This window comes from Agrobacterium sp. S7/73 (assembly GCF_019355535.1).
Taxonomy (GTDB): Bacteria; Pseudomonadota; Alphaproteobacteria; order Rhizobiales; family Rhizobiaceae; genus Agrobacterium; species Agrobacterium tumefaciens.
Genome location: NZ_CP072137.1, coordinates 748952 through 805183 on the forward strand (window position 1 = coordinate 748952; position 56232 = coordinate 805183).

The following is a 56232-nucleotide window of genomic DNA, read 5'->3' on the forward strand; positions in this document are numbered from 1 at the left end:
TGCGCGAACTGGCCGATCCATTCATGCGGCAGGATGTAGATATCCGGCCCCTGCCCCACCGAAAACGCCTTCAGCGTATCGAGCGCGAAGGAGTCCCAGCCCTGCACGGCGCTGTTGTTGATGTCGATGACGACGCGTTTGTCGACGCCTGCTGCCTTGAACTGCGCGTTCATGATGCCGGCGGCAGCTTCGATGTTGGTGACGCGACCGGGCGCATTCTTGTCGGCTAGCGTCCAGAGCTTGATGTTGATGTCTTCGGCAAAGGCGACAGCCGGCAAAAGCGCGCCGAGGGCAACCGTGGCCATCAGGGTGAGAGACTTGAACATGTGATCCATTCCCGTTGAAACTGATTATTTAATTAAGTTGCTTAATTAACAGCTTCATGACATTTCCCCAGGTAAAGCGCGGGAGAGTGAAACTTTGACTGAGAGACGGCAGGGCGGGTTGGCAGGCATTGGCGCAACACAGGGTGCGCTTCTGGGATATATCAGGCGCAAGGGTTCGGCCTCGCGGGTCGAGCTTGCCGACTATTGCAGCATAACGCCAGCTGCCGTGAGCATGATGACGCGCAATCTGCTTGAACGCGGTATCATCGAGGAAGGTGCACGCCGGCAGGAAGGCCGTGGCGCACCCCATATCGACCTCACGCTCAAAAAAACTGTCGGTTACGCCCTTGGTGCGCACGCCAACCGTTATTCGGTGATGTTGACGCTGTTGAATTTTGGCGGAGAGATCGTTGGAGAATTGCAGATGCGCGGCTCCTATGACGCGTTTTCCGATGTCCAACGGGCGCTTCAGGACGGATCCGAAGAACTACTGACGAAAAATGCGATCAACAGGAGCCAACTGATCGGCGCGGCCATTGCAATGCCGACCCGCTTTCGCAAGGAAGCCATGTCGCTCGATCTTGCCGAAGAGGTTATTTCCTGGGCCGGGTCTGACCTTTCCGCCATGCTGCGCGAGGCGCTGCGTTGTCCGGTGATCATAGAAAATGATGCCAATGCCGCAGCCATGGGTGAACTGACGCTTGGCAATGCGGACGGACACGAAAATTTCGCTTATCTCTATCTGTCCGAGGGGATCGGCGGCGGCATCATTATCAAAAATGAGCTTTATCGCGGTTATCTCGGCAATGCCGGCGAGATCGGCGCCTTGCGCGGCCGCAGCACTTCGCGGCCCTCCTTCGAAGACCTGGCGGCATGGTGCGTGGAGCATGTGGGAGAAAAACCCTCGGGGCGCGCACCCGAGGTCTGGACGGATTACCTCTTGCGCAACTCCGCCGTGTTTGAGGCGTGGCTGGAACGGGCGGGACCGGAGGTTGCGCGCCTCGCCTTCGCTGTCAGCGCCGTTCTGGCGCCCACGGCAATCTTTGTCGGCGGCACCTTACCAAGGATCGTACGACAGCGGCTGGCGGAATGGCTGGATTACGAACGCTCGGACCCGTTCGACGGCGCAAAGGTGATACAGCCGAAAATCCAGCTGCCGGATGTGGTTGCGACAGACCCCGTGGCCTTCGGTGCGGCGGCGATGATCCTGCACGGCGTCGGAGAAGTGCGTTAAAGGCCGGAGCGCATGTCCCGGGGGAGGCCTCAGCCGAGATTGGTCACCATGAAATAGATCAGCCAGCAATGCCCGATCACCAGCACGGCCCAGGCCCATTTTGCAAGCCTGATATCGACATCGATGACGGTATTGCTGATTTCCGCCACGCGAAAAGCCTCTTCCTCAACCCGGTTCTCCGGCGGGCGAGATCTCAGCACCTTCCTGGAAACCGGCTCGCCCACGACATAAAGCCTGTCGTTCGCAACTGATGGACGCGGGTCGTCGTTGGCGCTCCCGTCAAGGGAAAGCACGTCGTCACCCGAGGCGCAACTCACCGCTAATAGCTGTGATGACACCCGCCTGTTACGCATGTTACCTCCATTGGGCATCACAAATCTTCCACACAATAAAAATAAAAAAATTCACCTGCTGCTCCCGACAAAGCCTTGGCTTTACCGGGCATATTTGCGATGCGCGCAATACGCGCCGCGCCAGTTGAACCCCTTCTCGCCCCACGCTCTTGCGCTCCCCCGGAAACGCATCGGCATCAGCCCCGCCATTAACGTGCCGGGCTTCCCGGCAAATCGTGCCTTCCCGCGTAAGGCCTTACCTCTCGCTGGATCAGGAAGACGGATTTCTCGACCGGCAGCGGTTCGGCTGTCCGGTAGCGATGAGACCGCTTGGAATATTCAAACCGGATCCGCCTGTCTTCGAACTTCCCCGCCAGAACGCGATAGCCGTTGACGACCTCGTTCAGTATTTCCAGCTCTTCTCCCCACAGCCAGCCACCGTAAGAAGTGCCTTCGTTGGAGCGCAGCACGATCTCGAAAAAATGCCCGCCGGCTGCAAATGGCATGCGGAAAATAATATCGAGATTGTCCTCATCTTCGTCGTCGCATGCCGACAGTCTGGCATGGGCAACCTTCGCATGGGCCAGCGCCGAGACCGGATAGAACGGGCGCCCTTTGAACCACATGAACTCACACACCGCATAACCGACGTCGTCGGCACGCTGGTAAGGTTCAGTACGCGGCTCGAACGCCATGTAGCTTCCGTTAAACGCTATCAATTTCGAAAATTCCCGATGCCTGCCTGATGCATGATTGCTGTTTTCCGCCCGTCGCCCGCGCCTCTATTCACGACAATAGGCAAGCGGCGTCACACCAGCGTCAAATGGAACGCCAATGATGACTTTCAATTTCCCGGACACATTGTTAGATGGTGATTCATGAGGGAACGAAATTGGCTGGGAGCGCTGAACTGATACCGATCCGGCTTTTTGGCACCCCGCGCTGCGATGCGGTGCGGCAAGCGTTTTTCCCGTCCAAGGGCTTTGCCCTCACTGCCGCCCTGATCCTTGCTCCCAATCAGTCCCTTTCCCGCCAGCAGGCCGCATCGCTGTTATGGGAAAACGTCGAGCAAAAAAGGGCACTGGGCAATTTGCGGCAGCTGATCCTGCGCCTCCAGAAGCTGTCGAGCGATGACGATGCCATCCTTCTGACAGAAGGGAACGACCTGAAGGCCGGAAAGCTGGCGCAGCGGACCGACCTTGCGATCTTTCTTGCCGGCGCGAGAGCAGAAGACCCGATGCAGAGGCTGCAAGCCCTGCTCGAATTCGGCGGCGATCTGCTGGAGGGGCTGGAGGCTGGGCAGGACCACCTTTATCTCTGGCTGCTGTCTGAGCGACGCCGTCTCAAGGACCTGTTCTTTTCAAGCTATACACCGCTTCTGGAGGAGTTGACGCGGTTCGGCCGCGCCAGTTCGAACAACATCGCATCGCTTGCCGAATGCGCGCTGAAGATCGAGCCGGAGCGCGAGGAAACCTACCGCGCCGCCATGGCGGCCTATGCGCGGGTGGGAAACACCAGCGCCTGCGAGGGAATTTTCCAGCTTCTGATGGAACAGCTCCGCCAGGAGGACCGACCTCCGGAGGCCGAGACAGTGGCGCTTCGACGGCGGATACAAAGTCTGGCCTCGACGATAGTATCCCCCGCCGAACCGGATGAGGGTAGCCGCCGAAAACCGATGGCAAAACCACGCGTCGCCTTCAGCCGTCCGGTGCGGGTGGACGGGCTTGCGGTATCGCCGGTGATGAGTGCCTTTGTCGAGGATGTCGCCAATAGTCTCGTTCGATACCGGACCTTCACCGTTCTTTCGACGCACAGCACCTTTGTAGCGACACACGACCGGACCGACGACAGTTATGCAATGTTGCGGGCGGATTACCGCATCGTCTCCACGGTTTTCGACGATGCCCGCATGTCGGTAGCGCTGATCGAGGAAGCGACCGGAGAAATCGTCTGGTCGCTGGAGGTTGTGCTGACCGCGCGGCATATTCACGCCGCTTTTCGACTGCTGTCCAAACAGGTGGCCGCGGGGCTTGCCCGCGAGATCGAGCGGCTTCAGGTGGAACCAGACCGCAACCACAGCGGCGAGGCCTACCGGCAATTGCTGGAGGGCCAGCAGCTTCTGCGCGGCAAGTGCGACCTGCCGCTTCTTCGAAGAGCACGCTCGATGTTCCGCAAGGCGGTCGATCTGGATAACAGCATGGCGGTTGCCCGCGCCCGCGTGGCGCAGAGCCTGCAGCTGGAATGGCTGATGCTGGGCGGCAACGACCCCCACCTGCTGCACCGCGCCAAGGCGGAGGCAGACGCCTCCGTCGAAATCGATCCCGCTCTTGGCGTCGGCCACTGGATGTGCGCCGTCGTGGCGCTCTACCAGCGGGATTTCGACATATCCGCCGAAAGGTTCTTCGAAGCGGAGGCGCTTGTGCCCAACTCCGCCGACCTTTTGCTCCAGCATGCCGATGCGCTCGCCCATTTCGGCGATGCCGAAACCGCATGGGAAAAGTTTCAGCAAGCCATCGACCTCAATCCGCTCGCACCCGACATCTACTGGTGGGCGGGCGCCAGCATCGCGTTCAAGCGTGAGGATTACGGCGCGGCAGTAGAACTGTGCGCGCGCATGGAAAATGACGAGCCGGCATTGCGCGTCTTGACCGCGAGCCACGCGCTCCACGGTGATTTGGACGCTGCCCGGGAAACCGGCAGCAGGCTTCAGGAAAACTATCCGGGTATGACGGCGAGGGAAATCAGCAGCCTGTCCCCAGACCGAGACCCGGTAGCGAATGAAAAATTCTATAACGCACTTCGATTAGCTGGGATCAAATAGGAGTTATTATGTCCTCGCACTTCTTTATTGTCGGAAAAAAGGGTTTCGGCGTTCTCTTCATTCGCACGGCGCCGCTCAGGGTTGCGTCCGTCTCGCATGAGACGATTGCCGCCTATGAAGCCAGCCATCCCGGTGTGGACGGTTACGCGCGCGTTGCTGCGGCAGCAAAATCCATGCTCGTTCGTCAGGACGGCCAGCCCGAAAACGAGCTGGATCAGGTCCAGATCCAGGGCATCGAAGCCCTCGTCGCCGGCGGCGCTGTCGTTTCCGAGGCCGATTTCGCCTTTGTCGGCGAAGTGATCGACGCCGGCTGGGATTTCAACCGCATGGTGCAGGCGCCGATCGAATCGGCCCTGAAGGCTGTTGGTCCGGCGGGTTCCGTCACCGGCGAACTGTTCGACGCCATCCTTGCCGACGACACCAACGCGGCGCCTTGATTGCGCCCCCGCAGCCTTGACCGCTGACGGCGCACATATTCCAGCGACAGCGGCTTTAGGGCATCCGGACGCTTCGTTCTTCGATCCCGAACTGCTTCGGCGGTTCGGGATTACCCGCGTCGGAGACGTGACCGGTCTCGATATTATCGGCATACCCGTCTGGTTCGCGACGCGGCCCAATTCACGCGGACTGTCGGTCTCCCAGGGCAAGGGGCTTGTCGCGGAGCAGGCACGGCTTTCCGCGATCATGGAAGCGATCGAAGGTGCCGTCGCCGAAGACACCCGCAAACATATCACCACTTTCGGCTCCATTCGTGAGATGCGGGACAAGGGCGCCCCTCTCGTTCCTTTCGAAACGATCGGCCGGGTCGACCCGGACACTCTTGATCTGCGAAACGAACGCGCCTGGGTGAAGGGAACATCCATACGCCAGCAGCTGGAGGTTTTTGCCCCCTATGAGCTGGTGGGCATGGATTTTCGCGCGGATTTCCCCTGGGACCGGCAGGCCTTTCTCATGAGTTCGCAAGGTCTTGCGGCGGGTTTCGACCATGACCACGCGGTTCTGCACGCCTTGCTCGAACTCATCGAAAACGACGCCTGCTTTCTCGTCGATACCTTCGAAACCCGCAATATCGCGCCGGAACCGGTCGTGTTGCCGATGGGTGTCGACACATCCTTCGATGCTCTTGTTCAACACCTTTCACATATCGGACTGCCGCCCCGCTTCTTTGATCTCACCAATACGCTCGGCGTGCCTGTAGTCATGGCGAGCCTGCCACGGTCAATCCACGCGCAGGACGGACTTGCCACCCGCAGCGCTGCCGGCGCAGCGTGCCGGTTTGGCACCTATGACGCGGCAATTGCCGCGCTGCTGGAGGCGATCCAGTCGCGACTGACTGACATCAGCGGCGCGAGGGACGATCTCTCTCCTTTGCGCTACCAGCGGGATATGTTTGCGGCGGGACCGGCGGCATCCGAGGTGTGGCCAATGGACCGGATCCCGGCCAGTCTCGATTTTGCGAATAGCGATCCGGCTCTACCGCCGTGGCGTCAGCTTGCAGAGCATCTTTTCGCCGCCGGGATCGACGACATCTATGTCTTTGCGCTGGAAACGGGCGTATCCGGTCTGCATGTCGTCCGGGTTCTGGCAAGCGGCCTCACCCCTGCCGGTGGTGGCCTTCAACGTATATCCCAGCGCACGCTCGACCGGTTCCTGAACCTCGGAGGCCTTTGATGAAGCCGGTGGTTTTTGCAGGCCCGTCCATCCACGGCATCGCACCCGCGCAGATTTCCGGCCTCGATCTTCGTGGCCCGGCTGCCTGCGGCGACATTTTCGACGCGGTAAAGCAGGGTGCCCGGACAATCGGGCTGATCGACGGCCTCTACGGTGACTGCGCCGCCGTGTGGCACAAGGAAATCCTGTTCGCGCTGTCAGGCGGCGTCACTGTTCTCGGTGCCGCCAGCATGGGCGCGCTAAGAGCGGCGGAATGCGCGGCCTTCGGCATGATCGGCATCGGCGAAATCTTTGAAGCCTATCGGGACGGGCTGCGTTTTTCCGACGCCGATGTGGCAGTCAGCCACGCGCCCGGCGAACTCGACTACCGCCCGCTTACAATCGCGCTTGTCGATGCCGAAGCGACGCTCGAAGCGTGTCGCGCCGCTATCGCCCCAGAGGAACACGACGCCTTGCTGAACGCCGCCCGCAAGCTGCATTTTAACCGCAGGACATGGCGTGCAATGGCAACTGAGGCAAACCTCAACCTCGAGACCGCAAATTTTCTGGCCGGAAACGCGGTTTCCGCCAAACGCAACGATGCGGCCCGGCTTTTAGGCCTGCTTGGCAGCGGAGAATTGCCATCCCCGCCGCCGCAATCGTGGAAATTACAGAACACGGTATTTTTCCAGCAATTGGCCACGCGGCAGACGGCGGGAGAAAAAGCGTCTTGACCGCTGCCCCGCACCCGTCTCTGCTGCCCGACTGCGGAGGACTGATCCGGACAATCGCGCTTGCCTTGCCCGCCGCGTTTTTTGCGGGTGACAGGGCTGAAGGGGGCGTCTCTCCGCTCATCCCGATCGGAAACCTGCTTTCGGCTCTGCCTTCCGACGTCACGGCCCTTGTTCTTATCGATGGCCCCTGTCTCGCCTCCGCTGAAAGCTGGCTCAGCAGGCTGGCAGCCACCTGCACCGCAGAACTGTTACCGCTCGATGCAACCAGCAGCGTTTCGCACCCGTGGATACAGGACGTGTTCCACGTTCGGACTGCTGATGGGATCGCAACCGAACTGCTTTGTGCATCGGAAAGCGCCGTCACTGGCGAGCTCGCCAATCGTCTCGGGCTTGCCGCCAACGCTTCGCATGTCACTTTGCCGGGCGGTAACCAGCTGGTCGGGCCGGACTTTCGATTGGTGGGCCATTCCAGCCTGCAGGACGACAGGGGTATGGCAAACAATGCGGCAACCGAACGGCCGCAACAATGGCAGCGGGTTCAGGCACTCGACTACAGAACCCTGGGCAGTTTCGGATATCGGCCGGAAGACCTCGGCAATGCCTCGGCCTCAATCGCTCTTACCTCGGCAAACACGTCGCCTCCGGCGATCACCTTCGGAAAAATCCACCAATGCGGTTTCCACGTCGACCAGTTCGTTTCGGTCACAGGTCTAAGACGCGATGGCCACCCGCTATTGCTGGTTGCCGATCCGGTGGCCCATGAATGCAACGCCCGTAATGCGATGGATTTGAAACGTAAACTGGATGCCTCCGTTCTATTGCTGGCACAGCAGGGCTTCGCAATCCTGCGAAATCCCATTCCGGTTTTACCCACCATCGACACCAACAAATGCCTGCCTCGGCTTTATAACAACGTGCTTGTTGAAAATATCGTGCGCTCCGACCAAGAGAAGCCATTCGTCTGGGTTCCCCATTTCGGTGATGCGGAAACGCTCGACGGTTTCGACCGAGAGAACAGGAAAATTTGGGAAAGACTGGGCTTTCACGCCATCGGCGTGGCCGGCTGGAGCCATTTTGCCAGCAGAAACGGGGCATTGCGATGTGCAACAAAGGTGATAAACCGTCAACCAGCACAGCATACCGACGGAAAACAGCCTTACTTTATCAGTAACACCTCACAATACCCGTGGAAATTGTGTTGAATGTCTACCTTCAACAATATTAATTGATAAATATCCAATTTAAGAACCTCACAACTGGAGGAGTTCATGATGCAGGCCAAACTACCCAGCCCGATCGATGTGCATGTGGGTACACAAATCCGAATGCGCCGCAAGTCGCTCGGCATGAGTCAAAGCGCGCTGGCGGGCCGGTTGGGCATTACCTTCCAGCAGGTCCAGAAATACGAAAAGGGTGCCAATCGCGTCGGCGCGTCCCGTTTGCAAGCCATTGCATCGGTTCTCGGCGTCGATGTCAGCTCTTTGTTCGCCAATGCGACGCCGGATGTCGGAAACGCCAATCCCGCCCTTGGCACGATCAATGCCATGCAGTCTTTCGTTGCGTCGAATGAAGGATTTTCGCTCAATCAGGCCTTTGCCCGAATCAAGAGCGCAACCGTGCGCAAGAGCATCGTTGCCCTCGTGACATCGCTTGCGGCTACCGAAGCGGCGGAAAATAACGGCGCGCCGGAAAACAAGAGCGACGATTGACGCAGGTGTGACGCTCGCGTGACGCTCGATGTGGTCGAAAATGAACAACGCGGGATCAACGCGTTTTCATACTGTCGACTGTCGAGAGGGAATCATGGTGGCGTCTACCGCAGCAATACTTGAACAGGACAATGCAGACGAGATTCTGGCGCTCGGGCGGATGGTTTCCTATCTTTGCCAGCGCTCCAAATCTCTGGAACTGGGGATGTCGACCTATTTCCTGGAAATGGCATTGCTGTCGCTGGCCCAGGACATCAATCAGCATGGCTCGCTACCGGCTGGCGCAGAAATGAACGGCAGCGGTTTCGCACACGCCGAACTCCATTAAAACACCGCTTTTTAACGACCGCGTCTGCAATTGCGCAGAGCCGCAGACATTTTTCGTCTGCGGTTCCGGCTGGGCTGAAACACACCGGACGCATATATTTTTTAGTCAACTCCAAGAACTTTTGTTCCCAGCATTTGTCGAGGCCCGGTTTTTACCGGGCCTCGATTTGTAGTGGAAGTAAAGACGACAGAATTCTGTCGTCAGGCAACGACCGCGCCCGGACCCGCCACAGCACCCGGCGGCACCTTGCCCAGAATAATCATGCCGAGGACCTCGTCCTTCGTCACATCTTCCGTGCGGGCATGGCCGACCACCTTGCCGTTTTTCATGACGAACACCCGGTCGGCGAGATCGAAGACGTCATGGATATCGTGGCTGATGAGGAAGATGCCGATGCCCTGCCGTTTCAGTTCCTTGACGAGATCGCCGACCTGTGCCGTTTCCTGCGGCCCGAGTGCTGCCGTCGGTTCGTCCATGATGAGGATGCGGGCATCGAACAGAATGGCGCGGGCGATTGCCACGGACTGCCGCTGGCCACCGGAAAGCGCCTTCACCGGCTCCTTGAACCGCCGGAAATTGGGGTTGAGACGCCCCATGACCTCGCGGGCCGAAGCTTCCATGGCGACATCATCCAATGTTCCCCATTTCGTCTTCAGCTCGCGGCCGAGATAAAGATTGGCCGCCGCATCGACATTATCCGCCACCGCCAGCGTCTGGTAGATGGTTTCGATGCCGTATTTCTTGGCGTCGCGGGGATTGCGGATATCCGCATCCTCGCCGTTGATGAGGATGTCGCCCCCATCCCGCCGGTATGCACCGGACAATATCTTGATGAGCGTCGATTTGCCGGCGCCGTTGTGGCCAAGAAGGGCCACAACCTCACCTGGGAAAAGATCGACAGAGGCGTTTTCCACCGCATGGATACCACCGAAGGAAATGGAAATATTGCGCATTTCCACGAGGGGCGTGACTTGTTCCGTCATTGGGGTTCTCCTCGGTTCTTACTTGGCGCGGGCGCGGTAGATGGTGTCGAGCCAGACGGCGACGACCAGAACCACACCGACGACGATGCGCTGAAAGGGCGTATCGATGCCCACAAGCACCATGCCGGATTGCAGCGATTGCATGACGAGCGCGCCGAGCATCGCGCCCGCTATGGTGCCGACGCCGCCGGCGAGCGACGTGCCGCCGATGACCGCCGCCGCGATCGTATAAAGTTCATCCAGTTCACCCTGGGCATTGGTGGCCGCGTTGAGGCGGGCAGTCGAGATTGCCGCAGCGATGGCGCATAGAACGCCCATCAGCGTGAATATCTTGACCGTGACCCAGCGGGTCTTGATGCCGGCGAGTTCCGCCGCCTCCGGGTTGCCGCCGATTGCGAACACATAGCGTCCGAAGCGCAGCCGCGTCGCGATGAAGGTCATGACAGCACCGACGGCAAGCGCCATCAGCACCGGAATGGCAATGCCGTGCGGAATGAACAGACCACCATCCGGCCAGGTAATGCCATTGGCATCGGCATAGTTGCGGGCAATGTTGACCGGCCAGGGATAGCTGTTGACGACAGCTACGAAACCGACGACGACGACGCAGCCAAGTGCCACCAGGAAATATTCCGCCCAGACGGGCCGCAGCGGAAAACCGAAACGGCGACGCTGGTGGCGGGAATTCAGGATTGCCGCGACAATGGCGACGCAGGCGGCAATGGCTGCGATCCAGCTCCATGTCGCGCCGATCGAGCCGCTGGTGCCGCCACCCATCAGGCGGAAGGTGGAATCCATCGGCGCCACGGTGCGGCCGCTGGTGACGAACCATGTGCCACCGCGCCAGACCAGCAGACCGCCAAGCGTGACGATGAAGGACGGCACGTTCAGGAAGGCGATGATCGAGCCCTGCAGCATGCCGATCGCTCCGCCGACGAAAATGCCGACCAGAAGCGTGACGATCCATGTCGCCCAATGTTCAAAGCCGAGGAGCTGCGGCAGGATTTCCGCCTGCATGACACCCATGATCATGCCGGAAAAACCGAGGATCGACCCGACCGACAGATCGATGTTGCGGGTAACGATGACAAGCACCATGCCTGTCGCCATCACCGCGACAGAAGCGGTCTGGACGGAGAGGTTCCAGAGGTTTCTCGGCGTCAGGAACAGCCCGCCCGAAAGAATATGGAAACCGATCCAGATCAGAAGAAGCGCGCCGACCATGCCGAGCAGCCGGGTATCAAGCTCCGTGGCACTGATGAAACGCGAAATCGAGCCCGTCTTTTCCGTCTTGGGGGACGCTGTGGAATTGGATTGTGTCATGTCGGCCATGGACTGCCGGTCCTCCTTACATCTGAAAGGCGCCGCGCCACGTATCAGTGGCGCGGCGCCCAAACATCAACCTAGCGGTCTCAGTTGCAGGCCTTGACGGATCCGGCCTTTACACCCTGGCAGGCCGTTTCCTTCTTGATCCAGCCGGCGTCGATGACGACGTTCAGATTGTCCTTGGTAATGGCGATGGGCTTGAGGAAGACTGACTGCATCGTCACTTTTTTCGGACCGCCATCAAAAGCGGCAACGCCCTTGATTTCCGTCATCTTCTTGCCGCCCGCAAGTTCCAGCGCGATGCCGGCAGCTTCCTTGCCGAGTTCGCGGCTATCCTTCCAGACAGATACCGTCTGCGTGCCGAGCGCTACGCGGTTGAGCGCGGCGAAGTCCGCATCCTGACCGGATACAGGAACAGAACCTGCGAGGCCCTGCGCGGCAAGAGCGGCAATTGCGCCACCGGCCGTTCCGTCGTTCGAGGCGACGACCGCATCGACCTTGTTGTTATTCTTGGTCAGGAACTGCTCCATGTTCTTCTGGGCATTTTCCGGCTTCCAGCCATCGGTATAGGCTTCGCCGACATTCTTGATCTTGCCCGCGTCGACAGCGGCCTTCAGAACTTCCTGCTGTCCGGCAAAAAGAAAGTCCGCATTCGGATCGGAAGACGAACCCTTGATGAAGACGTAGTTGCCTTCCGGCTTGACCTTGAAGACTTCGGCGGCCTGAAGGCGACCGACTTCCTTGTTGTCGAAAGTGATGTAGAAGGCGTTCTTGTTTTCGATCAGGCGGTCGTAACCCACCACCGGAATACCTTCAGCGACGGCCTTTTCAACGGCCGGGCCAATCGCGTCGCTGTCCTGCGCAAGAATGATCAACGCATTGGCGCCCTGGGAAATCAGCGATTCCACGTCAGTCAGCTGTTTTGCGGCGGACGACTGCGCATCGGCGGAAATATACTTCGCACCGGCCTTGTCGAGAGCTGCCTTGATTGCCGCCTCATCCGTCTTCCAGCGCTCTTCCTGGAAATTGGACCAGGAAACGCCAACGACGAGATCAGCAGCAATGGCTGCGGTGTGCAGGGAAACGAGTACAGCTGTACCCGCCAAAAGCTTGGCAAACGAATTCATGATGTCCTCCCGGTAAGGGCGAAGCCTGCACCTCCATGCAGGGAAAACGCCCGGAAAAAGCTGTCGGGCTCTGTGATTTCACAATTTTCTCGACAGTCGAGAAAATTAATGTCAGAGATTCCCCATGCTGTCAACAACGGCTGCGGGCAGCATCCGGGTGCCTTGATCTTGCTCGTGGCGTGCGCCATCAGAGGGGATAAGCACGACAGGAAAAAAGCCGTTCAGGGAGCATACCCCAGCCCATGTCCGCCATTGCAAGCACGGAACTGGTGCGCCAGAAAAACAGCCTGTCGGTGATGGCAGCGCTGCGCCTTCATGGCAGCCTATCCCATACGGACATGTCCTCCTTCACCGGGCTTGCCTCCGCCACCGTTTCCGCAATCACCATGGAACTCGAGCGGGCCGGCCTAATCCTGCGCAAAGAGCAGCTAGCCGCCGCCGGGCGCGGGCGGCCGCGCATCCTCTTTGGGCCTGATGGTGCTTTCTGCCACGTCGCCATCGTCATCATTTCGTCCGACAGCGTGCAATATTCGTTGGTCGACTATGCCGGCAAGCTGGTGGACCGCTTCACCGAGCAGAGGATCACGGCTGAAAAAGGGTCGTTCGGCGACTCGATCCTCTCCGGCCTTGCACGGCTTGCGGACCGTTCGCGCATCGACCGGCACGACATTCTCCAGGTGTCGATCAGCAGCAAGGGGCTTGTGGACGCGGCAGCGGCGGTGCTCGTCTGGTCGCCGGTGCTCGGCACCGAAAAGATAGATTTCCAGCAGCTCATTTCTCAGGACGGCCGCATCCGCGTGACGCTGAACAACGAAACGCTGCTGGCCGCAAAAGCCATCTGGATGCAGGAGCAGGCAAAGGACGGCCCGAAACCGGAGGCACTTGTCACCCTATCGCTCGGCCACAGCATTGGCCTCGGCATTGCCCGCGCCGCGGGTGGAGGGATAGAGGTTAGCGCTCCCAATTTCGGACATATGCTGCATCTGGCCGATGGCGCCCTTTGCCGCTGCGGCACCAGAGGCTGTATCGAGGCCTATTCAGGGTTTTATGCAATCCTGCGTTCGGCATTCGAGGCCCCGCCGCAGGCGGAACCGGCAAAATTCGTGCCGATTGCCGAAGTGGACAAGATCGCCGCTTCCGCCCGCGCCGGCGGGCGCATGGCGCGGCTTGCCTTCCGCACAGCCGGGCTTGCACTCGGCAACGGCCTTTCACGTCTGTTCAGCCTGCACGGCCATATGCCGGTCTTCATCACTGGCCCCGGCACACGCTATTTCGATCTTCTGGAAATCGGCCTTCACGATGGCCTTGCGCAATCGCAGTCGGTCCGCTTCGGCGGAATGCCAAAAATCGGCATCGCGCCCAACGAACCGGAACTGGTGTTCGAAGGGCATATGGAACACGCTCTGTCCGCCGCCGACGACTATATATTGAGCGCCGATGGCCCTGAAAGAGCGGCAAGGAACTCGGGGAACTGACGGGACAACTCGTAAAAGCTCAGGCCTGCTCCGTCACGGCTTCGCCCTTTTCCTTGACACCAGTCAGCGTGGAAACGAATTCATCCAGAGCGGCAGCCTCGTCCCTGCTCAACCGCAGGCCCTGTTTAGTGCGCCGCCAGAGAATATCCTCTGCTGCAAAGGCCCATTCGTGTTCCACCAGCCAGCGCACTTCGCATTCGTAAAGTGTGCCGCCGAAATGCCGACCGAGGCCGGAAACATCGGTGGCGACACCGAGCAGTTCCGCAGCCTTCGTGCCGTAGTTTCTGATGAGCCGCTCGGCATGGCGTCCATCAAGGAATGGGTAACGGGAGACAAGCGCCCTCACCTGGGCGTCATATCTCTCCACCCCGAAGTCACCGCCCGGCAGATACGATCCCGCCGTCCAGGGCTTGCCCTTTTCTCCGATGGCTGCGCCGATCTTTTCCAGAGCATGTTCCGCCAGCCGCCGGTAGGTGGTCAGCTTGCCGCCGAAGATATTGAGTAGCGGCGCTTCGCCCTCTGCCTCTTCAACCTTCAGCACATAGTCGCGTGTGGCTTCCTGCGCCTTTGAAGCGCCATCATCGAAAAGCGGGCGCACGCCGGAATAGGTCCAGACGATATCATCCGGCTTCACCGGCTCGCTGAAATATTCGCTGGCGGCATTGCAGAGATAGGAAATCTCTTCCTCAGAGATGCGCACCTTGGCCGGATCGCCCTTATAGTCGCGGTCCGTGGTGCCGATCAGCGTAAAATCTTGCTCATAGGGAATGGCGAAGATGATGCGGTTGTCCGGGTTCTGGAAGAAATAGGCGCGCGGATCGGAAAACTTCCTGCGCACGATGATGTGGCTGCCCTGCACGAGACGAACATTGTGCACATCGTTGCGGCCGAACACGCCGGACAGCACGTTATCCACCCACGGGCCAGCGGCATTCACCAGCATGCGCGCTCTGTGCGTGGCTGAACGGCCGGTCTTTTCGTCCAGCGTCTCGATAAGCCACACGCCGCCTTCGCGCCGTGCGGAAACGACCCGCGTGCGGTTCATGATCGTCGCACCGCGATCCGCCGCGTCACGCGCATTCAGAACTACGAAACGGGCATCGTCCACCCAGCCGTCGGAATATTCGAAAGCCTTGGCAAAGACCGGCTTCAGAGGTTTGCCTGCCGGGTCCTGCCGAAGATCGACCGTGCGCGTCGGCGGCAAAAGCTTGCGGCCGCCGAGGTTGTCGTAAAGAAAGAGGCCAAGCCGGACCATCCATGCCGGACGCACGCCGCCTTTCTGGAGCGGCAGGACGAAGCGCATGGGCCAGATGACGTGCGGGGCCATGGACCACAGAATTTCACGCTCCATCAAGGCTTCGCGCACCAGACGAAACTCATAATGTTCGAGATAGCGCAGGCCGCCATGAATGAGCTTGGTGGCTGCCGAAGACGTACCGGAGGCAAAATCGCCCTTTTCCGCAAGCGCCACGGAATAGCCCCTACCCACGGCATCGCGGGCAATGCCGCAACCATTAACGCCACCGCCGATGACAAAAAGATCGAATATGTTTTCGCCGGACATAGGGCCTCCCAAAACAGCGCCGGGGACCATTTTCCCCTACGTTGAAAGATTATCGTCATAAAAACGAAAACAAAACGAATGTCAAAAGAAAACAAACGAAACCCATGTTTTCAGCACAAGCGAACGGCAACTGCCGCCGGTGAATCACGTCGCCAGCGTGTTTCGGGATGTCGGTACGGGGTCTGTGTTTCAGACGTGTGTCGGAGTGACCTGCTCAAGCTCGTAAAGCACGCCGCCCATATCCTTTGGATGCAGGAAGAGAACGGGATTGCCATGCGCGCCGATCTTCGGCTCGCCATCACCTAAAATGCGGATGCCTTTTTGGACGAGATCGTCTCGCACGGCCAGAATATCCGGCACCTCAAAGCACAGATGATGCGTGCCGCCACCCGGATTTCTTTCGAGGAAGGCGGTAATCGGGGAGTTCTCTCCAAGCGGATGAAGAAGTTCGATCTTGGTATTGTCAGCCTGAACGAAAACCACTGTCACGCCGTGTTCGGGCAGGGATTGCGGCTCGGAAACTTGAGCGCCAAGCGCCCTGTATCGCGAAACCGCGGCATTAAGATCGGGCACGGCAAGGGCGACGTGGTTCAATCTTCCGAACATGGCCGTATTCCTCTCACGCGTTGCGCCGGATGCCTTCGAGCAGATCGAGAACCTTGTTGGCCGCATCCATGACATTGGTGCCGGGTCCGAAAATCGCCGAAACGCCGTGGTCCAGCAGGAACTGGTAATCCTGGCGTGGGATGACGCCGCCGACGACGACGATGATGTCCTGGGCACCCTTCTGCTTGAGCGCCTCCACAAGCTGCGGTGCGAGCGTCTTGTGGCCTGCGGCAAGCGACGACATGCCGACCACATGCACCTTGTTCTGAACCGCAAGATCGGCTGCCTCGGCAGGCGTCTGGAACAGCGGCCCGGCCAGCACATCGAAACCGATATCACCAAAGGCCGACGCGATAACCTTCGCGCCGCGATCATGCCCGTCCTGCCCGAGCTTTGCGACCATGATGCGCGGTTTGACGCCGAGCCGTTCTGCCACGCCGGAAAGCCGCGTAGCGAGCGTGGCAAGCTCCGGCTCGTCCTTGTAGGCTTCTCCGTAAATATCCTCCACCACTTCCGGCACGGCAACGTAATCGCCGAAGACGGCACGCAGCGCATCGGAAATCTCGCCGACGGTAGCGCGGGCGCGGGCGGCGACGACTGCCGCCTCGAGAATATTACCCTTGCCGCTGCGGGCAATTTCAGACAACGCCGCCAGCGCCTTCGAGAGGTCCCCGCCGTCGCGGCGACGTTTGGTGTCCTCAAGGCGGCGGATTTGCGCGGCGCGTACGGCGGCGTTGTCGATATCGAGAACGTCGATATCCTCCTCGGTTTCCAGACGGTAGCGGTTGACGCCGACGATGACTTCCTCGCCCTTGTCCACGGCCGCCTGCCGACGCGTGGCCGCCTCCTCGATCAATCGCTTGGGCAGGCCTTCGGCCACCGCTTTGGTCATGCCACCAAGCGCCTCCACCTCCTCAATCAGCGCCCAGGCTTTTTGCGCCAGTTCATCCGTCAGGCTTTCGACGTAGTAGGAACCGGCCAGCGGATCGACGACCTTGGTGACGCCGGTTTCATGCTGGAGAATAAGCTGGGTGTTGCGGGCGATGCGGGCGGAAAATTCTGTCGGGAGGGCAATGGCTTCATCAAAGGAATTGGTGTGCAGCGATTGTGTGCCGCCCAGCACGGCGGACATGGCCTCGAAAGCGGTGCGGACAATGTTATTGTAAGGGTCCTGTTCCTGAAGAGACACACCGGATGTCTGGCAATGGGTGCGCAGCATGAGCGACGACGCCTTTTGCGGCTTGAACTCTTCCATGATGCGCGACCAGAGGAAGCGGGCGGCGCGCAGCTTTGCGGCCTCCATGAAGAAATTCATGCCGATGGCAAAAAAGAACGACAGGCGGCCGGCGAAATCATCGACATTCAGTCCCTTGGCAAGGGCGGCCCGCACATATTCCCGCCCATCCGCCAGCGTGAAGGCAAGCTCCTGCACCAGCGTGGCACCTGCCTCCTGCATGTGATAGCCGGATATCGAAATGGAGTTGAATTTCGGCATCTCCTTCGCCGTATATTCAATGATATCAGCAATGATACGCATCGAAGGCTCGGGCGGGTAGATATAGGTGTTGCGGACCATGAACTCCTTGAGAATGTCGTTCTGGATGGTGCCGGAAAGTGCGGCACGCGAGACACCCTGCTCTTCCCCCGCAACGATGAAATTGGCGAGCACCGGAATGACGGCCCCATTCATGGTCATGGAGACGGAGACCTTTTCGAGCGGTATGCCATCGAACAGGATTTTCATGTCCTCGACGCTGTCGATCGCTACGCCTGCCTTACCGACATCGCCTTCAACGCGCGAGTGGTCGCTGTCATATCCGCGATGAGTGGCAAGATCGAAGGCGACCGAAACACCCTGTTGGCCGGCGGCGAGCGCCTTGCGGTAAAAGGCGTTGGAAGCTTCGGCAGTCGAAAACCCGGCATATTGGCGGATCGTCCATGGCCGCCCGGCATACATGGTGGCGCGCGGGCCGCGCGTGAAGGGTGCAAAGCCCGGCAGGCCATCGAGATGTGAAGCCTTTTTCAGGTCATCGGCCGTGTAAAGCGGTTTGACGTCAATGCCTTCGGGCGTATGCCAGACGAGTGCATCCGGTGAACGCTTCAGCTCCTTTTCGGCAAGCTGCAGCCAATCCCGCACCGTTTTTTCACCCGACATGCATATCTCCCCTTCTGCATTTCATTTTCAGTACTGTGACTGGTGATCGTGACCGAAATCCAGCCTACCCCGTAACCCGCTCCGCCCCTCATCCGTTCCTCAAAAACGGTATCAAGCCCTATTCAAATTCGATGATAACCTCATCCACGGCGAGGCTATCGCCCGGCTTTGCCGACACTTTGGCGACCCGGCCGCGTTTTTCCGCACGCAGGATGTTCTCCATCTTCATTGCCTCCACCGTCGCCAGCGCCTGACCGGCTTCCACCTCGTCCCCCTCGCCAACCGAGATCCCGGTGATGACGCCCGGCATCGGGCAGAGCAACAGTTTCGACGTATCGGGCGGCAGCTTTTCCGGCATCAGCAGCGCCAGTTCCGCCACGCGCGGGCTGCGCACATGGGCGAGAACATCCATGCCGCGCCAGCGCAGACGAACCGCCGCACCGGCAAGATCGACCTTGGCGGCGATCACCTCGCCCGCCACCGTGAACAGGCCAAGGCTGCGGCCGGGAAGCCAGCCGGTAGCGACCGTCAGCGCAGCACCATCCTCAAAACGGATTGCCATGCCTTCAGCACCGGTTTCCACGCTGACGCTTCGACGGGATTGACCAAGCGAAACCACCCAGTCCTGACCGACAATGCGACGATGATTGCCAATGGTACCGGAAATTTCGACCGCACGGTTTTGAAGCCGCTGGTGGATAACGGTGGCGATGGCTGCGAGCTTGCGCGCGGAGGCCTCATCGGGCTCGACCCCGGAAAAGCCCTCCGGAAATTCCTCGGCGATAAAACCCGTCGTCAGACGGCCGGCCCGAAAACGCTCGTGCTGCATGACAGCCGAGAGGAACGGCAGATTGTGGCCGATGCCCTCCACTTCGAAACGATCCAGCGCCTGCCCCATGGCATCGATGGCGGTTTCACGATCCTTTGCCCAGCTACAAAGCTTGGCGATCATCGGATCGTAATACATCGAGATTTCACCGCCTTCGAAGACGCCGGTATCGTTGCGGATCACGGTGCCGTTTTCCTGCTCGCCCTCTTGCGGCGGGCGATACCGTGTCAACCGGCCGATGGAGGGCAAGAAATTACGATACGGGTCTTCAGCATAAAGCCGGCTTTCGATTGCCCAGCCGTTCAACCTTATATCGGTCTGCCCGAAGGACAGCTTTTCGCCTGATGCCACGCGGATCATCTGCTCGACCAGATCAATGCCTGTGACGAGTTCCGTTACCGGATGTTCCACCTGCAGGCGCGTATTCATTTCCAGAAAGTAGAAATTGCGCTCGCCATCAACGATGAATTCCACCGTTCCGGCCGAATGGTAACCAACTGCTCTCGACAGAGCCACGGCCTGCTCGCCCATGGCCTTGCGCGTTGCCTCATCAAGAAAGGGCGATGGCGCTTCCTCAATGACCTTCTGGTTGCGGCGCTGGATCGAGCACTCTCGCTCGCCAAGGTAAAGAATATTGCCGTGTTGATCGCCCAGCACCTGAATTTCGATATGGCGCGGCTGGGTGACGAATTTCTCGATGAAGATGCGGTCGTCCCCAAAGGAAGATTTCGCCTCGTTTTTTGACGACTGGAAACCCTCGCGCGCCTCCGCATCGTTAAAGGCGATGCGCATGCCCTTTCCGCCGCCGCCGGCCGAGGCCTTGATCATCACGGGATAACCGATCTCGGAGGCGATCCTCACCGCCTCATCTGCATCCCCAATCAGCCCCATATGGCCGGGCACGGTGGAAACACCGGCTTCCGCCGCGAGCTTCTTGGAGGTGATCTTGTCGCCCATGGCCTGGATAGCGCCGACCGGCGGGCCGATGAAGATCACACCCGCCTTCTCCAGCGCCTCGGCAAAGGCAGCGTTCTCCGACAGGAAGCCATAGCCGGGATGCACCGCATCAGCCCCGGTCTTCTCGATCGCAGCAAGGATTTTATCGATGACGATATAGGACTGCGACGAGGGCGCCGGACCGATATGAACGGCCTCATCCGCCATCTTTACATGCAAAGCATTGGCATCAGCATCCGAATAGACGGCAACCGTCGCAATGCCCATCTTCTTCGCCGTCTTGATGACCCGGCAGGCGATCTCGCCGCGATTGGCGATGAGGATTTTCTTGATCACGCGGTTATTCTCCCCTCTTCCCCTCACGACAAATGCCGTATGCCGTCCTCAAATCTCGAAAAAGTTCTCGAAGGATTCCGGGAAATTCTGCCGGGCGACGCGCTCGTCGATGACAAGCATCGCCTGGTAGGAAAGCGGATCGAAATTCTTTTCCGCCGGCAAGACCTCGCGGCCGAACAGCAGGCTGAGGCGGGCCGCGTCGAGATTACCACGCTCGAACGGCTCGGGACCAAAATGGTGCCAGAGCGAGTGCAGGAAGGCCGCATCGATGCGGTGTTCCTTGGAATCGTCCCGCGCCCTTCGGGGTATCATCTTGATGGGCGTTACCCCTTTTGGATTGGCGCGGCGGATGGTGAACTGGATGCCCGTGCTCGGCATGCCGGAGGGAAATCCCTTGTGTTTGGTCATTTCGGGCAGGTTCGCCATCTTTTGTCCTTCCAGAAGCATTTCCATTAAAAGCAGGTCCGCTTTTACGTCCGGATATGCGTAAATTCAAATAATTAGAGCGCTTTCATGGTCCTATTAAAACCAGAAGCGCTCTAGTCTTTTCGTTATGCCTTGCCGATTTTGTCCTGCGTCTTCTGCTCGAAGTCGGAGGCATCGTGGCGTTCATGCAATTGTTCGGACGGATCGCCCGAGGTTTTGTTGACGATCACGCCGCGCTTGACCGCAGGGCGTTCGCCAATTTCAAGCGTCCAGCGCATAAGGTTCTTATAACCGGCCGCTTCAAGGAAAGCACCGGCATCGCCATAAGCTTGGCCGAGCGCTATCTTGCCATACCAGGGCCAGACGGCCATGTCGGCAATCGTATATTCCGAGCCCGCCAGATAACGGTTGTCGGCCAGATGACGGTCAAGCACGTCAAGCTGGCGTTTAACCTCCATGGCGTAACGGTCGATAGCATATTTGATCTTGATCGGGGCGTAGGCGTAGAAATGGCCGAAACCGCCGCCGAGGAAGGGGGCGGAACCCATCTGCCAGAACAGCCAGTTCAGCGCCTGCGTGCGGGCATTGCCCTCTTTCGGCAGGAAAGCGCCGAATTTTTCCGCGAGATAGACGAGGATCGAGCCGCTCTCGAAAACCCGGGTCGGCTCGGGCGTCGAATGATCCATCAGCGCCGGGATCTTGGAGTTCGGATTGACGCCGACAAAACCGGAGCCGAACTGGTCGCCTTCGCCGATCTTGATCAGCCAGGCATCATATTCGGCGCCCTTGTGGCCAGCGGCCAGCAATTCTTCCAGCATGATCGAGACCTTCTGGCCATTCGGCGTTGCCAGCGAATAAAGCTGCAACGGATGTTTGCCGACCGGCAATTCCTTGTCATGGGTGGGACCGGCGATCGGGCGATTGATATTGGCGAACTGGCCGCCATTACCCTTGTCCCAGGTCCAGACCTTGGGCACTTCATATCCGGCGGGAAAATTATCTGCGGAGGAGTTCTCGGCCATAAAAATCAGTCCTTGTGCGTTTCGGGAGGGCACCGAAGGTCGGGCGCCTGAACATCATTATAGTAAGGTGGCCAAAGTATTTTTCCAGCCCCAGAGCAGGTCAGAGCGGAATGGTATCGTGCTTTTTCCAGCGGGTTTCGACGTTCTTGCCCCGCAGCGAAGCAAAGGCACGGGCGATGCGGCGGCGCGAGGAATGCGGCATGATGACCTCATCGATGAAACCACGCTCTGCCGCCACGAAGGGATTGGCGAAACGCTCCTCATATTCCCTTGTGCGCGCGGCGATCTTGTCCGGATCGGAAAGCTCCGAGCGATAGAGGATTTCCGCGGCCCCTTTTGCGCCCATGACAGCGATTTCCGCAGTCGGCCAGGCATAGTTCACATCAGCGCCGATATGTTTCGAGGCCATCACGTCATAAGCGCCACCATAGGCCTTGCGGGTAATTAGCGTCACCATCGGAACCGTCGCCTCAGAATAGGCAAACAGCAGTTTCGCGCCGTGCTTGATGACGCCGCCATATTCCTGCGCCGTTCCCGGCAGGAAACCGGGCACATCCACCAGTGTCAGCAGGGGAATGTTGAAGGCATCGCAGAAGCGCACGAAGCGGGCGGCCTTGCGTGAGCTGTCAATATCCAGACACCCGGCCAGCACCATCGGCTGGTTTGCGACGACGCCTACCGTCTGGCCTTCCAGACGCATGAAACCGGTGATGATGTTTCTGGCAAACGCCTCCTGCAACTCGAAGAAATCGCCCTCGTCGGCGAGCGCATGGATCAGTTCCTTCATATCGTATGGCTTGTTGGAACTGTCGGGGATCAGCGTATCGAGGCGCGCTTCCAACCGTGCGGGATCGTCATGAAAAGGCCGGACTGGCGGTTTTTCCCGATTATTCAGCGGCAGGAAATCGAAAAGCAGGCGCACATGCTCAAGTGTCTCGATGTCGTTTTCATAGGCGCCATCGGCAACGGAGGATTTTTTGGTGTGTGTGGAGGCGCCGCCCAGCTCTTCCGCCGTGACGATCTCGTTGGTCACGGTCTTCACCACATCCGGCCCGGTTACGAACATGTAGGAGGTATCGCGCACCATGAAGATGAAGTCGGTCATGGCAGGCGAATAAACGGCACCACCGGCACACGGCCCCATGATGACAGAGATTTGAGGCACGACACCGGAGGCGATGACGTTGCGCTTGAAAACGTCGGCATAACCGCCGAGCGAAGCAACACCTTCCTGAATGCGCGCGCCGCCACTGTCGTTGAGGCCAATCACGGGCGCGCCGTTGCGCACGGCCATATCCATGATCTTGCAGATTTTCTGGGCATGGGTTTCCGACAGCGAACCGCCGAGCACGGTAAAATCCTGGCTGAAAACATAGACCTGCCGGCCGTTGATGGTGCCCCAGCCGGTAACGACGCCATCGCCCGCCACCTTCTGTTCGGCCATGCCGAAATCCACCGCCCGGTGGGTAACGTACATGTCGTACTCTTCGAAGGAACCTTCATCCAGCAACACATCGATGCGCTCGCGCGCCGTCAGCTTGCCCTTGGCATGCTGCGCCTCAATGCGCTTGACGCCGCCGCCGAGCCGCGCTTCGTCGCGGCGCGTCTGCAATTGCTCCAGAATGCTGGGCATGTTTCCTCCATGCGTTTCCTCAAATCAATAGCTTAGAAAACATTCGCCTAGAAGCCTTGATCGTGCGCGTATGCGTGGCATAAATATTTGCAATATTTACTTTTGCAAAGTTGCAACATGGCTATGGAAAAGCTCTTCATCGGCCGCAAGGTCCGCGGCCTTCGCGAAAACGCCCGCGCCACGCAGGCACAGTTTGCCGAACGGCTCGGCATTTCGGCCAGTTATCTGAACCAGATCGAAAACAATCAGCGACCCGTTTCCGCCAGCGTTCTGGTGACGCTGGTGGAAAAATTCCAGCTCGACGTGACGGAGCTGGCAACCGGCGAAAACGACCGGCTGGTTTCCGCTGTGCGCGAGGCCCTGAAAGACCCGCTGTTCCTGAATTACGAGCCCGGGCTGCAGGAGCTGAAGCTGATTGCGCAGAACGCACCGGGTTTTGCCCATGCGCTTTTGCGCGCCCACCAGGCCTACCGGCAAAATAGCGAGCAGCTGGTGCAGCTGGATGACAGGCTGGGGCGGGGAACCGCGCAGGTGGAAAGAACACCTTACGAAGAGGTCCGCGATTTCTTCCACTTCGTCGACAATTACGTTGCCGAGATCGATCTTCTGGCGGAAGAACTTGCATACGAACTGGAGATAGAGGGCGGCGAGACCTACGGCATTCTCGCGGCCCATCTACGCAGCCGCTTCGGTGTCCATATCACCAGAACGGAGGCGGCGGGCGGATTGATCCGGCATTTCGATCCGGCCGGCAAAACGCTGGCGCTCAGTTCCTACATGGCAGTACCGACCCGCTGTTTTCAGCTTGCGCTTCAGATCGCCCAGCTTCATGCGGGAGCAACCGTGGACAGAGTGCTGGCCGGCGCCGGTTTCCGTAGCGCCGAAGCCGCGGAAATCTGTCGCATCGGCCTTCACAACTATTTCGCCGCCGCGCTGATCCTGCCATATGGGCAATTTCACCGGGCCGCGCAGGAATTGCGCCACGATCTGGAACTTCTGGCCGTGCGCTTCGGCGCGAGCCTTGAACAGGTGGCCCACAGGCTCAGCACTTTGCAACGCCCTGGTCAGAAAGGCGTACCGATCTTTTTCGCCAAGATCGACCGGGCTGGCAACATCACCAAACGCCACAGCGCCACAAGGCTGCAATTTGCCCGTTTCGGCGCGGCCTGTCCGCTCTGGAACATTCATCAGGCCTTCGAAAGCTCCGACAGGATAGTACGCCAGCTGGCGGAAACACCTGACGGCGTGCGCTATCTTTCCATCGCCACACAGATCGAAAAAGCCGGCGCCGGTTTCAACACGGACAGGCCACGCTATGCCATCGCGCTCGGCTGCGAAATTTCCCATGCGCAGAATTTCGTCTATGCCGATACACTCGATCTCGCCAATGCCGCCTCCTTCAAGCCCATCGGCGTTTCCTGCCGGGTTTGCGAAAGGGTCGACTGCGTGCAGCGCGCCGTACCGCCGCTAAAACGCAAACTACATGTCGATCATCTCTCACGTGGGGCCTTGCCCTACCGGATCGCAGACTTCTAGCGCCGCGCGGCCATATCAGGGTAGCGGCACCATCGCGCGCCGCATGATATTTGCATAGTAGCCCCAGAACAGCCGGGCGGCGACGGAGCGCCAGGGCGTCCAGAGTTCCGCCCGCGCCGCCAACCATTTCGCATCCGGCCGTGCCTCGAGCGAAAGCGCGTGGCCCACCGCAGCCCGCAGCGCCACATCGCCAACCGGAAAAATGTCGGGGTGGCCGCCGCAGAACATCAGATATACTTCCGCCGTCCACGGACCAATGCCGCGAAGCGCCACCAGCTCATAAAGGGCCACATCCGCTTCCTTGCGACTGACGGCATCAAGATCGATGCGGCCATCCGCAACCGCGTGCGCCAACCCTTCCAGCGTTGTTGCCTTGGCCCGGGAAAGGCCGAATGTGGCGCGCAATTCTTCCGGCACCGCCAGATAGTTTTCCGCCGTCACCGCCCCGCCCGTGCCGGCAAGGATACGGACCCATATGGCGTTGGCGCTGGCGCGCGACACCATCTGCGACACGACGATATGGGCAAGGCCCGCAAAGCCGGGCTCGTGAATACGCAACTCCAACGGACCGGCTTTTTCGATAATAAGGCTAAGAGCCGGATCGAGGCGGGCAAGATGCGCCAGACCTTCGCTGATATCGTCGAGGCCCCTGATGATTTTCATGTCTGCACAGCCCATATTCACGTTGGCCCGGCACCGGGTGGCGAGGCGCTTCAAAACATGGCAGAAGAAACCATGCCTTCGCCCGTCCGTCAAAAACCGGTTTATCGTTTTGCGCCCAGCCCCAATGGCGCCCTGCATCTGGGCCATGCGCTTTCCGCTTTTCTGAACCACGACATGATGCGGGAAAACAGTGGCCATTTTCTGCTGCGCATCGAAGATATCGACCAGACGCGCTGCACTCCGGAGCTGGAGCAGGCGATCTATGATGATCTTGGCTGGCTGGGACTGGAATGGGAAAAGCCGGTGCGGCGGCAATCGGAGCACTTCGATGAGTATCGCACAGCACTCGACAGGCTGGTCGAGGCCGACCTCGCCTATCCCGCCTTCTTAAGCCGGGGTGAGACGAAAGCCGTTGTCAGGGCCTTTGAGGCAGAGGGAAGGCTCTGGCCGCGCGATCCCGACGGCGCGCCGCTTTACCCCGCAATAGATCGGCAAAGGCCGCAGGCGGAACGGGCCGAACTTCTGGCATCAGGCAGGCAACACGCCTGGCGGCTCGACATGGAAAAGGCGGTCCGCACCTTGCACAGCAAGCTGTTCTGGCGCGAGAGCGGCGACGGGCAGACCGGGGAAATCGAAGCTTTGCCGGCGCTGTGGGGCGATGTGGTGCTGTCGCGCTCCGACGCCCCCTCGAGCTATCATCTTTCCGTGGTGTTGGATGACGCGCTGCAAGGCATCACCCATGTGGTGCGCGGCATGGATCTGTTTAACGCAACCGCCATTCACCGGCTGCTGCAACAATTGCTGGACCTGCCGCCACCCGCCTATCACCACCACCGACTGATTTTGGGTGCTGATGGGCGCAAGCTCTCGAAAAGCGAAGGCAGCACCGGCCTTTCAGCGCTTCGGGCGGAAGGAAAAACGCCGTCAGATATCCGCCGGCTTGTCGGGCTCCTCTAGCACCTGCTCGCGGCGCGCACTGTTGCCGGAGATATTGCGGCGGATGATCTGCCGGACCTTGTATTTCATCAGAGCGGCATTCACTTCCGCACCCAGCATGAAGATGACACCCACCATGTAAAGAAACACCAGAACCACCATCACCGAGGCCAGACCGGCGTAGGTGGCGGCATAATTGGCGAAGGTGGAGAGGTAATAGGCAAAGATCGCCGCGCCGATGACCCAGAAGATCATTGTCAGCAGAATGCCGGGCCAGACATCCCAGATGCGGCGTTTGCCGGCCGGAAGCCACAGATGCGCCGCCACCAGCCCGACCGTCAGAACGACGATGGTGCCGTAAAGTCCGAGGCTGGAAACCGTGTTCAGCGCATCCGTCAGCCAGGGAAACCGCTGTTCGGCAAAGGACGTTGCGACCGGCACCGCAACAAGTACGATACTGATGCCGGTAAAGACTACCACTGCGATCAATACATAAAGCAGACTGAGAAGACGGGTGATGTACCACCAGCGCGTTTCCGTGACGCGATAGGCGCGGTTGAGCGAGATTCTGAGCGCCTCGACGCCGTTGGAGGCAAAATATGCGGCCGCCAGCACCGAAATCGTCAGCAGTCCGCCGCGCGGAATGGTCAGGACCTGCTGCACCTGCGCAGCAAGCGGACCTGCGATCGCTTCCGGCCAGGTGTCAAAAATCAGATGCACCGCCGTCTCGGAAAACTGGTCAGCCCCCAGAAAACCGGCCAAAGCCGTGCCGAAAATCAGGAACGGGAACAGCGCCAGCAGGATGGAAAGCGCCATGTGGCTCGCCATCGCCCAGCCGTCATCCTCGGCAAAATGAGAATAGGCATCGAAGGCAACCTTGCCTGCCAGGCGCACTGCGGCAACCATGTCGCCTCCATTCATCGGCATTTCATTTGTAACTTCGCCCCGAATATGGGAAGTCAGCTCTACTTTGTACAGCGCACAAGCCCGCCTTTCGGTTCCCGCAGGCATACAGATTTTGCGCAATACAATTTTCACAGGCCGGACCATCGGGCCAGCGCAACATTCGGCTTTCCGGAGCGGCATAGATGCCTGAAAAACCCGTCATCATAATTACCGGATGTTCCTCGGGCATCGGAGCCCATTGTGCCGGCGCGCTTCACCGCGACGGCTGGAGAGTGTTTGCCACCGTGCGCCGCATCGTCGATATGGCCGCGCTCGAAAATGAGGGCATAGAAACCCTGATCATGGACTATACCAAGCCCGAAACCATCGCGGCTCTCGTGGATACGGTTGCGGCCAGAACCGGAGGCCGCATCGATGCGCTGTTCAACAACGGCGCCTATGGCCAGCCGGGTGCTGTGGAGGATCTGCCGGTGGAAGCACTGCGGCAGCAATTCGAAACCAACGTCTTCGGCTGGCACGATCTGACGCGGCGGGTCATTCCCTTCATGCGCCAGCACGGTTCAGGGCGCATCGTGCATTGCTCCTCCATTCTCGGCCTCGTTCCCTATCGTTATCGTGGTGCCTATACCGCATCGAAATTCGCGATCGAGGGCCTTGGCGTCACGCTGCGCATGGAACTTCAGGGCAGCGGCATCCATGTGAGCCTGATCGAACCGGGGCCGATCACGTCGAAATTCACCACGACGGCGCTTGCCCACGTCAGGGACAAGATCGATCTGGAAAACTCGGCCCATGCTGTGGAATACAAGCGTCAGCTGGCGCGGATGGATGGGTCCGGCCCGGTCAACCGCCACAAGCTTGGCCCCGATGCCGTTTATGCCGTGCTGAAACACGCCCTGACCGCCGCAAAGCCAAAACCGCATTATCCCGTCACCGTTCCCGCCAAACAGGGGCTGTTGCTGAAACGGCTCTTGCCTGCCGGACTGTTCTATCGTCTGCTGCGCAGATTCGATTGAGGAGGAGTACCCCCTAAATGTCCGGCTTCACCACTGTTCTGGCCCTTATCGTTATGGGCCTCGTTGTCATCGTGCTGATACGAGGCCTTTTCAACATGCTGAAGGGCCAAGACGCCAACCGCTCCAACAAGTTGATGCAGCTTCGCCTTCTGTTGCAGGCCATCGCCATCGTGCTCATCATGCTGACCCTTTGGCTCACCGGCGGTGGACGCTGACATGGTGAAGCTGAACAAGATCTACACCCGCACCGGCGACAAGGGCACGACGGCGCTGGTGTCCGGTCCCCGCCGCCTGAAGCACGATCTTCGCGTCGAGGCCTATGGCACGGTGGACGAAACGAATTCGGCGATCGGCGTGGCGCGGCTGCATACCGCCAACACTGATATTGCCAGCATGGAAAAGCTGGATTCCATGCTGTTCCGCATCCAGAACGACATGTTCGACCTCGGCGCGGATCTCGCGACCCCGGAAACCGACGAGCCGCCAGCCTACGAACCGCTGCGCATTATCGAGAGCCAGGTCACGCGGCTGGAAAACGAAATCGACGACCTCAACTCCGCAATTGAGCCGCTGACCTCCTTCGTGCTGCCGGGCGGCAATGCGGCGGCGGCCAATCTGCATCTGGCGCGCACGATCTGCCGACGCGCGGAACGGCTCATGGTGGAACTCTCGGTTGCTGAAAACGAGATCGTCAGCCCGGAAGCGCTGAAATATGTCAACCGCCTGTCCGACTTCCTGTTCGTTGCCGCCCGGTTTGCCAATGACATGGGCAAGGCTGACATATTGTGGGTTCCCGGCAAGAACCGCTAAAGCCTATCTCTCGCACAAACGAAGGGCATTCGATGTTCATACCGCTGCACGATGCGAATTCCCTCAAACATATCCGGCTGCAATATGTCACGATCGGCCTGATCGTGGTCAACGTGCTGGTATGGCTATTTACCGGCGTGCTTGCCAGTGACGTCCAGGCCAATGCCGCAGCGCTCGGCCTCGGTTTCATCCCGGCTGTGGTGTTCGACTACGCCTACCTGGAGCCCGCCTTGCAGGTGGTGCCGGATGACCTGACCGTCGTCACCTATGCGTTCCTGCATCTGGATTTCTGGCACATGGCAGGCAATATGCTGTTTCTGTGGGTCTTCGGCGACAACGTCGAGGACGCACTCGGCCACTTCCGTTTCCTTATCTTTTACATCGCCTGCGCCATAGCCGGCGCGCTGTTGCACGGCTTTGTCGCACCCATGTCAGAAGGGCCGCTTATCGGTGCATCAGGCGCTGTTTCCGGCGTCGTCGCGGCCTATTTTCTCCTGCATCCCAAGGTGCGCGTCTGGGTTCTGGTGTTCATGCGCATTCCGTTGCCCTTGCCTGCCTTCATTCCGCTGGCGCTATGGATCGGACAGCAATTTCTGATGCTGGCACTTGGCCTTGAGGAAAATGTTTCCTGGGGGGCACATGTGGGCGGCATATTGGCCGGGGCTGTGATGGTAATTTTCATGCGCCGGCCGGACGTTCCCCTGTTCGACCGCACGATTGTTCCGCCAAGGGCGGCGCAGTTCAAGAATCCGTCGCAAACGGCGGGGTTGTCGCAAATCGAACGGGGCTATGACGGGAGCAGATGAGCCGTTGACGAAGAGATAAATTATTTACGTTAACGTCAACGTAAGGTATGCCTTGCGTGCATGTGATAATGAACATTGCTCCGTTGTATTTGCGGGAAAAATGCTTATCCATGTCGCCAACCTGTTTTTGGAGGTCCGCGCGGTCTTGTCGCCTCGCGGACAGGAGTTTGAGGAAAACCGCCGATGAAGATCCTTGTCCCTGTCAAACGAGTTGTTGATTACAACGTCAAGATCCGCGTGAAGTCGGATGGTTCGGGCGTTGAACTCGCGAATGTGAAGATGTCGATGAACCCGTTCGACGAAATCTCGGTGGAAGAGGCTCTGCGGCTGAAAGAAGCCGGCAAGGCCGAAGAAGTCGTGGTCGTGTCGATCGGCCCTGCCAAGGCGGAAGAGACGCTGCGCACGGCGCTCGCCATGGGTGCCGACCGCGCCATCCTTATCGAGACCGACGAGACGGTCGAACCGCTAGCCGTCGCCAAGCTTTTGAAGGGCGTGGCGGAAGCCGAGCAGCCCGGCCTCGTCATCGTCGGCAAGCAGGCGATTGACGACGACAGTAACCAGACCGGTCAGATGCTGGCCGCCCTTCTCGGCTGGGGCCAGGGCACCTTCGCCTCCAAGGTCGTACCGTCTGATGGCAAGGTCGCTGTGACGCGTGAAGTCGATGGCGGCCTGCAGACGGTCGAACTGAAACTTCCCGCTGTCGTGACCACCGATCTTCGTCTGAACGAGCCGCGTTACGCCTCGCTGCCGAACATCATGAAGGCAAAGAAGAAGCCACTCGACAAGAAGACCCCGGCCGATTTCGGCGTCGATGTCACGCCGCGTCTGAAGGTGTTGAAGACCGAGGAGCCCGCAGGCCGCAAGGCCGGCATCAGGGTCGGCTCGGTGGCTGAGCTGGTCGAAAAGCTCAAAGCCGACGGCGTCCTCTAAGGTTTCGGAAAAGGGAGATTACAACATGGCCATTCTTCTTCTGGCAGAACACGACAACGCAACCCTTTCCGACCTGACGGCGAAGACGCTGACGGCGGCAACGCAGATTGGCGGCGACGTCCACGTGCTCGTTGCCGGCTCCGGTGCGAAGGGTGCCGCCGACGCGGCGGCGAAACTGTCCGGCGTTGCCAAGGTACTGCTTGCCGACGACGCATCCTATGCCAACGCGCTTGCCGAGCCGCTGGCGGCGCTGATCGTCTCGCTGAGCCCTTCCTATGATGTCATCATCGCACCGGCGACCGCTTCGGCCAAGAATGTCGCCCCACGCGTCGCAGCCCTTCTCGATGTGGCCCAGGTCTCGGAAATCATTGAGGTCGTCAGCCCGGATACTTTCAAACGTCCAATCTATGCCGGCAACGCCATCCAGACGGTGCAGGCAAGCGACGCCAAGAAGGTCATCACCGTGCGCCCCACCGCGTTTGCGGCAGCCGCTGAAGGCGGTTCGGCACCGGTGGAAACCATCGGCGCTGCCGAGAACCCCGGCGTTTCTGTCTTTGTGTCCGACGCGCTCGCCTCTTCCGATCGTCCGGAACTGACCTCTGCGAAGATCATCATCTCGGGCGGTCGCGCACTCGGCTCCTCGGAAAAGTTCCGCGAAGTGATCCTGCCGGTTGCCGACAAGCTCGGTGCAGCCGTCGGCGCATCGCGCGCAGCCGTCGATGCGGGTTATGCACCGAACGACTGGCAGGTCGGTCAGACCGGCAAGGTCGTGGCACCGCAGCTTTACATCGCTGCCGGCATTTCGGGCGCCATCCAGCATCTGGCCGGCATGAAGGACTCGAAGGTCATCGTAGCCATCAACAAGGACGAGGAAGCGCCGATCTTCCAGGTTGCCGATTACGGCCTCGTCGCAGACCTGTTCGAGGCTCTGCCGGAACTCCAGAAGGCTCTGTGATTTTAAGCCTTTAGCCAAAGGCGGCGCGTTTTTTGAACGCGCCGCCTTCTCTTTTTCGGCGATATGCGTAACATCGCCGCAAATGACGCAGATGAAATCCCATGAGGAGACCAGCATATGACCGCCCCCTTTAAAAACATCGGTATCATCGGAGCCGGTCAAATGGGTTGCGGCATCGCGCATGTTTCCGCCTTGGCCGGTTACAAGGTGCACATTTACGATCTTTCCAAGGACGGAATCGAAGCCGGCCTTGCCACGATCAACGGCAATCTTGCCCGTCAGGTCACCAACGGCAAGCTCTCCGACGACGCCCGCAAAGATGCACTCGCGCTCATCAGCGGTTCGACTGACGTCAACGATCTGGCGCCCATGGATCTGGTCATTGAGGCTGCTACCGAAAACGAGGAAATCAAACGCAAGATCTATGCGCAGATTTGCCCGGTACTGAAGCCCGAAGCGCTTTTGGCCACCAACACGTCTTCCCTCTCCATCACCCGCCTTGCGTCCGCGACCGATCGTCCCGAACAGTTCATGGGCATCCACTTCATGAACCCGGTGCCTGTGATGAAGCTGGTGGAGCTGGTGCGCGGTATCGCCACCAACGAAAAGACCTTCGATGCGGCGAAGGACTATGTGCGGACGCTGGAAAAGGCGATCACCGTCGCCGAGGATTTCCCGGCCTTCATCGTCAACCGCATCCTGCTGCCGATGATCAACGAGGCGATCTACACGCTCTATGAGGGCGTCGGTTCGGTGGAAGCAATCGACACCGCCATGCGGCTCGGCGCCAACCATCCGATGGGACCGTTGCAGCTTGCCGACTTCATCGGTCTCGACACCTGTTTGTCGATCATGCAGGTGCTGCATGACGGGCTGGCCGACAGCAAATACCGCCCCTGCCCGCTGCTGGTGAAATATGTCGAGGCCGGCTGGCTCGGCCGCAAATCTGGTCGCGGTTTTTACGATTACCGTGGCGAGACACCTGTTCCGACGCGCTAAGGCGCAAGAGATATTCCTCTGAAATCATTCGAGATGACGGGAGGTAAGTCCCTCCCGCACTGGACAATTATTTAGCCTTCACTGCCGATACCAACGCCTTGGCATCTTCGCTGTCCCAGGCTGCCGGACCGTTCATGGCGGCAATCAGGCAGCCTTTTTCGTCCAGCAGAAGAGTTGCGGGAAGGCCGAAAGCCAGCCCTTCCTTTTTCAGAACATTGAAGACGCCCATGGAGCTGTCGCGATAAAGTTTCAGCGCGTCGATCTTGTATTCGTCAATGAAGGCTTTCGGTTTTTCGTCCGCGCCGGTGTCGATATTGACCGCAACAACCTCAAAGCCATCGCTGCCCTTTTCCTTCTCGAGTGCGTTCAGCGCAGGCATTTCCTCCCGGCATGGCACGCACCAGGTGGCCCACAGATTGAGGAGAACCGCCTTGCCCTTGAGATCGGCAAGCGACATGTCCGACCCTTGCGGACCCTTGAAGGACAGCGGGATGCCGCGCGGCGTATCCGTGGCCGACATGGCCGCCACCTGGCCCTTCAGGAGGGGTTTCAGCGAGGCGATGCGGTTTGCCGCACCTTCACATAAACCGGCCTCGGCAACCGCTGCCCCTTGAACCGGGCTCTCAGACCCAATATGCCTGAACCAGACCGCACCCGCGCCGAACACGACACCGGCAACGGCAGCAATTGCAACCAATCTGGCGGAAGGAAGCCTGAACGGCCTTTTTTCTGTCATCGAATACTCCAGGGCACGCAGAACATGGCTGACGGCACAGATCAGAAATCCTCCAACCAGATGTGGGGCGGACGTTTCGCTTCCGGGCCATCAGCCATCATGGAAGAGATAAATGCCTCCATCGGCTTCGACAAGAAGCTTTATGCCCAGGACATCCGCGGCTCTATAGCGCATGCCACCATGCTGGCGGAAAAAGGCATTATTTCGCAGGAAGATAAAGACAAGATCGTTCACGGCCTGAACACGATCCTGTCAGAAATCGAGGCTGGCAGCTTCGAATTCTCGCGCAAGCTCGAAGACATTCACATGAACATCGAGGCGCGACTTGCCACCCTCATCGGCACGGCGGCAGGGCGTCTGCACACCGCCCGCTCGCGCAACGACCAGGTGGCGCTCGATTTCCGCCTCTGGGTCAAGGAAGAGCTGCAGAAGACGGAAGGCATGCTGACCGCGCTCATCGCCGCCTTCCTCGACCGCGCCGAGGAAAATGCCGATACGGTCATGCCCGGCTTCACCCATCTGCAGACGGCCCAGCCCGTCACCTTCGGCCATCATTGCATGGCCTATGTGGAAATGTTCGGCCGTGACCGCGCCCGCGTGCGTCACGCAATCGAACATCTGGATGAAAGCCCGATCGGTGCAGCAGCGCTGGCCGGCACCGGTTATCCTATCGACCGCCACATGACGGCAAAGGCGCTCGGCTTCCGCGAGCCGACCCGCAACTCCATCGACACCGTTTCCGACCGCGATTTCGCGCTGGAGTTCCTGTCGATCGCCTCGATCTGCGCCACGCATCTGTCGCGCCTCGCCGAAGAAATCGTCATCTGGTCGACGCCGCAATTCGGCTTTATCCGCCTGTCCGATGCCTTTTCCACCGGCTCGTCGATCATGCCGCAGAAGAAGAACCCCGACGCCGCCGAACTGGTGCGAGCCAAGACCGGCCGCATCAACGGCTCGCTGGTGGCGCTTTTGACTGTGATGAAGGGCCTGCCACTCGCCTATTCCAAGGACATGCAGGAAGACAAGGAACAGGTTTTCGATGCCGCCGAAAGCCTGGAACTGGCCATCGCCGCCATGACCGGCATGATCCGCGACCTTGAGGTGCGCAAGGACCGCATGCGTGCGGCCGCCGGTTCGGGCTATTCCACCGCCACCGATCTTGCTGACTGGCTGGTGCGCGAGGCAGGCCTGCCCTTCCGCGACGCCCACCATGTGACCGGAAATGCGGTGGCACTGGCGGAAAAGAAAGGCTGCGATCTGGCCGATCTTTCGCTGGAAGACCTGCAGGCGATCCATCCGGCCATTACAAGCGGCGTTTTCGACGTTCTTTCAGTCGAGGCATCGGTTGCCAGCCGCACCAGCTTCGGCGGAACGGCTCCTTCCGAGGTCAAGAAGCAGATCGCCTGGTGGCGTGGACGCAACTAACGCATCGGACCGATAAGTGTGAAGCGGTTTTCGGAAAATCCGATGCGCAGACAAATTAAAATGGGCGGCGGAAACGATTCCATTTTTCTCCGCCGCCCTCATAAATCTGCGTTACGCTGCGATCACAAGAAACAGGGTGCACAAGCGCCCTGTTTTTCGTTATCAGAGAAGCACATATTTCCTTTGGACAGGCTCATGCTTTCAAAAACCGCGCGCAATCTCATCGTTCCCATCGGCATGGCGCTCGCCGTCAGTCTTGCTCTCAGTGCCTGCGGGCGAAAAGGCGATATCGATCCGCCGAGCACGCCGGTCGAAATGCGCAACAAGCGCAATGCCGACGGAACCGAGACGAAGCCGGCAACGGCGGAGCGGCCGTTCATCCTCGACAAGCTTCTCTGACGGGAAAAAGCCTGTGAACCATTTTGGCTATATCGACGGCGTGCTTCACGCCGAAAACGTGCCCGTGCCTGAGATCGCCAAGGCGGTCGGCACGCCGTTCTATGTCTATTCGACCGCGACGCTGGAGCGCCACTACAAGGTGTTCTCAGGCGCTTTCGCCGATGTGGACGCCATGGTCTGTTACGCCATGAAGGCCAATTCCAACCAGGCCGTTCTGAAGACGCTGGCAAAGCTTGGCGCGGGTATCGACGCGGTATCCGGCGGCGAATTGCGCCGCGCGCTTGGCGCCGGTGTACCGGCAAACCGCATCATGTTCTCCGGCGTCGGCAAGACGGTGGCGGAAATGGATTACGCGCTGGAAGCCGGCATCTACTGCTTCAACATCGAATCCGAGCCGGAGCTTGAGGTCCTCAACCTGCGCGCCGTCAAGGCCGGAAAAAGGGCGCATGTGTCCTTCCGCATCAATCCGGATGTGGATGCGCGCACTCATGCCAAGATTTCCACCGGCAAAAAAGAAAACAAGTTCGGCATTTCCTATGAGCGGGCGCGTGCGGTCTATGCCCACGCCGCCACCCTGCCCGGCATCGAAGTCACCGGCATCGATATGCATATCGGCAGCCAGATCACAGAATTGCAGCCCTTCGAGGATGCGTTCCGCTTGCTGCGCGAACTGGTGGAATCCCTGCGCACGGACGGGCACACGATCAGCCACGTCGATATCGGCGGCGGTCTCGGCATTCCCTACCGCGAGGACAATAATCCGCCGCCGCTGCCGGATGCCTATGCGCATATCGTCAAGAACGAGCTAAAGAGCCTCAACTGCAAGATCATCACCGAACCGGGACGCCTGATCGTCGGCAATGCCGGCATTCTGGTGACGGAAGTGATCTATGTGAAGGATGGCGGCGAAAAGAACTTCGTGATTGTCGATGGCGCGATGAACGACCTCATCCGCCCGACGCTTTACGAGGCCTATCACGGCATCCGCCCTGTCGTGCAGCCCGCGGTAGACGCCCCTCGCATCAAGGCCGATATCGTTGGCCCCGTCTGCGAAACGGGTGACTATCTGGCGCTGGACCGCGAGATGGCCGCACCGCAGCCGGGTGATCTGATTGCCGTCAGCTCCGCCGGTGCTTACGGCGCCGTGCAGGCAGGCACCTATAATTCGCGCCTGTTGGTGCCGGAAGTGCTGGTAAAGGGTGACAAGTTCCACGTCATCCGCCCGCGCGGAACCTATGAAGAGCTGATCGCTCTCGATTCAGTACCCGCCTGGCTCGATTGATCCGCCATACATCCGGCTTGGTCGATCACAATTGAGCGAAGCTGCCTAAAAAATGGGGGTGAGCATCCACTTGCCCTCGTCTTCGCCACAAAGAATGTTATCCTTGCTTCTCATAATACAAGCAGCTCGCCGTTCCGGGAATGGCGTTTGACGTGGCCAGAACCGGGAGAACGGATTGATGACCACAGCCGGAGAGGACAGGACAGGCAGAAAGCGCCCTACCGGCGCATTCGCGCAGCGGCCGGATCTTGCCCGCCGGGTTGCGGCTAAACGCTTCTTCGCAAAAATCGTGTTGTTTTCGGAAAGAGTAGCACCGAAGACGCTGTGGCCGCTTTCCATCGCCGCCGCGTTTCTAGCGCTCGCATGGTTCGGCCTCTACCGGCAAATGCCTGACTTCGTGCGGCTGGGCATCGTTTTCCTGCTGGTTTTCGGTTTCATCAGCACCATCCTGCCAATCGTCCGGCTGAAATGGCCGACAGACAACGACGCGTCCCGCCTTCTGGAAGAACGCAATGGTCTCGCTCACCAGCCAGTCGGCGTGCAGGAAGACGAACCGGCGTTGGACACCCCCATTTCCCGCGCCTTGTGGAAAGAACACCAGATCCGTATGGCGGAACGCATCGCCGCGCTGAATGCCGGCCTGCCGAAACCAGATATCGCCCGTTACGACCGCTCGGCACTACGCGCCATTCCCGCCCTTTTTCTGGTTGTCGCCTTCGGTTTTTCCTATTCCAATGGTGCAGGCACGATTGCAGATGCCTTCCGTAGCCGGCCGGCAGCCGGTCCGCTCAATCCCGATATCCGTCTCGACGCCTGGGTCACGCCGCCCGCCTATACCGGCCGCGCCCCGATTTTTCTGACAGGGCGCGATGCGACTGGCCACGACGCGGTGTCCGTGCCGCAATCCTCCAAACTGACGATCCGCATGACCGGTGGCGATGGCGGCGAGGAAGTGACCTTCGAGCCTGAGACCGCCGGCGCCCTGCAGAAGCTTGCCCCCGAAGCGGCGCGCGCCGACAGCGCAAGTGGCGATGTGGCGGCACAGACAGAAAAACGCGCGCCGGATCAACCTGTCACACCGCGCACCTTTGCAATGGATGTGACCGAAAGCGGCATGATCACCGCCAATGGCGAACAATGGGTGTTCAACGTCATTCCTGACCAGCCACCGACCATCGGCTTCGACAACATGCCGCGCCGCGCCGTCAATGGTGCGCTGGAGGTGGGTTTCACCGCCAAGGACGACTATGGCATCAAGGAAGCCCACGCCATCATCGAGCCGCTTGGCGTTGCGGAGGGTGCAACAGCACTTTACCCGCCGCCGGAATTCAAGCTCGACCTGCCGCGGCAGAACAACCGCGAGATCAAGGGGCTGACCAGCCGCAACCTGACCGAACATCCCATGGCAGGTAAGCGCGTGCGCATCACGCTGGTGGCAACAGATGGTGCCGGCCAGACCGGCCGCAGCCCCGCGCATGAAATGGTGCTGCCGGGCCGCAATTTCTCTGAACCGCTGGCGGCTTCGGTTGCCGAACAGCGGCAGATATTCTCGCTCGACACGCGCCAGATGCCAAAGGCGATCGCCTATAACGAGGCGGTTGGTCTGCGTCCGGATGAAACCATTCCCAACACCACGCACTATCTCCTGCTGCAATCGGCGCAGACCCGCATGCGGCTCGCCTATAATGAGGAGATGCTGAAGAACACCGCCGATTATCTCTGGGAGATCGCGCTCGGCATCGAGGATGGTGATCTTTCGCAGGCGGAAAAACGCCTGCGTGATGCGCAGACAGCGCTTTCCGAGGCGCTTCAGCGCAATGCCTCCGATGAGGAAGTCGCCAAGCTGATGCAGGAACTGCGTGAGGCGATGCAGCAGTTCATGAGCGAGCTTGCACAGCGCATGCAGAATGCGCCGCAAGCCAACATGAACCAGCAGGCACAAAACGTCTTGCGGCAGCGCGATCTCGAAAACATGATGAACCAGATCGAAAACCTCGCGCGCTCCGGCAACCGTGACGCAGCACAGGAAATGCTCTCGCAGCTGCAACGCATGATGAACAACCTGCAGGCGGGACGGCCGCAACGTCAGGGCCAGCAGGGGCAGCAGCAAAGCAGCAAGATGCGCCAGCAGATCGACAAGCTGGGGGAAATTCTGCAACAGCAGCAGAAGCTGATGGACGAGACCTTCAAGCTCGATCAGGCGCTGCGTGACCGCATGCAGCGCGGCGACCCGCAGGATGGCGGCGAAGGTCAGGACCCGCAGACGGGTGAAAACGGTGAATCACCGCAACAGGGCCAGCAGGGCCAGCAGGGCGAGAACGGCCAGCAAGGCGGACAGCCGAGCGAGCAGATGACCGCCGAACAATTGCGCGAGGCGCTGAAAAATCTGAGGGCGCAGCAGGACGCGCTGGGCAAGCAGCTGGGCGAATTGCAGCAGGGCCTTCGTGATCTCGGCATGGAGCCGGGCGAAAACTTCGGCAAGGCGCAGCAGGAAATGGAAGGCGCCGGCGAAGCACTCGGCAAAAGCCAGGGCGAACAGGCGGTCGAAGGTCAGGGCAATGCGCTGAACGCGCTGCGACAGGGCGCGCAGGATATGATGGGCCAGATCATGCAGGCCATGCGCCAGCAGGGACAGCAGCCCGGACAGGGGCAGGAAGGCATGGCGGGCCAAGGCGGACAGAACGGCCGCGATCCACTCGGCCGTCCGCGCAGCACAACCGGCCCCGATTTCGGCGACCAGGTGAAGGTGCCTGATGAGATCGACGTGCAGCGCGCCCGCGAAATTCTCGAGGCTATCCGGGAAAAGCTCGGCAACAACCCGCCGGGTGAAATCGAGCGGCGTTATCTGGAGCGGTTGCTGGATATACGGTGAGGATGGAGGCCGCCATTCCTAGCGATCGGGCGTGTTTAACCTCGCGCATTTTTTAGGAAAGGCCAGCTTATCAAACACTCCACGTCATCCTCGGCCTTGTCCCGAGCATGACGGCGGAGAGAGTTGATAACTCCGCAACAAAAAAAGGCGGCCCAAAGGGCCGCCCTTTCTCAAATCTCTGTAGCCTTATCGCTCAGGCCGCAAGCGCCCGCGCAACAGCCTTGCGGATATCCGGAAGCGCAAAAGGTTTTGAAACCACGTCCACGATCTTTTCTGCCAGATCATCAGCGCGTTCGCGCTGTTCGGCATAACCCGTCATCAACAGGATGCGCATGGCCGGGAAGCGTTCGGCGGCGCGGTGCGCCAGCTCGATGCCATCCATGACCGGCATGCGGATATCCGAAAGAAGGAGATCGAAATTGGTTTCCTGAAGCTTCTCCAGCCCCTGCTCGCCGTCTGCCGCCTCGTGGGTCTCGTGACCGTCGAGACGCAGCGCACGGGCAACGAAAGCCCGCAATGCATCCTCATCTTCGGTAATCAGAATCTTCGCCATTAATCATTGCTCCTGGGCATCATTTCCAGCCGTGAGCAACATCGCAGGCTCCTCTTTTCAAGAGGTAAACACCCAGGGTTTCGCTGGGTGAATGGTTAATGAGGCGTCTCCGGCATGTCCCATCCCGGCACGGCAGAAATCGTCAGGCGTCGCCCGTGACGACGCCTACGAAGGGCAGTTCGCGGAAGGCGTAAGCCACATCCATGCCGTAACCCACGACGAAATAATCGGGACATTCGAAACCGACATAGTCGGCCTCCAGATCTTCCTTGCGCTTGACCTTCTTGTCGAGCAGCACGGCGATGGTGACGTGACGGGCGCCACGTTCGTAAAGCAGTTCCTTGGCGAAACGCAGCGTGCGGCCGGATTCGAGAATATCGTCGATCAGAAGAACATCGCGGTCCTTCACGTCGCTGTCGATATCCTTGACGATCTTCACCCCTTGCGAAACGGTGCCGGCACCGTAGCTCGAAAGCGTGATGAATTCGACTTCGGGGGCAAGGCCGCTGTCATGCAGCGCGCGGATGAGATCGGCCGCGAAAATGAACGATCCCTTGAGCACGGCGATGACCAGCAAATCCTTGGTCGGGCCGCTCGCTATATGCTTGGCCATGTCGCGATTGCGCTCGGCAATCTGCTCGGCGGTGTAAAGCGGCTCAATGTTTTTTCCACGGACGACGGGCATTCTTTCTCCTGTGCTGCGCCTTGCCGATTTTACCTTTCAGTAAAAATACGAAGACCACGCGTTAGCACAGTCAACGTTCGGAAGCACCCGCTTCGACGAAGGAAAGCTTGATCTCAGGCGTTTTTCCACCGGGATGGCGCAACTTTGCCGAAAATCCGTGGCTGAAACCGGGCTGCATCTGCCTGACCGGCGGTTCGATGACCATGCTGGCGACCAGTTGCCCCTTGGCAACGAAGAGGTCGGCGCGAAGTGCCGGCACCTCTTCCAGAGCGGCACCGTTGTTCTCCACAATACCGTTGATGAGCAGGACATCCATGCCGCCAGCCTCCTGCGGCGTGATGGTGACATGGGAAATGGCAAGCGGGTTTGCGGCCGCAACGATCGGCTTTTCCGGCACGACCACCGACAGGCCGCCTGAGCAGATGAAAACAAAAATGACGAGCGCCGCAACCAGCGCCGAATAGGCATCCACAGACAGGCGCGACAATTTGCGGTCCACCCAGCCGATGAACGCGTAACCAAGAGCACTGGCGGTGACGGGCGGTTTTTCCATCTGACGGCGCATCGCGCCGCGATTATCGTTTCCGGGCTGACGGACACGGTTTTCCTTGATGGTGACAAATTCCGCGTCTACCACATCGGGGCCGGTGTGGGTTGCCCGCGCCGTACGGCGCACTGGCGCTTCCGGCATCAGGAGGTCGAAATCGAATGCCGCTTGCCGGCGAGATGAACGGAACATAGCCATAGAATTCCTTGGGTGAGGTTTTCCGGCCCGCAAAACTGGGCATTGCAACGAATCCTGCCAAGTTTTAAATTTAATTGGTTAATGCTTCGCAAAAACGGCTCGCATAGGCTACCGGAACCGGGTTAAACGGCGCATCCGGGCCTCACGCGCCAGCGGTTTGCGAACCACCACGAAACGAAGAGACTGGAAGTCCGTTGATCCATTTCGAAAATGTCGGGTTGCGTTACGGCATGGGCCCCGAAATCCTGAGGGACATGACCTTCGACATTCCCAAGGGTTCGTTCCAGTTTCTGACCGGCCCTTCCGGTGCCGGCAAAACCACGTTCCTGCGCCTGCTGCTGATGTCGCTGCAGCCCACACGCGGCAATATCCGCATGTTCAACCGCGATGTGTCGCGCATTCCGCGCAGCGAGCTGCCCATGCTGCGCCGCCGCGTCGGGATCGTCTTTCAGGATTTCCGGCTGCTCGATCATCTGACGACCTATGAGAATGTCGCCCTGCCGCTGCGTGTGCGCGGCAAGGAAGAAAGCGCCTACCGCAACGACGTTATCGAGCTTCTGAAATGGGTCGGGCTTGGCGAGCGCATCAATGTGCTTCCGGCCATCCTCTCCGGTGGGGAAAAGCAACGCGCCGCCATTGCCCGCGCATTGATGGACCAGCCGGAAATTTTGCTGGCCGACGAGCCGACCGGCAACGTCGACCCGCCGATGGCCAAGCGCCTTCTCAACCTCTTTCTGGAGCTCAACCGGCTGGGTACCGCTGTGGTCATCGCCACCCATGATTTCGGCCTGATGGACCAGATCGACGCACGCCGGATGATCCTCACCGAAGGGCGGCTCGACATCTATGAATGAGATCAACCGCAAACAGTTAAGACCAGAGGCGACCGCACCGAAGCGGCCGCCGATGCGTATCCGCCCGATGGCACCCATTCTGCCGCCCTCCAACATTCAGGGCAACGCGCTGATGGTGGTGATCGCCATCATGGCCTTTCTCGCCTGCCTGACGCTTGGTGCCGTTTCCATGGTGCGTGCCACCGCCGCCACCTGGCAGAGCCAGATTTCCCGCGAAATCACCATTCAGATCAAACCCGAGGACGGGCTGGACATGAATGCAGCGCTCACCAAGGCACGTTCTCTGGCGCTCACTTTCGTCGGCACGCGGGATGGCACGATCCTCGATGACGCCGCCACCGCGCGTCTTCTGGAGCCGTGGCTCGGCAGTGGCCTCGATCTTTCCGAACTGCCGGTGCCGCGCCTCGTCGTGATTACCATCGATGAAAACCACCCGCCCGATTTTCAGGCCATGCGCGATATGCTGAAGGCTGAAATTCCACAGGCGTTTCTGGATGACCACCGTACATGGGTCGACAGGCTCGTCTCCATGGCCAGGACCACCGTCATGATCGGCGTCGGGGTCCTGATCCTCGTCTTCACCGCCATGGTGCTGACGGTGGTGTTTGCAACGCGCGGCGCGCTTTCCGGCAACCGGCACATCGTCGAGGTGCTGCATTTCGTCGGCGCCGAAAGCAGCTTCGTCGCGCGGGAATTCCAGAAGCACTTCCTGAAGATCAGCCTGAAAGGTGCGGCAGCGGGCAGCGCCCTCGCAGCGGCAGTTTTCCTTGCCGCCGGTTTCTGGCAATCGAGCACGGTTGCAACGCCGCAAAGCGATCAGGCAAGTGCGCTTTTCGGCTCCTTTTCCGTTGGCCTCAGTGGTTATATCGGCATCGCCACGACGATGATCATCATCGCGCTGCTCACCACCATCACCGCGCGTGTGACGGTCATCCGCACGATCGATGATATCGACCGCGTCCGCTCCGATCCGTCTAAAAGCGACGGTGTCGCATCGTGACGCCGTCTCCCGGATCTCGCGAGGAAACTGCACCCTTCACACGCCGGATGTAACTTGCGGACGGTGGACAAAAATGCCTGTTCCTTGCCTTAATCGGCGAGTATTCAGGAGGAATGTTTGTGAGTCGGACGGACCATGATCAGGAGCAGACGACCACGCGACAGGCAAAAAAGGGCCTGTTGTCGCGGCGAAGTCGCCTGCGCCGTTTTATTCGCGGTCTCATCCTGCTTTGCGTCATTACTCTCGGGGCTTTTTCCGGCGGTTTTTTGTGGTTCGCAGATTCAGTCGCCTCCATGCGCCCGCCCGAAGGCGCCAAGGGCGACGCGATCATCGTTCTGACCGGCGGTTACCAGCGCATCGAACAGGCGGTCGGCCTGCTGCGGGACGGCGTTGGCAAGCGCCTTCTGATTTCCGGCGTCAACCCGGCCACCACCCGCACGCAAATCCGCAAGATGACGCAAGGCTCTTCGGACATGTTTTCCTGCTGCGTGGACATGGGCTACAAGGCCATAGACACCATCGGCAACGCCAATGAGGCGGCGAGCTGGATACGCGACCACGGTTATTCCTCCATCGTCGTCGTCACCAACAATTACCATATGCATCGCAGCCTGCATGAACTGCACAATGCCAGCCCGCAGACCCAATTCATCGCCTATCCCGTTATCAGCGCCGACCTTGCCCGCACCAACTGGTTCGCGGAGCCGGATGTGGTCCGGACCATGCTCTACGAATACATGAAATTCGTGATTGCAGCAGGACGCGACCTGACCGGGCTCGGCAAGGGCGACGGGTTGCGCAAGGCGGGCGCCGATCACCCCACGATCAAGGCGGCAACCTCTTCCCCGTGAATGGAAAGAACGGAGAGAACACGCTTGCTGCGGAGCCTTGTTTTCGTGTAGGCGTCTGGCATCGGCATCCGGCATCGAGGCGCGCCTGAGCTTCGGAACGGCTGCAACCCGGGAATTCTGTCGATGCTCAAGCTGCGCTCTTTTCTTTTCAATACGCTGTTTTATCTCAATCTGATTGTCCGCATGATCGTGCTCACGCCGATCTATTTCATCCTGCCGCGCAGAATAGCCTATGAAATCCCCAAGAACTGGGCGCGATCCAACCATTGGCTGATGAAGACCATTGTCGGCACCACCTTCGAGATCGAGGGGCTGGAAAACATTCCCGAAACCGGCTGTATCTTCGCCCCCAAACACCAGTCCTTCTGGGACACCTATGCGCTGCTGCCCAACCTTCCCGATCCGGTCTATATTCTGAAGCGCGAGCTTTTGTGGATCCCGCTGTTCGGCTGGTATGCGATGAAGCAGCGCATGATCCCGGTCAACCGCGCCGCGCGCGGCAAGGTGATGCTAAAGGTCATGGAGCGGGCGAGAGAGGAGATGGCGGCTGGCCGCGAACTCATAATCTATCCCGAAGGCACACGCCGGCCACCGGGCGCTGAGCCCGAATATCGTTATGGCATCGCACGTCTTTACCGCGACCTCAAAGTCCCCGTCATTCCGGTCGCCATGCATCCCGGCCTCTTCTGGCCACGCCGCTCGACAATGCGTTATCCCGGCCATTTCAAGGTGCGGATCTTGCCGGCCATCGAGCCGGGACTGGACCCGGACGTGTTTTTCAAGACATTGATCGAGGTGACGGAAAAGGCGAGCGACGAGTTGCTGCTGGAGACCGCGCGCAACAATCCGCACCTGCCGCTGCCACCGACCGCCGTGAAGCGTATCGCGGAACTTCAGGGGCAAGACACTCCCGCCGGCTAAACCGCGATCGTGCCGACACTGGCGGCAATGCTTTCCAGCAGCGTGTCGCGAATACCCATATCCTGCAGATGCTGCACGGTATTGAAGACGTAATCGGCATTCGGGCCGGACCGGCCCGATGCGGCAGCCACGATTGTAGCCGCTTCCGCGACACCCAGACCACCAATATACTGCTCGTGGGCGGGATCGGCCACATAGGTCACGGCACTGCCGCGCGTGCCATCGGCGAGCGCAATGGCAACGACGCGTTCCTTGTAGACATTCGTTACCAGCTCGCGCTCGCGCAGATAGGCCATGACCGGACCATGGTCCGCTCCGCGCACGCGAAAGGCAACGCCGAGGCAGGAGCCGCCGCGCTCCAGACCGAGAACAAGGCCGGGCTTCTCCTCAGTGCCGCGGTACACATTTGAACTGATGCAGAGGGAGCGTCGATAACCGTGCAGCCGCGCCTGCTGCCTTTCCTCAAAGGCAAAGCCCGGGTTCCACATCAACGAACCGTAGCCAAAGACCCAAAAATCGTCCATATCCCAAGCCAAATCGAATTTATCTGAAGTCTGTTCATCGGAGATCAATATGGCATCGTCAAGCCAATCCGGCACGGTCAAAAAATTCCTCTGGCTTGGTATCGCCGTCGTGCTGGTTATCGGACTTTACACGGCCGGGTGGTTTTATGCCGCCGACAAGCTGAAGCAGACAGTTCTGAACGTCATCTCGCCTTCGCAGGCCAGAAACGTCAGCGGCGAATGCGGCGACATTGCGTTCAAGGGTTATCCGTTCCGCATCGGCCTTTTCTGCTCCAAGGTAACGGTGGACGACAAGCAGAATGGCGTTTCAGCCTCGTTCGGAGAATTGCGTTCCGCAGCGCAAGTCTACAATCCCGGCCACATTGTCTGGGAACTGGATGCACCGGCTGAAATCCGTACCGCGCACGGCCTGACGGTTTCAGCCCTCTGGCAGAACATGCAGTCGAGCATCGTCACCAAGCTTAGGGGTATCGACCGTACCTCGCTTGTCATCGACGGCCTGAAGGCTCAGGCGGTTTCCACCGTTACCGGCCAGACGATCGATTTCGATGCCGCCAAGACGGAAATGCATCTGCGCCAGAACGGCGCCGATCTAGACGGCGCGATAACGTTGACCGACTCGTCAACCGTCATCAAGGATTGGCCGCAACTTCTGCCGCGCCTCAACGCCATCGCCGATGTCACCCTTGCCGGCAAGGCGGGTATGGTAGACGGCAGCGATACGGCCGGGCTTTACGGTGCGAGCGGCGAGCTTCGCCGGCTGGTCGCTGATATCGGCGAAGGCCGCACCATGCGTATCAGCGGCCCTTTCTCCTTCGATAATGAGGGCTATCTCTCCGGCCAGTTCAAGCTGGAGATCGAAAAGCTCGACGCCTGGTCGGACAATGCCAAGCAGGCGTTTCCGCAGCTGCAATCCACCATCGATACCGCCCGCAAAATGCTCCGCGCACTCGCCGGCGGCGGCGACAGGGCGTCCGTCGACCTCGTGGTGGATCGCGGCCGCGCCACCGTCAGCGGTTTCATTCCGCTGGGGAAGATCCCGCCGATTTAACAGAGAGCTTTTGTAAAAAACACCTCAGCGGCATCCTGAATTTTTGAAAGATGCAGGATGCCGGCTTCTTTGTATCCATTGCGACGATGCCACATCTGCGGTTCCCGCTCGTCCTGCTGGCTGGACGTCATCACCAGTGAGGCACCCTGCTCACGCATCAGAGTTTCCCAAAAAACTGTAAGCGTTGCGCCGACGCCATGTCCCCGAAACTCGGGAACGACGCGGATCATGTCCATGTAGGGGATCTTACCCCAGAACATCGAGAACCGCAGAAAACCGACTAGAATCGTATCTTCTTTCGCGACGAGATATTCGCGGCGTCCGACGCAACGCCGCAACCAATCCTCATCGATCCATTTGTCTTCCCGCAGCAGCCATTCGATATCGTCATCCGTCGCCGCCGATATCAATATCACTTCAGCGCCCTACTTCTTCTGATCCAGCGCGTGACGCCCAAAGTCAGGCGTATCGACGTCCTGACCGGCCTCGATGATGGAGCGGCGGATGGAGCGTGTGCGGGAAAACAGTTCGAACAACTTGTCGCCCTCCCCCCAGCGGATCGCCCTTTGCAGCGAAGCAAGGTCTTCCGAGAACCGTGCCAGCATTTCGAGGATGGCATCCTTGTTGTGCAGGCAGACATCGCGCCACATGGTGGGGTCCGAGGCGGCGAGACGCGTGAAATCTCGGAAGCCGGAAGCGGAATATTTGATGACTTCCGACTCGGTTACCGTCTCCAGATCGTCCGCCGTGCCGACGATGTTGTAGGCGATGATGTGCGGCAGATGCGAGACGATCGCCAGAACCTTGTCGTGGTGTTCGGCATCCATTTCATCCACACGCGAGCCGAGCGCCCGCCAGAAATCCTTGAGCCTTTCCAGCGCCTCCGCATCCGTGCCCGGCAGCGGCGTGAAGATGCACCAGCGCTCGCGGAAAAGACCGGAAAAACCGGCATCCGGGCCAGATTTTTCCGTACCCGCCAGCGGATGTCCAGGAATGAAATGCACATTGTCAGGCATATGCGGCGCCATCTGCGCGATGACAGAGGCCTTGGTAGAGCCGACATCGGTGACGATGGCGCCGGGCTTCAGATGCGGCGCGATCTGCTCGGCAACCGCCCCGGATGAACCGACCGGCACTGAAACGATCACAAGATCAGCATCCCTGACCGCCTGCGCGGCGGATGTCGTATACTCGCTTCCAAGCGCCAGTTCCTCTGCCCGCTTCAGCGTTTCCGCGCTGCGGGTGGAAATCGTGACATGCCGGGCAAGACCCAGTTCCTTGATGTCGCGCGCAATGGACGAGCCGATCAGGCCGATGCCAACAAGCGCGATGCGCTCAAACATGATCTCGCCCATTACGCCTGCCCCATGAACTCGGTGAGCGCGGCGATGACGCCAAGATTGGCTTCTTCCGAACCAACCGTCATACGCAAGGCATTGGGGAAACCGTAACCGCGCACGGCACGCAGGATATAACCGCGGCGGCTCAGGAACTCGTCCGCATCTGGTGCACGCTTGCCATCCTGGTCCGGGAAATGGATCAGGACAAAGTTGGTGACTGATGGCGTGACCTTGAGGCCGAGACCGGTGAAGACCGTCGTGAGTTTCTCCAGCCAGAGCGTGTTGTGAGAGATCGCCTTTTCCAGGAATGCCTGATCGCGGATGGCCGCGGCACCCGCTGCGATCGCCGGCGCGCTCATGTTGAACGGACCACGCACCCGGTTCAGCGCATCGATGATGGCGGCCGGACCATACATCCAGCCGACGCGCAGTGCGGCCAGACCGTAAACCTTGGAGAAGGTGCGCGTCATCACCACGTTGCGGTTCCCAGACACCAGCTCGAGACCGGCCTCGTAGTCGTTCTTGCGTACATATTCGGCATAAGCCGCATCAAGCACGAGCACGACATGTTTCGGCAGACCAGCCTGAAGGCGGCGGATTTCCGCGACCGGAACATAGGTGCCGGTGGGATTGCCGGGATTGGCGATGAAAACCATCTTCGTCCTTGGCGTGACGGCGGCAAGAATGGCGTCCACATCGACGGCGCAATCCTTTTCCTTCACCGTCACCGGCGTTGCGCCCGCACCCATGATCTGGATCTTGTAGACGAGGAAACCGTGTTCGGTGATGATCGCCTCATCGCCCGTACCCAGATAGACGTGGCAGAGCAGGCCAAGAAGCTCATCCGAGCCGTTACCGCACATGATATTCGCTATGTTGAGGCCATGCACGTCTGCAATCGCCTGACGCAGCGCAATCGCCTGTCCGTCGGGATAGATTTCCAGATGGCTGGCGGTGGCGGCGAATGCCTCGATCGCCTTCGGGCTTGGCCCGAGCGGCGTTTCGTTGGAGGAGAGCTTATAAACCTTCGCGACGCCATCCACATGTTCCTTGCCGGGAACATAAGCGGCGATATCCAGAATACCCGGACGCGGAAGAGGTTGGCTAAGCTCTGCACTCATTTGATCGACCTTCGGAAATGCGCCGGGGAGCCCGGCAAAAGCAATGCCGGAGGCATTAGACCGGAATGGCCCCTTTGTCGAGGGTCAGCGCGGCTTTCCGTGCTTTGCGGCGGTGCGGGTGGTGGGCACACCCTGAGGCGCAAGGACCGGCACGAAAACCCGGCGTGAGGCGCGCTGGGTAACGGGCAATCCCTGATAGAGACGTTTCTGTGCCTCAACCACGATAACGCCGGAAAACAGCGGCCAGAGCCTGCGGCCGGTAAGCTCAAGGTATCGGCGGAATTTCAGTACCGGGCGGCTGGTGGTGGGCGGAAAGAAAAGCGCTTCGGCGCTTGCCCCCGGCGTAAAATTGGTCTCGCGCAGAAGCGCCGTCAACTGCCCGCGCGAATAGGGCCGGCCCGAGCCGAAAGGTGTGTGTTCCATGCGTGCCCAGACCCCACGCCTGTTCGGCACCACGATCACCAGACGCCCGCCGGGCGCCAGCACCCGCCAGAGTTCTTTCAGGGTTTCGCGCGGATTTTCGGCAAATTCCAGAGCATGCACCATCAACACCCGGTCTATCGACGAATCGGGTAGCGGCAGTTCCTCGTCAAACACCAGCGCCGTGGAGGAAAGCTCGCCTGCCGGCCAGTTCACCGCTCCCTGCCCCGCCGGCATGAAGGCAAAGGTGCGCTCCGTGTCATGACGGAACCGCTCCAGAAACGGCACGGCGTAACCGAGGCCGACCAGCCTTTCCTCCGGCAAAGGCGGCCAGAGCGATGAAAGCGCCATGGTGATCGCCTGCTCGGCCGAGCGGCCAAGCGGGGAATGATAGAATTCGCGCAGATCGACGATATCGGTGTTCATGGGCGAGAATGTAGCATCAGGCGGTTGGACTTCAAGGCGTCTGCGCCTACATTGAAATTCAGGCGGACAAATGCGCCGGCTAAGGCCGGCAAATGGAGAGGACCACGATGAAACCTTTGGAAATAGACGTCTTTCTTTGCCGCAGTGATAATTTTGGCGTTCTGCTGCACGATCCAGAAAGCGGGGCGACCGCCGCGATCGATGCGCCGGAGGAAGGCCCCATCCTGCAGGCTCTTCATGGGCATGGCTGGAAGCTCACGCATATCTTTACCACTCACCACCATCAGGACCATGTGGAAGCCAATCTGGCGCTGAAGGACAAATTCCAGTGCGAAATACATGGCCCACATGATGAGGCGATTGCGATCCCCGGTCTCGACCGGTCCCAGGCCGATGGCGACGAGTTCGAATTTGCCGGACGGCGCGTTCAGGTCATTGCCACACCCGGTCATACGGCGGGGCATATCTGCTACTACCTTCCCGATGACGGCCTGCTGTTTGCCGCCGATACGCTTTTCGCCATGGGTTGCGGTCGCCTGTTCGAACGTACGGCAACAGATATGTGGCACTCTTTCCAGAAGTTAATGGCGCTGCCGGATGACACGAAAGTCTATTTCGGCCACGAATATACACTTTCGAATGCCCGTTTCGCGCTCACCGTCGATCCTGATAACGCGGCTCTAATCGAGCGCGCCGAAAGCGTCGAAAAGGCGCGGCAGGCGAATGAATTCACCATTCCCACCACCATCGGGCTGGAAAAACAGACCAACCCTTATATGCGGGTGGCCGATGCCGGCATCCGCAGTCATCTTGGCCTTGAAGGGGCAACCGATGCCGAAGTCTTTGCCGAAATCCGCACACGCAAGGACAATTTCTGATGGGCGCCGATCTGTCTTCGGCAGCGATCATTCGCGAACTGGAACTGGAGCCGCACCCCGAGGGCGGCTTTTACCACCAGACATTTCGCGACAAGGCAGGTGGTGAGCGCGGCCATTCAACGGCGATCTATTATCTTCTGGAAAAGGGGACGCTCTCTCACTGGCATCGCGTCACCGATGCGGTGGAGGTCTGGCACTATTATGCCGGCGCTCCGATCACCCTGCATCTTTCCGAAGATGGCAGGGAGGTACAGACCTTTACCCTCGGCCCCGACATTCTGGAAGGCGAGCGCCCGCAGGTGATCGTACCTGCCAATTGCTGGCAATCGGCAGAAAGCCTCGGCGACTTCACCCTCGTCGGCTGCACCGTCTCGCCGGGTTTCGCCTTTTCAAGCTTCGTGATGGCCGAACCCGGATGGTCGCCGGGCGATACCCCGTAACTACATCAACCGCCATATTTGGTGGCGGTGATGTAGACTTGGCCTACCCGCGTCGGAATGACGGCGTAGACCGGGGCATAGACATCCATATTGTCGGATTTGGCGAACCATATCTCCATGGAAATGGATTTCAGGTATTCGATATCCTTGCGGCCCTGGCGATAACCCGACTTCGGCACGTAACGCGCCTTGCAGACCACGGCATCGCCGCTGAAGCCATTCGTCTTGAAGGGCTTGGTGCCGCTGGGGCTCAACACCAGATCCAGCCGCGATTCGCCGTCATAGATCGGCAGGCGCGACGGGCAGATGCGGCCGCCGGCGGGAATGATGAGGCCAGAGATTGGATCGAGGACGGAGCGCAGGTCGCCGTCCTTCACATTCACCCAATTGTCCGGCCGCGCCTTCGGCTCCGGTTTCACCGTCGTCGATGTGACGTTGCCGTTACGATAGACCACATCATAGGTCCGCACCCGCTTGCCGTCCTTGTAAACAAGCGAATATGTATTCGCCTGCAGCCGATGGCCGCGTTTGGCACCCGAAATCGTCGTCTTGCCGGAAATATCCGCCAGAACGCTTGCAAGCCCTGCTGAGCTGAAGGAACCGGAAATCGAATAGTTCGGGCCGTTCATGCGAGTCGAAAAACTCGCCTTGGCAATTGGTAGAATACCGAGATTGATGCTGTATTCGCTTGTATGGCGGGCTTCGGCGGCGAGCGAGGGAGATACGCCTGCAAACGCCATTGTCACAGCCATGAAAATGCTTTTTCCTCTGGCAATCATTTGGATATCACCTTAAAAGAGGCGCGGAAGCGGCCTTATGGGGCGATCATATACGCCGACTTGTGGCAATAAAAAAGCGGATGCCGGTTGAAAACGCCGGAATTTCCTTTCATTTGCTCGCGAGCGGCTTGACTGTTAAGTCCCGTCTGACTATAGAACCGCAACTTTCCAATCATGGCCAGTTGGATTGCCACCACGGTTTTGCCGGTGGCGAGCCAGTGGTGAAACAGACAAACGAAATAGGTGTACCCATGTCCCGTGTATGCGAATTGACCGGCAAGGGCGTCCAGACGGGCAACAACGTCAGCCACGCCAACAACAAGACCAAGCGCCGGTTCCTTCCGAACCTCTGCCAGGTTACGTTGATCTCCGATGCTCTCGGCCAGCGTTTCCGCCTGCGTGTTTCCGCAGCAGCTCTGCGCTCCGTTGAACATCGTGGCGGCCTCGATGCCTTCCTTCTGAAGTCCGGCGAAAACGAACTGAGCATGCGCGCTCGTCTCCTGCGCCGCCAGATCGCCAAGAAGACGGCCGAAGCTGCTTAATTAGCGGTTTCGACATCACTGATATTCAGAAGGCTTGAATGGCTTTTGCCGCTCAAGCCTTTTGCTTGTTCTAATTCGGCTCCAACTGGTGGCATCACCCAGGATAAAAAAATGCCCTACCTGCGCTACACGCTCATTTACGTTCTGCTGATGACACTGGTGGTCGTCGCGTCCAATATTCTGGTGCAATACCCGCTTTCCGGATCGCTGTTCGGCGTCAATCTCGGCGATCTTTTGACCTGGGGTGCCTTTACCTATCCGGTCGCCTTCCTCGTCACAGACCTTACAAACCGCCAGTTCGGCCCGTCAGTCGCGCGCCGCGTCGTACTTGCCGGTTTTATTGTTGGTGTCACACTGTCCTTCTGGACCTCGATCCCGCGTATCGCCGTTGCCTCCGGCACCGCCTATCTGATTGGCCAGCTGCTCGATATTTCCGTATTCAACCGCCTGCGCCGCCAGCGCTGGTGGCACGCACCTCTTGCCGGCTCGATGCTGGGTTCGGTGCTGGATACCGCGCTGTTCTTCTCCATCGCCTTTGCTGCGAGTTTCTCCTTCGTCGGTCCCAACGATGCCTTCGCCATTGAAAATGCCCCCGTGCTCGGCATCTTCGCTCTGGAGGCACCGCGCTGGATTTCCTGGGCGCTCGGCGACCTCTCGGTGAAGATCCTCGTCGGCCTCGTGATGCTACTGCCCTACGGCGCACTGATGAACACGCTGAAGCCGATGCCAAAGGTCGCCAAATCGGGCTGACACCATTGTCATCCAAGGTTTAAGGCTGGGGTGAGAGCGTGGATCGAATCGCGCTTGCAAACCAGCCGACTGCGTTGCAGTCTGCGGTCCGTGGCACAGATCAGAGGCAGGCAGATATGCAGATCAATGACGTTATCGATATTGTGGAGGCCGCCAGCGCCACGCTTTCAGGCTCCAGCTTCAACGACGTCAATCTGTCGGGTACGGTGTTCAACGACGTCAATCTCGCCGGAACCAGCTTCAACCAGATCAACTTTTCCGGCGCGTCATTTACCGACAGCAACATGTCCGGCTGGTCGATCGACGACGTTAATCTTTCCGGTCTGAAACTGAGCAACGCCAACCTGTCCGGCGCGCAGATAACAGGATACCGAATGACAGGGATGAAGATCGACGGCATTCCCGTCGAGGATCTGATGGCTGCCTACAAGGCGGCGCAGCAGGTGTGAACCTTCACTCCACCAGCTTGAATTCCAACATCAGATTGCGCTGGAGAAATGAGTGATTGTCATCGGAAACGATGATGAGGCGTGTGGAACCATCAGGCCCCTTCACCACATCCATGCCTTCCATATTATCGATCTGGTAGACCATGCCCGCTTCCAGCAGGATTTCGCCATCCACCACCGCGCCCGGCCTGATATCGGCAGCCTTGATGCGGCGGATGCGCATCCCCACCCCTTCAGCGAAATTGAAGCGGCGCTCCAGAAGCAGCAGGTCGCCATTGGGCAGGAAAGCACCGTCCGTCACGTCGAATGAGGGGTGATGGGTGACCGCGAATGTGCCCTTCAACGGGCCTTCCAGTATGGCGGCGAGAAGATTGCCGTCGGCATCGATGCTTTTCTCAGCCACCACGACAAGGGCACCGGCAAGCGGCGAATCGGCCGGCGAGACCGCAAGGGCCTCCATGCCGCCATTGTGGCGCAGTTCGCTGTTGGGAATGAGATGAGGCAGGCGGCTGAGCGGCTTTGAGGTCTCGAACCCCGGATCGGGATAGGCGTCGATCCTGTGCCGCTGCTCGTAGCTGACGAATACCTTGCCATCCCGCAGCGCCAGACCTTCCGCATCCATTTCCATCTTGCGGGAGGGTTCACCGCCGCTGGCATCCAGCATGGCAGTGATACGCACGTCAGCCAACCCGGACAGCGCGCCCGACGGGCCGCGTGCGATCTTGCCCGTGAGCCAGTGGCCGGTATCCAGCACAGCAACGAATTCCTGCCCGTTTGGGCGAAAGCGGATGGAGGATATGGCACCGAATAGTTTTTCCGGCGTGCTCATCACCATGCCGCCGATAAATTCCAGCTTGCCGAAACGCCTGGCGCTGGTGCCGACCTCGAAGCCTGACAACAGACGGACGCTGACCGGAACATCGATGGTCGACGCGCCGATGGGAACCGGAACGAGCGCTGCGACCGCAAGAACTGCAGCTACCGCCAGCGATTTACAGGAAAGAAAAGCCCGGCCCCGCTTATCCCGCACGGCGAACCTTGCGGGACGAGCTGGCGGTATTGGTATCCTCGAAGAGAGCAGCAAGCTGTTCGGTCATCGCGCCAGCCAGTTCGTCCGCATCCACGATCGTCACGGCGCGACGGTAATAACGCGTCACATCATGGCCGATACCGATCGCCAGAAGCTCCACCGGCGAACGTGTCTCGATCTGTTCGATAACGGCGCGCAGGTGCCGCTCCAGATAGTTACCCGCATTGACCGACAGCGTCGAATCGTCCACCGGCGCACCGTCCGAAATCATCATCATGATCTTGCGCTGCTCGGGGCGGCCGATGAGGCGGTTATGCGCCCACATCAGCGCTTCGCCGTCAATGTTTTCCTTCAGCAGGCCTTCACGCATCATTAGGCCAAGATTGCGCCGTGCACGCCGCCAGGGTGCATCCGCCGACTTGTAGATGATATGGCGCAAATCATTGAGCCGACCCGGCGAGCCGGGTTTGCCGCTGGCCAGCCATTGCTCGCGCGACTGACCGCCCTTCCACGCCTTGGTGGTGAAGCCGAGAATCTCCACCTTCACACCCGACCGTTCCAGCGTACGCGCAAGAATATCGGCGCAGGTGGCCGCAACCGTGATCGGGCGGCCACGCATCGAACCCGAATTGTCGATGACGAGCGAAACCACCGTGTCGCGGAACTTGGTGTCGCGCTCCTTCTTGAAGGAGAGCGGCTGCATGGGATCGATGATAAGCCGCACGAGGCGAGCCGGATCGAGATAGCCCTCTTCCAGATCGAAATCCCACGAACGGTTCTGCTGCGCCATCAGGCGGCGTTGCAGCCGGTTCGCCAGACGTCCGACGGCGCCCTGAAGATGGGCGAGCTGTTTGTCGAGAAACGCGCGCAGGCGGTCAAGCTCCGCCTCGTCGCACAGTTCCTCGGCGTGGATTTCCTCGTCGAATTCCTGGGTGAATATGCGGTAGTCGACCTTCTCGTTGAAATCGTCGAAGGGGCTGTTGGGGCGGCGGGTCTCGCCGGGCGTCTCGGAATCCTCATCGAGATCGT

Annotated in this window: 59 protein-coding genes (2 of these 59 only partly in view); 32 read left to right on the forward strand and 27 right to left on the reverse strand. The window is 59.5% G+C overall.

Annotated features, from left to right (window positions below; translation table 11 throughout):
- Window positions 1-326 carry the 5' portion of an ABC transporter substrate-binding protein gene (locus tag J5276_RS18335; protein ID WP_065704394.1) on the reverse strand. It extends 1048 nt beyond the left edge of the window, so the window shows 326 of its 1374 coding nt (coding positions 1-326); the start codon lies at window positions 324-326; its stop codon lies off the left edge, out of view.
- A gap of 94 nt (window positions 327-420) precedes the next feature.
- Here J5276_RS18335 and J5276_RS18340 point away from each other — a divergent pair, with 94 nt between their 5' ends.
- The gene (locus J5276_RS18340) at window positions 421-1560 is read left to right on the forward strand and encodes an ROK family transcriptional regulator (RefSeq protein WP_065662492.1); all 1140 of its coding nucleotides are present in this window, start codon (window positions 421-423) and stop codon (window positions 1558-1560) included.
- 29 nt (window positions 1561-1589) lie between these two features.
- Here the strand turns inward: J5276_RS18340 and J5276_RS18345 are convergent, their stop codons facing one another.
- Window positions 1590-1913: a hypothetical protein gene (locus tag J5276_RS18345; protein ID WP_162632817.1), complete on the reverse strand. Its 324-nt coding sequence runs from the start codon at window positions 1911-1913 to the stop codon at window positions 1590-1592.
- Window positions 1914-2101: 188 nt separating this feature from the next.
- A complete protein-coding gene (locus tag J5276_RS18350; protein WP_065704399.1) occupies window positions 2102-2587 on the reverse strand; it encodes a hypothetical protein in 486 nt (161 codons plus the stop codon).
- 173 nt (window positions 2588-2760) lie between these two features.
- On the opposite strand from J5276_RS18350, the gene J5276_RS18355 reads away from it, so the two are divergent.
- The 7 genes from J5276_RS18355 to J5276_RS18385 all read left to right on the forward strand — a co-directional run bounded on the left by J5276_RS18355 (window position 2761) and on the right by J5276_RS18385 (window position 9134).
- Complete coding sequence (locus tag J5276_RS18355; protein ID WP_209159631.1) at window positions 2761-4713, forward strand: BTAD domain-containing putative transcriptional regulator; 1953 nt, start codon at window positions 2761-2763, stop codon at window positions 4711-4713.
- An 8-nt stretch (window positions 4714-4721) separates the two neighbouring features.
- Window positions 4722-5150 (forward strand): hypothetical protein, encoded by a 429-nt coding sequence (locus J5276_RS18360; protein WP_003511290.1) that lies wholly within the window; start codon window positions 4722-4724, stop codon window positions 5148-5150.
- Between the two features lie 37 nt (window positions 5151-5187).
- Window positions 5188-6384, forward strand: a complete 1197-nt coding sequence (locus tag J5276_RS18365; protein ID WP_035202507.1) for a YcaO-like family protein — start codon at window positions 5188-5190, stop codon at window positions 6382-6384.
- Complete coding sequence (locus tag J5276_RS18370; protein WP_019564847.1) at window positions 6384-7097, forward strand: TfuA-like protein; 714 nt, start codon at window positions 6384-6386, stop codon at window positions 7095-7097. Before J5276_RS18365 ends, J5276_RS18370 begins: the two co-directional genes overlap by 1 nt.
- The gene (locus J5276_RS18375) at window positions 7094-8299 is read left to right on the forward strand and encodes a hypothetical protein (RefSeq protein WP_065704403.1); all 1206 of its coding nucleotides are present in this window, start codon (window positions 7094-7096) and stop codon (window positions 8297-8299) included. Before J5276_RS18370 ends, J5276_RS18375 begins: the two co-directional genes overlap by 4 nt.
- A gap of 69 nt (window positions 8300-8368) precedes the next feature.
- Entirely contained in the window at window positions 8369-8806 is a 438-nt protein-coding gene (locus tag J5276_RS18380; protein WP_025595440.1) for a helix-turn-helix domain-containing protein, read from the forward strand.
- A 94-nt stretch (window positions 8807-8900) separates the two neighbouring features.
- Window positions 8901-9134, forward strand: a complete 234-nt coding sequence (locus tag J5276_RS18385) for a hypothetical protein (protein ID WP_013761765.1) — start codon at window positions 8901-8903, stop codon at window positions 9132-9134.
- 200 nt (window positions 9135-9334) lie between these two features.
- On the opposite strand, the gene J5276_RS18390 is transcribed toward J5276_RS18385, so the two are convergent.
- The 3 genes from J5276_RS18390 to xylF all read right to left on the reverse strand — a co-directional run bounded on the left by J5276_RS18390 (window position 9335) and on the right by xylF (window position 12570).
- Window positions 9335-10117 (reverse strand): ATP-binding cassette domain-containing protein, encoded by a 783-nt coding sequence (locus J5276_RS18390; RefSeq protein WP_003511297.1) that lies wholly within the window; start codon window positions 10115-10117, stop codon window positions 9335-9337.
- Window positions 10118-10135: 18 nt separating this feature from the next.
- Window positions 10136-11449: a sugar ABC transporter permease gene (locus tag J5276_RS18395; protein WP_065662488.1), complete on the reverse strand. Its 1314-nt coding sequence runs from the start codon at window positions 11447-11449 to the stop codon at window positions 10136-10138.
- 80 nt (window positions 11450-11529) lie between these two features.
- Entirely contained in the window at window positions 11530-12570 is a 1041-nt protein-coding gene (gene xylF, locus J5276_RS18400) for a D-xylose ABC transporter substrate-binding protein (protein ID WP_003511300.1), read from the reverse strand.
- Between the two features lie 242 nt (window positions 12571-12812).
- Here xylF and J5276_RS18405 point away from each other — a divergent pair, with 242 nt between their 5' ends.
- Window positions 12813-14045 carry an ROK family transcriptional regulator gene (locus J5276_RS18405; protein ID WP_065704405.1) on the forward strand — a complete coding sequence of 411 codons (1233 nt, stop codon included), beginning with the start codon at window positions 12813-12815 and terminating at the stop codon, window positions 14043-14045.
- A 19-nt stretch (window positions 14046-14064) separates the two neighbouring features.
- Here the strand turns inward: J5276_RS18405 and J5276_RS18410 are convergent, their stop codons facing one another.
- From J5276_RS18410 to J5276_RS18440, 7 genes are all read right to left on the reverse strand, one after another.
- On the reverse strand, window positions 14065-15609 hold the full coding sequence (locus J5276_RS18410; RefSeq protein ID WP_065704406.1) for a glycerol-3-phosphate dehydrogenase: 1545 nt from the start codon (window positions 15607-15609) through the stop codon (window positions 14065-14067).
- A gap of 189 nt (window positions 15610-15798) precedes the next feature.
- Window positions 15799-16215: a methylmalonyl-CoA epimerase gene (gene mce, locus J5276_RS18415; RefSeq protein ID WP_003511303.1), complete on the reverse strand. Its 417-nt coding sequence runs from the start codon at window positions 16213-16215 to the stop codon at window positions 15799-15801.
- A gap of 13 nt (window positions 16216-16228) precedes the next feature.
- A complete protein-coding gene (scpA, locus tag J5276_RS18420; RefSeq protein ID WP_065704407.1) occupies window positions 16229-18370 on the reverse strand; it encodes a methylmalonyl-CoA mutase in 2142 nt (713 codons plus the stop codon).
- Between the two features lie 118 nt (window positions 18371-18488).
- On the reverse strand, window positions 18489-20492 hold the full coding sequence (locus tag J5276_RS18425; protein ID WP_065704409.1) for an acetyl/propionyl/methylcrotonyl-CoA carboxylase subunit alpha: 2004 nt from the start codon (window positions 20490-20492) through the stop codon (window positions 18489-18491).
- Window positions 20493-20540: 48 nt separating this feature from the next.
- The gene (locus tag J5276_RS18430) at window positions 20541-20918 is read right to left on the reverse strand and encodes a hypothetical protein (RefSeq protein ID WP_013761770.1); all 378 of its coding nucleotides are present in this window, start codon (window positions 20916-20918) and stop codon (window positions 20541-20543) included.
- A 125-nt stretch (window positions 20919-21043) separates the two neighbouring features.
- Complete coding sequence (yghU, locus tag J5276_RS18435) at window positions 21044-21940, reverse strand: glutathione-dependent disulfide-bond oxidoreductase (RefSeq protein ID WP_003511310.1); 897 nt, start codon at window positions 21938-21940, stop codon at window positions 21044-21046.
- Between the two features lie 100 nt (window positions 21941-22040).
- Entirely contained in the window at window positions 22041-23573 is a 1533-nt protein-coding gene (locus J5276_RS18440) for an acyl-CoA carboxylase subunit beta (RefSeq protein WP_035199610.1), read from the reverse strand.
- A gap of 117 nt (window positions 23574-23690) precedes the next feature.
- Between J5276_RS18440 and J5276_RS18445 the strand changes: the two genes are divergently transcribed.
- Entirely contained in the window at window positions 23691-25109 is a 1419-nt protein-coding gene (locus J5276_RS18445) for a short-chain fatty acyl-CoA regulator family protein (protein WP_065704413.1), read from the forward strand.
- 15 nt (window positions 25110-25124) lie between these two features.
- Here J5276_RS18445 and J5276_RS18450 read toward each other — a convergent pair whose 3' ends face one another.
- The gene (locus tag J5276_RS18450; RefSeq protein ID WP_174012043.1) at window positions 25125-25772 is read right to left on the reverse strand and encodes a DNA-3-methyladenine glycosylase; all 648 of its coding nucleotides are present in this window, start codon (window positions 25770-25772) and stop codon (window positions 25125-25127) included.
- A gap of 72 nt (window positions 25773-25844) precedes the next feature.
- Between J5276_RS18450 and gluQRS the strand changes: the two genes are divergently transcribed.
- Complete coding sequence (gluQRS, locus tag J5276_RS18455) at window positions 25845-26729, forward strand: tRNA glutamyl-Q(34) synthetase GluQRS (protein WP_162632826.1); 885 nt, start codon at window positions 25845-25847, stop codon at window positions 26727-26729.
- Here the strand turns inward: gluQRS and J5276_RS18460 are convergent.
- Window positions 26697-27614: a YihY/virulence factor BrkB family protein gene (locus tag J5276_RS18460; protein WP_013761775.1), complete on the reverse strand. Its 918-nt coding sequence runs from the start codon at window positions 27612-27614 to the stop codon at window positions 26697-26699. The genes gluQRS and J5276_RS18460 overlap by 33 nt on opposite strands.
- Window positions 27615-27796: 182 nt before the next feature.
- On the opposite strand from J5276_RS18460, the gene J5276_RS18465 reads away from it, so the two are divergent.
- From J5276_RS18465 to J5276_RS18495, 7 genes are all read left to right on the forward strand, one after another.
- Entirely contained in the window at window positions 27797-28630 is an 834-nt protein-coding gene (locus tag J5276_RS18465) for an SDR family oxidoreductase (RefSeq protein ID WP_035199614.1), read from the forward strand.
- A 17-nt stretch (window positions 28631-28647) separates the two neighbouring features.
- Window positions 28648-28845 (forward strand): twin transmembrane helix small protein, encoded by a 198-nt coding sequence (locus tag J5276_RS18470; protein ID WP_003497428.1) that lies wholly within the window; start codon window positions 28648-28650, stop codon window positions 28843-28845.
- A gap of 1 nt (window position 28846) precedes the next feature.
- Complete coding sequence (locus J5276_RS18475) at window positions 28847-29440, forward strand: cob(I)yrinic acid a,c-diamide adenosyltransferase (protein WP_065704414.1); 594 nt, start codon at window positions 28847-28849, stop codon at window positions 29438-29440.
- A gap of 32 nt (window positions 29441-29472) precedes the next feature.
- Window positions 29473-30246 carry a rhomboid family intramembrane serine protease gene (locus tag J5276_RS18480; RefSeq protein ID WP_003511318.1) on the forward strand — a complete coding sequence of 258 codons (774 nt, stop codon included), beginning with the start codon at window positions 29473-29475 and terminating at the stop codon, window positions 30244-30246.
- A 183-nt stretch (window positions 30247-30429) separates the two neighbouring features.
- Complete coding sequence (locus tag J5276_RS18485; RefSeq protein WP_013761780.1) at window positions 30430-31176, forward strand: electron transfer flavoprotein subunit beta/FixA family protein; 747 nt, start codon at window positions 30430-30432, stop codon at window positions 31174-31176.
- 25 nt (window positions 31177-31201) lie between these two features.
- On the forward strand, window positions 31202-32131 hold the full coding sequence (locus tag J5276_RS18490) for an electron transfer flavoprotein subunit alpha/FixB family protein (protein ID WP_003511321.1): 930 nt from the start codon (window positions 31202-31204) through the stop codon (window positions 32129-32131).
- 117 nt (window positions 32132-32248) lie between these two features.
- Window positions 32249-33130 carry a 3-hydroxybutyryl-CoA dehydrogenase gene (locus J5276_RS18495; RefSeq protein WP_013761782.1) on the forward strand — a complete coding sequence of 294 codons (882 nt, stop codon included), beginning with the start codon at window positions 32249-32251 and terminating at the stop codon, window positions 33128-33130.
- Window positions 33131-33197: 67 nt separating this feature from the next.
- Here J5276_RS18495 and J5276_RS18500 read toward each other — a convergent pair whose 3' ends face one another.
- The gene (locus J5276_RS18500; RefSeq protein WP_065704415.1) at window positions 33198-33866 is read right to left on the reverse strand and encodes a TlpA disulfide reductase family protein; all 669 of its coding nucleotides are present in this window, start codon (window positions 33864-33866) and stop codon (window positions 33198-33200) included.
- A gap of 24 nt (window positions 33867-33890) precedes the next feature.
- On the opposite strand from J5276_RS18500, the gene argH reads away from it, so the two are divergent.
- The 4 genes from argH (at window position 33891) to J5276_RS18520 (ending at window position 39844) form a co-directional block, all read left to right on the forward strand.
- Window positions 33891-35291, forward strand: coding sequence for an argininosuccinate lyase (argH, locus tag J5276_RS18505; RefSeq protein ID WP_025595424.1), 1401 nt, complete (start codon window positions 33891-33893; stop codon window positions 35289-35291).
- Window positions 35292-35486: 195 nt separating this feature from the next.
- Entirely contained in the window at window positions 35487-35690 is a 204-nt protein-coding gene (locus J5276_RS18510) for a lipoprotein (protein ID WP_035199619.1), read from the forward strand.
- Window positions 35691-35703: 13 nt separating this feature from the next.
- Window positions 35704-36972, forward strand: coding sequence for a diaminopimelate decarboxylase (gene lysA, locus J5276_RS18515; RefSeq protein WP_174012045.1), 1269 nt, complete (start codon window positions 35704-35706; stop codon window positions 36970-36972).
- 178 nt (window positions 36973-37150) lie between these two features.
- On the forward strand, window positions 37151-39844 hold the full coding sequence (locus J5276_RS18520) for a TIGR02302 family protein (protein ID WP_065704416.1): 2694 nt from the start codon (window positions 37151-37153) through the stop codon (window positions 39842-39844).
- A gap of 193 nt (window positions 39845-40037) precedes the next feature.
- Here J5276_RS18520 and J5276_RS18525 read toward each other — a convergent pair whose 3' ends face one another.
- The 3 genes from J5276_RS18525 to J5276_RS18535 all read right to left on the reverse strand — a co-directional run bounded on the left by J5276_RS18525 (window position 40038) and on the right by J5276_RS18535 (window position 41821).
- Complete coding sequence (locus J5276_RS18525; protein WP_003511329.1) at window positions 40038-40397, reverse strand: response regulator; 360 nt, start codon at window positions 40395-40397, stop codon at window positions 40038-40040.
- Window positions 40398-40539: 142 nt separating this feature from the next.
- Window positions 40540-41082 (reverse strand): hypoxanthine phosphoribosyltransferase, encoded by a 543-nt coding sequence (hpt, locus tag J5276_RS18530; RefSeq protein ID WP_003511330.1) that lies wholly within the window; start codon window positions 41080-41082, stop codon window positions 40540-40542.
- Between the two features lie 70 nt (window positions 41083-41152).
- Window positions 41153-41821, reverse strand: a complete 669-nt coding sequence (locus J5276_RS18535; RefSeq protein ID WP_065704418.1) for a hypothetical protein — start codon at window positions 41819-41821, stop codon at window positions 41153-41155.
- A gap of 200 nt (window positions 41822-42021) precedes the next feature.
- Here J5276_RS18535 and ftsE point away from each other — a divergent pair, with 200 nt between their 5' ends.
- From ftsE to J5276_RS18555, 4 genes are all read left to right on the forward strand, one after another.
- Window positions 42022-42681, forward strand: a complete 660-nt coding sequence (ftsE, locus tag J5276_RS18540) for a cell division ATP-binding protein FtsE (RefSeq protein WP_003511334.1) — start codon at window positions 42022-42024, stop codon at window positions 42679-42681.
- Entirely contained in the window at window positions 42674-43681 is a 1008-nt protein-coding gene (locus tag J5276_RS18545) for an ABC transporter permease (RefSeq protein ID WP_065687913.1), read from the forward strand. The genes ftsE and J5276_RS18545 overlap by 8 nt, the downstream gene beginning before the upstream one ends.
- Window positions 43682-43794: 113 nt before the next feature.
- Complete coding sequence (locus J5276_RS18550; protein ID WP_003511336.1) at window positions 43795-44532, forward strand: YdcF family protein; 738 nt, start codon at window positions 43795-43797, stop codon at window positions 44530-44532.
- 123 nt (window positions 44533-44655) lie between these two features.
- Complete coding sequence (locus tag J5276_RS18555; RefSeq protein WP_025595414.1) at window positions 44656-45453, forward strand: 1-acyl-sn-glycerol-3-phosphate acyltransferase; 798 nt, start codon at window positions 44656-44658, stop codon at window positions 45451-45453.
- Here the strand turns inward: J5276_RS18555 and J5276_RS18560 are convergent.
- On the reverse strand, window positions 45450-45977 hold the full coding sequence (locus tag J5276_RS18560) for a gamma-glutamylcyclotransferase (RefSeq protein ID WP_065704540.1): 528 nt from the start codon (window positions 45975-45977) through the stop codon (window positions 45450-45452). The two genes, J5276_RS18555 and J5276_RS18560, sit on opposite strands and share 4 nt — an antisense overlap.
- A 49-nt stretch (window positions 45978-46026) precedes the next feature.
- Here J5276_RS18560 and J5276_RS18565 point away from each other — a divergent pair, with 49 nt between their 5' ends.
- Window positions 46027-47028 (forward strand): DUF2125 domain-containing protein, encoded by a 1002-nt coding sequence (locus J5276_RS18565; RefSeq protein ID WP_013761789.1) that lies wholly within the window; start codon window positions 46027-46029, stop codon window positions 47026-47028.
- Here J5276_RS18565 and J5276_RS18570 read toward each other — a convergent pair.
- The 4 genes from J5276_RS18570 to J5276_RS18585 all read right to left on the reverse strand — a co-directional run bounded on the left by J5276_RS18570 (window position 47025) and on the right by J5276_RS18585 (window position 50335).
- Window positions 47025-47444, reverse strand: a complete 420-nt coding sequence (locus J5276_RS18570) for a GNAT family N-acetyltransferase (protein WP_013761790.1) — start codon at window positions 47442-47444, stop codon at window positions 47025-47027. The two genes, J5276_RS18565 and J5276_RS18570, sit on opposite strands and share 4 nt — an antisense overlap.
- 9 nt (window positions 47445-47453) lie before the next feature.
- Window positions 47454-48383, reverse strand: a complete 930-nt coding sequence (locus J5276_RS18575) for a prephenate/arogenate dehydrogenase family protein (protein WP_003511341.1) — start codon at window positions 48381-48383, stop codon at window positions 47454-47456.
- Window positions 48383-49489: a histidinol-phosphate transaminase gene (hisC, locus tag J5276_RS18580; protein ID WP_003511343.1), complete on the reverse strand. Its 1107-nt coding sequence runs from the start codon at window positions 49487-49489 to the stop codon at window positions 48383-48385. The genes J5276_RS18575 and hisC overlap by 1 nt, the downstream gene beginning before the upstream one ends.
- A gap of 84 nt (window positions 49490-49573) precedes the next feature.
- Window positions 49574-50335 (reverse strand): class I SAM-dependent methyltransferase, encoded by a 762-nt coding sequence (locus tag J5276_RS18585; RefSeq protein ID WP_003511344.1) that lies wholly within the window; start codon window positions 50333-50335, stop codon window positions 49574-49576.
- A gap of 107 nt (window positions 50336-50442) precedes the next feature.
- On the opposite strand from J5276_RS18585, the gene gloB reads away from it, so the two are divergent.
- On the forward strand, window positions 50443-51213 hold the full coding sequence (gene gloB, locus J5276_RS18590; protein ID WP_003511345.1) for a hydroxyacylglutathione hydrolase: 771 nt from the start codon (window positions 50443-50445) through the stop codon (window positions 51211-51213).
- Entirely contained in the window at window positions 51213-51653 is a 441-nt protein-coding gene (locus J5276_RS18595; protein WP_065662475.1) for a cupin domain-containing protein, read from the forward strand. Before gloB ends, J5276_RS18595 begins: the two co-directional genes overlap by 1 nt.
- Window positions 51654-51658: 5 nt before the next feature.
- On the opposite strand, the gene J5276_RS18600 is transcribed toward J5276_RS18595, so the two are convergent.
- The gene (locus J5276_RS18600) at window positions 51659-52432 is read right to left on the reverse strand and encodes a DUF3108 domain-containing protein (protein WP_013761795.1); all 774 of its coding nucleotides are present in this window, start codon (window positions 52430-52432) and stop codon (window positions 51659-51661) included.
- Window positions 52433-52683: 251 nt separating this feature from the next.
- Here J5276_RS18600 and rpmB point away from each other — a divergent pair, with 251 nt between their 5' ends.
- From rpmB to J5276_RS18615, 3 genes are all read left to right on the forward strand, one after another.
- Entirely contained in the window at window positions 52684-52974 is a 291-nt protein-coding gene (gene rpmB / locus J5276_RS18605) for a 50S ribosomal protein L28 (protein WP_003509888.1), read from the forward strand.
- A 111-nt stretch (window positions 52975-53085) separates the two neighbouring features.
- On the forward strand, window positions 53086-53724 hold the full coding sequence (locus tag J5276_RS18610; protein WP_003511348.1) for a queuosine precursor transporter: 639 nt from the start codon (window positions 53086-53088) through the stop codon (window positions 53722-53724).
- Window positions 53725-53840: 116 nt separating this feature from the next.
- On the forward strand, window positions 53841-54173 hold the full coding sequence (locus tag J5276_RS18615; protein WP_065704542.1) for a pentapeptide repeat-containing protein: 333 nt from the start codon (window positions 53841-53843) through the stop codon (window positions 54171-54173).
- 4 nt (window positions 54174-54177) lie between these two features.
- Here the strand turns inward: J5276_RS18615 and J5276_RS18620 are convergent, their stop codons facing one another.
- Together J5276_RS18620 and cobT are read right to left on the reverse strand one after the other, a co-directional pair.
- Complete coding sequence (locus J5276_RS18620; protein ID WP_065704420.1) at window positions 54178-55203, reverse strand: esterase-like activity of phytase family protein; 1026 nt, start codon at window positions 55201-55203, stop codon at window positions 54178-54180.
- A protein-coding gene (cobT, locus tag J5276_RS18625; RefSeq protein WP_013761798.1) for a cobaltochelatase subunit CobT crosses the window boundary here: on the reverse strand, window positions 55193-56232 show its 3' portion. The gene runs 862 nt beyond the window's last position; the window shows 1040 of its 1902 coding nt (coding positions 863-1902); its start codon lies beyond the right edge, outside the window; it ends in the stop codon at window positions 55193-55195. Before cobT ends, J5276_RS18620 begins: the two co-directional genes overlap by 11 nt.

Coding starts and splice junctions, on each gene's coding strand:
- J5276_RS18345 (WP_162632817.1), bottom strand. CDS start 1,913: ATGCGTAACAGGCGGGTGTCATCACAGCTATTAGCGGTGAGTTGCGCC.
- J5276_RS18350 (WP_065704399.1), bottom strand. CDS start 2,587: ATGGCGTTCGAGCCGCGTACTGAACCTTACCAGCGTGCCGACGACGTC.
- J5276_RS18355 (WP_209159631.1), top strand. CDS start 2,761: ATGGTGATTCATGAGGGAACGAAATTGGCTGGGAGCGCTGAACTGATA.
- J5276_RS18360 (WP_003511290.1), top strand. CDS start 4,722: ATGTCCTCGCACTTCTTTATTGTCGGAAAAAAGGGTTTCGGCGTTCTC.
- J5276_RS18370 (WP_019564847.1), top strand. CDS start 6,384: ATGAAGCCGGTGGTTTTTGCAGGCCCGTCCATCCACGGCATCGCACCC.
- J5276_RS18380 (WP_025595440.1), top strand. CDS start 8,369: ATGCAGGCCAAACTACCCAGCCCGATCGATGTGCATGTGGGTACACAA.
- J5276_RS18385 (WP_013761765.1), top strand. CDS start 8,901: ATGGTGGCGTCTACCGCAGCAATACTTGAACAGGACAATGCAGACGAG.
- J5276_RS18390 (WP_003511297.1), bottom strand. CDS start 10,117: ATGACGGAACAAGTCACGCCCCTCGTGGAAATGCGCAATATTTCCATT.
- J5276_RS18395 (WP_065662488.1), bottom strand. CDS start 11,449: ATGGCCGACATGACACAATCCAATTCCACAGCGTCCCCCAAGACGGAA.
- xylF (WP_003511300.1), bottom strand. CDS start 12,570: ATGAATTCGTTTGCCAAGCTTTTGGCGGGTACAGCTGTACTCGTTTCC.
- J5276_RS18405 (WP_065704405.1), top strand. CDS start 12,813: ATGTCCGCCATTGCAAGCACGGAACTGGTGCGCCAGAAAAACAGCCTG.
- J5276_RS18410 (WP_065704406.1), bottom strand. CDS start 15,609: ATGTCCGGCGAAAACATATTCGATCTTTTTGTCATCGGCGGTGGCGTT.
- mce (WP_003511303.1), bottom strand. CDS start 16,215: ATGTTCGGAAGATTGAACCACGTCGCCCTTGCCGTGCCCGATCTTAAT.
- scpA (WP_065704407.1), bottom strand. CDS start 18,370: ATGTCGGGTGAAAAAACGGTGCGGGATTGGCTGCAGCTTGCCGAAAAG.
- J5276_RS18430 (WP_013761770.1), bottom strand. CDS start 20,918: ATGGCGAACCTGCCCGAAATGACCAAACACAAGGGATTTCCCTCCGGC.
- yghU (WP_003511310.1), bottom strand. CDS start 21,940: ATGGCCGAGAACTCCTCCGCAGATAATTTTCCCGCCGGATATGAAGTG.
- J5276_RS18440 (WP_035199610.1), bottom strand. CDS start 23,573: ATGCCCAGCATTCTGGAGCAATTGCAGACGCGCCGCGACGAAGCGCGG.
- J5276_RS18445 (WP_065704413.1), top strand. CDS start 23,691: ATGGCTATGGAAAAGCTCTTCATCGGCCGCAAGGTCCGCGGCCTTCGC.
- J5276_RS18450 (WP_174012043.1), bottom strand. CDS start 25,772: ATGAAAATCATCAGGGGCCTCGACGATATCAGCGAAGGTCTGGCGCAT.
- gluQRS (WP_162632826.1), top strand. CDS start 25,845: ATGCCTTCGCCCGTCCGTCAAAAACCGGTTTATCGTTTTGCGCCCAGC.
- J5276_RS18460 (WP_013761775.1), bottom strand. CDS start 27,614: ATGGTTGCCGCAGTGCGCCTGGCAGGCAAGGTTGCCTTCGATGCCTAT.
- J5276_RS18465 (WP_035199614.1), top strand. CDS start 27,797: ATGCCTGAAAAACCCGTCATCATAATTACCGGATGTTCCTCGGGCATC.
- J5276_RS18470 (WP_003497428.1), top strand. CDS start 28,648: ATGTCCGGCTTCACCACTGTTCTGGCCCTTATCGTTATGGGCCTCGTT.
- J5276_RS18475 (WP_065704414.1), top strand. CDS start 28,847: ATGGTGAAGCTGAACAAGATCTACACCCGCACCGGCGACAAGGGCACG.
- J5276_RS18480 (WP_003511318.1), top strand. CDS start 29,473: ATGTTCATACCGCTGCACGATGCGAATTCCCTCAAACATATCCGGCTG.
- J5276_RS18485 (WP_013761780.1), top strand. CDS start 30,430: ATGAAGATCCTTGTCCCTGTCAAACGAGTTGTTGATTACAACGTCAAG.
- J5276_RS18490 (WP_003511321.1), top strand. CDS start 31,202: ATGGCCATTCTTCTTCTGGCAGAACACGACAACGCAACCCTTTCCGAC.
- J5276_RS18495 (WP_013761782.1), top strand. CDS start 32,249: ATGACCGCCCCCTTTAAAAACATCGGTATCATCGGAGCCGGTCAAATG.
- J5276_RS18500 (WP_065704415.1), bottom strand. CDS start 33,866: ATGACAGAAAAAAGGCCGTTCAGGCTTCCTTCCGCCAGATTGGTTGCA.
- argH (WP_025595424.1), top strand. CDS start 33,891: ATGGCTGACGGCACAGATCAGAAATCCTCCAACCAGATGTGGGGCGGA.
- J5276_RS18510 (WP_035199619.1), top strand. CDS start 35,487: ATGCTTTCAAAAACCGCGCGCAATCTCATCGTTCCCATCGGCATGGCG.
- J5276_RS18520 (WP_065704416.1), top strand. CDS start 37,151: ATGACCACAGCCGGAGAGGACAGGACAGGCAGAAAGCGCCCTACCGGC.
- J5276_RS18525 (WP_003511329.1), bottom strand. CDS start 40,397: ATGGCGAAGATTCTGATTACCGAAGATGAGGATGCATTGCGGGCTTTC.
- hpt (WP_003511330.1), bottom strand. CDS start 41,082: ATGCCCGTCGTCCGTGGAAAAAACATTGAGCCGCTTTACACCGCCGAG.
- J5276_RS18535 (WP_065704418.1), bottom strand. CDS start 41,821: ATGTTCCGTTCATCTCGCCGGCAAGCGGCATTCGATTTCGACCTCCTG.
- J5276_RS18545 (WP_065687913.1), top strand. CDS start 42,674: ATGAATGAGATCAACCGCAAACAGTTAAGACCAGAGGCGACCGCACCG.
- J5276_RS18550 (WP_003511336.1), top strand. CDS start 43,795: ATGTTTGTGAGTCGGACGGACCATGATCAGGAGCAGACGACCACGCGA.
- J5276_RS18555 (WP_025595414.1), top strand. CDS start 44,656: ATGCTCAAGCTGCGCTCTTTTCTTTTCAATACGCTGTTTTATCTCAAT.
- J5276_RS18560 (WP_065704540.1), bottom strand. CDS start 45,977: ATGGACGATTTTTGGGTCTTTGGCTACGGTTCGTTGATGTGGAACCCG.
- J5276_RS18565 (WP_013761789.1), top strand. CDS start 46,027: ATGGCATCGTCAAGCCAATCCGGCACGGTCAAAAAATTCCTCTGGCTT.
- J5276_RS18575 (WP_003511341.1), bottom strand. CDS start 48,383: ATGGGCGAGATCATGTTTGAGCGCATCGCGCTTGTTGGCATCGGCCTG.
- hisC (WP_003511343.1), bottom strand. CDS start 49,489: ATGAGTGCAGAGCTTAGCCAACCTCTTCCGCGTCCGGGTATTCTGGAT.
- J5276_RS18585 (WP_003511344.1), bottom strand. CDS start 50,335: ATGAACACCGATATCGTCGATCTGCGCGAATTCTATCATTCCCCGCTT.
- gloB (WP_003511345.1), top strand. CDS start 50,443: ATGAAACCTTTGGAAATAGACGTCTTTCTTTGCCGCAGTGATAATTTT.
- J5276_RS18595 (WP_065662475.1), top strand. CDS start 51,213: ATGGGCGCCGATCTGTCTTCGGCAGCGATCATTCGCGAACTGGAACTG.
- J5276_RS18600 (WP_013761795.1), bottom strand. CDS start 52,432: ATGATTGCCAGAGGAAAAAGCATTTTCATGGCTGTGACAATGGCGTTT.
- rpmB (WP_003509888.1), top strand. CDS start 52,684: ATGTCCCGTGTATGCGAATTGACCGGCAAGGGCGTCCAGACGGGCAAC.
- J5276_RS18610 (WP_003511348.1), top strand. CDS start 53,086: ATGCCCTACCTGCGCTACACGCTCATTTACGTTCTGCTGATGACACTG.
- J5276_RS18615 (WP_065704542.1), top strand. CDS start 53,841: ATGCAGATCAATGACGTTATCGATATTGTGGAGGCCGCCAGCGCCACG.